Origin of the sequence: Levilactobacillus parabrevis ATCC 53295 (assembly GCF_001434055.1) — a bacterium.
In the GTDB taxonomy this organism is placed as follows: domain Bacteria; phylum Bacillota; class Bacilli; order Lactobacillales; family Lactobacillaceae; genus Levilactobacillus; species Levilactobacillus parabrevis.
In genome coordinates, this window is the sequence record NZ_AZCZ01000001.1 from 57672 (window position 1) to 115342 (window position 57671).

At 50.0% G+C, this 57671-nt stretch carries 50 protein-coding genes and 2 other annotated features (2 of these 52 cut by a window edge); of the genes, 7 read left to right on the top strand and 43 right to left on the bottom strand.

Annotation, left to right across the window (positions count from 1 at the left end):
- From alaS to ezrA, 34 genes are all read right to left on the bottom strand, one after another.
- On the bottom strand, window positions 1–750 hold the 5' portion of the coding sequence (gene alaS, locus FD07_RS00280) for an alanine--tRNA ligase (protein ID WP_020088344.1). Its footprint begins 1887 nt before the window's first position; the window shows 750 of its 2637 coding nt (coding positions 1–750); the start codon lies at window positions 748–750; its stop codon lies beyond the left edge, outside the window.
- Window positions 751–1528: 778 nt separating this feature from the next.
- Window positions 1529–2887, bottom strand: a complete 1359-nt coding sequence (locus FD07_RS00285; RefSeq protein WP_020088345.1) for a DEAD/DEAH box helicase — start codon at window positions 2885–2887, stop codon at window positions 1529–1531.
- Window positions 2884–3849: a DHH family phosphoesterase gene (locus FD07_RS00290; protein WP_020088346.1), complete on the bottom strand. Its 966-nt coding sequence runs from the start codon at window positions 3847–3849 to the stop codon at window positions 2884–2886. Before FD07_RS00290 ends, FD07_RS00285 begins: the two co-directional genes overlap by 4 nt.
- 103 nt (window positions 3850–3952) lie before the next feature.
- On the bottom strand, window positions 3953–5062 hold the full coding sequence (gene dinB / locus FD07_RS00295; protein ID WP_020088347.1) for a DNA polymerase IV: 1110 nt from the start codon (window positions 5060–5062) through the stop codon (window positions 3953–3955).
- A gap of 534 nt (window positions 5063–5596) precedes the next feature.
- Window positions 5597–6043 carry a preprotein translocase subunit YajC gene (gene yajC / locus FD07_RS00300; RefSeq protein ID WP_020088348.1) on the bottom strand — a complete coding sequence of 149 codons (447 nt, stop codon included), beginning with the start codon at window positions 6041–6043 and terminating at the stop codon, window positions 5597–5599.
- A gap of 146 nt (window positions 6044–6189) precedes the next feature.
- Entirely contained in the window at window positions 6190–7212 is a 1023-nt protein-coding gene (gene ruvB, locus FD07_RS00305) for a Holliday junction branch migration DNA helicase RuvB (protein WP_020088349.1), read from the bottom strand.
- 196 nt (window positions 7213–7408) lie between these two features.
- The gene (gene ruvA / locus FD07_RS00310) at window positions 7409–8020 is read right to left on the bottom strand and encodes a Holliday junction branch migration protein RuvA (RefSeq protein WP_020088350.1); all 612 of its coding nucleotides are present in this window, start codon (window positions 8018–8020) and stop codon (window positions 7409–7411) included.
- A gap of 378 nt (window positions 8021–8398) precedes the next feature.
- A complete protein-coding gene (mutL, locus tag FD07_RS00315; protein WP_020088351.1) occupies window positions 8399–10450 on the bottom strand; it encodes a DNA mismatch repair endonuclease MutL in 2052 nt (683 codons plus the stop codon).
- Window positions 10451–10471: 21 nt separating this feature from the next.
- On the bottom strand, window positions 10472–13189 hold the full coding sequence (gene mutS / locus FD07_RS00320) for a DNA mismatch repair protein MutS (protein WP_027825877.1): 2718 nt from the start codon (window positions 13187–13189) through the stop codon (window positions 10472–10474).
- 27 nt (window positions 13190–13216) lie between these two features.
- Window positions 13217–14014, bottom strand: coding sequence for a TIGR00282 family metallophosphoesterase (locus FD07_RS00325; RefSeq protein WP_020088353.1), 798 nt, complete (start codon window positions 14012–14014; stop codon window positions 13217–13219).
- A gap of 443 nt (window positions 14015–14457) precedes the next feature.
- A complete protein-coding gene (rny, locus tag FD07_RS00330) occupies window positions 14458–16017 on the bottom strand; it encodes a ribonuclease Y (RefSeq protein WP_020088354.1) in 1560 nt (519 codons plus the stop codon).
- A gap of 224 nt (window positions 16018–16241) precedes the next feature.
- Entirely contained in the window at window positions 16242–17375 is a 1134-nt protein-coding gene (gene recA, locus FD07_RS00335) for a recombinase RecA (RefSeq protein ID WP_020088355.1), read from the bottom strand.
- 89 nt (window positions 17376–17464) lie between these two features.
- Window positions 17465–18715 (bottom strand): competence/damage-inducible protein A, encoded by a 1251-nt coding sequence (locus FD07_RS00340; RefSeq protein WP_020088356.1) that lies wholly within the window; start codon window positions 18713–18715, stop codon window positions 17465–17467.
- A 649-nt stretch (window positions 18716–19364) separates the two neighbouring features.
- The gene (gene pgsA, locus FD07_RS00345) at window positions 19365–19952 is read right to left on the bottom strand and encodes a CDP-diacylglycerol--glycerol-3-phosphate 3-phosphatidyltransferase (protein ID WP_020088357.1); all 588 of its coding nucleotides are present in this window, start codon (window positions 19950–19952) and stop codon (window positions 19365–19367) included.
- A gap of 70 nt (window positions 19953–20022) precedes the next feature.
- Window positions 20023–20967, bottom strand: coding sequence for a helix-turn-helix domain-containing protein (locus tag FD07_RS00350; RefSeq protein WP_020088358.1), 945 nt, complete (start codon window positions 20965–20967; stop codon window positions 20023–20025).
- A gap of 112 nt (window positions 20968–21079) precedes the next feature.
- Window positions 21080–22369 (bottom strand): EF-P 5-aminopentanol modification-associated protein YfmH, encoded by a 1290-nt coding sequence (gene yfmH / locus FD07_RS00355; protein WP_020088359.1) that lies wholly within the window; start codon window positions 22367–22369, stop codon window positions 21080–21082.
- Window positions 22359–23639, bottom strand: coding sequence for an EF-P 5-aminopentanol modification-associated protein YfmF (gene yfmF, locus FD07_RS00360; protein ID WP_020088360.1), 1281 nt, complete (start codon window positions 23637–23639; stop codon window positions 22359–22361). Before yfmF ends, yfmH begins: the two co-directional genes overlap by 11 nt.
- Before the next feature lie 542 nt (window positions 23640–24181).
- A complete protein-coding gene (locus FD07_RS00365) occupies window positions 24182–25036 on the bottom strand; it encodes an amino acid ABC transporter substrate-binding protein (protein WP_020088361.1) in 855 nt (284 codons plus the stop codon).
- Window positions 25037–25052: 16 nt separating this feature from the next.
- Window positions 25053–25688 (bottom strand): amino acid ABC transporter ATP-binding protein, encoded by a 636-nt coding sequence (locus FD07_RS00370; protein WP_020088362.1) that lies wholly within the window; start codon window positions 25686–25688, stop codon window positions 25053–25055.
- Window positions 25689–25706: 18 nt separating this feature from the next.
- Window positions 25707–26348 (bottom strand): amino acid ABC transporter permease, encoded by a 642-nt coding sequence (locus FD07_RS00375; RefSeq protein ID WP_020088363.1) that lies wholly within the window; start codon window positions 26346–26348, stop codon window positions 25707–25709.
- Between the two features lie 172 nt (window positions 26349–26520).
- Window positions 26521–26748, bottom strand: a binding site (T-box leader).
- Window positions 26749–27337: 589 nt separating this feature from the next.
- Complete coding sequence (minD, locus tag FD07_RS00380) at window positions 27338–28144, bottom strand: septum site-determining protein MinD (RefSeq protein WP_020088365.1); 807 nt, start codon at window positions 28142–28144, stop codon at window positions 27338–27340.
- A gap of 1 nt (window position 28145) precedes the next feature.
- A complete protein-coding gene (locus FD07_RS00385; protein ID WP_020088366.1) occupies window positions 28146–28817 on the bottom strand; it encodes a septum site-determining protein MinC in 672 nt (223 codons plus the stop codon).
- A gap of 18 nt (window positions 28818–28835) precedes the next feature.
- Window positions 28836–29357, bottom strand: coding sequence for a rod shape-determining protein MreD (gene mreD, locus FD07_RS00390; RefSeq protein WP_020088367.1), 522 nt, complete (start codon window positions 29355–29357; stop codon window positions 28836–28838).
- Window positions 29358–29369: 12 nt separating this feature from the next.
- Entirely contained in the window at window positions 29370–30221 is an 852-nt protein-coding gene (gene mreC / locus FD07_RS00395; protein WP_020088368.1) for a rod shape-determining protein MreC, read from the bottom strand.
- Between the two features lie 84 nt (window positions 30222–30305).
- On the bottom strand, window positions 30306–31310 hold the full coding sequence (locus FD07_RS00400) for a rod shape-determining protein (protein ID WP_020088369.1): 1005 nt from the start codon (window positions 31308–31310) through the stop codon (window positions 30306–30308).
- A gap of 152 nt (window positions 31311–31462) precedes the next feature.
- Complete coding sequence (locus FD07_RS00405; protein WP_020088370.1) at window positions 31463–32128, bottom strand: JAB domain-containing protein; 666 nt, start codon at window positions 32126–32128, stop codon at window positions 31463–31465.
- Window positions 32129–32171: 43 nt separating this feature from the next.
- Entirely contained in the window at window positions 32172–33491 is a 1320-nt protein-coding gene (locus tag FD07_RS00410) for a bifunctional folylpolyglutamate synthase/dihydrofolate synthase (protein WP_020088371.1), read from the bottom strand.
- 512 nt (window positions 33492–34003) lie between these two features.
- The gene (locus FD07_RS00415; protein WP_027825878.1) at window positions 34004–34345 is read right to left on the bottom strand and encodes a hypothetical protein; all 342 of its coding nucleotides are present in this window, start codon (window positions 34343–34345) and stop codon (window positions 34004–34006) included.
- The gene (locus FD07_RS00420) at window positions 34330–34929 is read right to left on the bottom strand and encodes a hypothetical protein (protein WP_057161925.1); all 600 of its coding nucleotides are present in this window, start codon (window positions 34927–34929) and stop codon (window positions 34330–34332) included. The genes FD07_RS00415 and FD07_RS00420 overlap by 16 nt, the downstream gene beginning before the upstream one ends.
- A gap of 402 nt (window positions 34930–35331) precedes the next feature.
- Window positions 35332–37998: a valine--tRNA ligase gene (locus tag FD07_RS00425; protein ID WP_020088374.1), complete on the bottom strand. Its 2667-nt coding sequence runs from the start codon at window positions 37996–37998 to the stop codon at window positions 35332–35334.
- A 129-nt stretch (window positions 37999–38127) separates the two neighbouring features.
- Window positions 38128–38341, bottom strand: a binding site (T-box leader).
- Window positions 38342–38364: 23 nt separating this feature from the next.
- Window positions 38365–38874 carry a thiol peroxidase gene (locus FD07_RS00430; protein ID WP_020088375.1) on the bottom strand — a complete coding sequence of 170 codons (510 nt, stop codon included), beginning with the start codon at window positions 38872–38874 and terminating at the stop codon, window positions 38365–38367.
- Between the two features lie 301 nt (window positions 38875–39175).
- A complete protein-coding gene (thiI, locus tag FD07_RS00435; RefSeq protein ID WP_020088376.1) occupies window positions 39176–40393 on the bottom strand; it encodes a tRNA uracil 4-sulfurtransferase ThiI in 1218 nt (405 codons plus the stop codon).
- Between the two features lie 20 nt (window positions 40394–40413).
- On the bottom strand, window positions 40414–41559 hold the full coding sequence (locus FD07_RS00440) for a cysteine desulfurase family protein (RefSeq protein WP_020088377.1): 1146 nt from the start codon (window positions 41557–41559) through the stop codon (window positions 40414–40416).
- A gap of 266 nt (window positions 41560–41825) precedes the next feature.
- On the bottom strand, window positions 41826–43559 hold the full coding sequence (gene ezrA / locus FD07_RS00445; RefSeq protein WP_020088378.1) for a septation ring formation regulator EzrA: 1734 nt from the start codon (window positions 43557–43559) through the stop codon (window positions 41826–41828).
- A gap of 187 nt (window positions 43560–43746) precedes the next feature.
- Here ezrA and FD07_RS00450 point away from each other — a divergent pair, with 187 nt between their 5' ends.
- Both FD07_RS00450 and rpsD read left to right on the top strand, forming a co-directional pair.
- The gene (locus FD07_RS00450) at window positions 43747–44217 is read left to right on the top strand and encodes a GAF domain-containing protein (protein WP_020088379.1); all 471 of its coding nucleotides are present in this window, start codon (window positions 43747–43749) and stop codon (window positions 44215–44217) included.
- 198 nt (window positions 44218–44415) lie between these two features.
- Entirely contained in the window at window positions 44416–45021 is a 606-nt protein-coding gene (gene rpsD / locus FD07_RS00455; RefSeq protein WP_020088380.1) for a 30S ribosomal protein S4, read from the top strand.
- A gap of 324 nt (window positions 45022–45345) precedes the next feature.
- Here rpsD and FD07_RS00460 read toward each other — a convergent pair whose 3' ends face one another.
- Together FD07_RS00460 and FD07_RS12440 are read right to left on the bottom strand one after the other, a co-directional pair.
- Window positions 45346–45837, bottom strand: coding sequence for a DUF2335 domain-containing protein (locus FD07_RS00460; protein WP_020088381.1), 492 nt, complete (start codon window positions 45835–45837; stop codon window positions 45346–45348).
- On the bottom strand, window positions 45794–46042 hold the full coding sequence (locus FD07_RS12440) for a hypothetical protein (protein WP_020088382.1): 249 nt from the start codon (window positions 46040–46042) through the stop codon (window positions 45794–45796). Before FD07_RS12440 ends, FD07_RS00460 begins: the two co-directional genes overlap by 44 nt.
- A gap of 193 nt (window positions 46043–46235) precedes the next feature.
- Between FD07_RS12440 and FD07_RS00470 the strand changes: the two genes are divergently transcribed.
- Entirely contained in the window at window positions 46236–46436 is a 201-nt protein-coding gene (locus FD07_RS00470) for a hypothetical protein (protein WP_020088383.1), read from the top strand.
- Between the two features lie 64 nt (window positions 46437–46500).
- Here FD07_RS00470 and FD07_RS00475 read toward each other — a convergent pair whose 3' ends face one another.
- Both FD07_RS00475 and FD07_RS00480 read right to left on the bottom strand, forming a co-directional pair.
- On the bottom strand, window positions 46501–47547 hold the full coding sequence (locus FD07_RS00475; RefSeq protein ID WP_020088384.1) for an AI-2E family transporter: 1047 nt from the start codon (window positions 47545–47547) through the stop codon (window positions 46501–46503).
- Between the two features lie 89 nt (window positions 47548–47636).
- Window positions 47637–48236 (bottom strand): DUF1054 family protein, encoded by a 600-nt coding sequence (locus tag FD07_RS00480; protein WP_020088385.1) that lies wholly within the window; start codon window positions 48234–48236, stop codon window positions 47637–47639.
- Between the two features lie 76 nt (window positions 48237–48312).
- Between FD07_RS00480 and FD07_RS00485 the strand changes: the two genes are divergently transcribed.
- From FD07_RS00485 to FD07_RS00500, 4 genes are all read left to right on the top strand, one after another.
- Window positions 48313–48765 (top strand): YueI family protein, encoded by a 453-nt coding sequence (locus FD07_RS00485; RefSeq protein ID WP_020088386.1) that lies wholly within the window; start codon window positions 48313–48315, stop codon window positions 48763–48765.
- Window positions 48766–48783: 18 nt separating this feature from the next.
- The gene (locus FD07_RS00490; RefSeq protein ID WP_020088387.1) at window positions 48784–50058 is read left to right on the top strand and encodes a replication-associated recombination protein A; all 1275 of its coding nucleotides are present in this window, start codon (window positions 48784–48786) and stop codon (window positions 50056–50058) included.
- A 415-nt stretch (window positions 50059–50473) separates the two neighbouring features.
- On the top strand, window positions 50474–50761 hold the full coding sequence (locus FD07_RS00495; protein ID WP_020088388.1) for a hypothetical protein: 288 nt from the start codon (window positions 50474–50476) through the stop codon (window positions 50759–50761).
- 96 nt (window positions 50762–50857) lie between these two features.
- Window positions 50858–51337: a universal stress protein gene (locus FD07_RS00500; protein ID WP_020088389.1), complete on the top strand. Its 480-nt coding sequence runs from the start codon at window positions 50858–50860 to the stop codon at window positions 51335–51337.
- Window positions 51338–51452: 115 nt separating this feature from the next.
- Here FD07_RS00500 and FD07_RS00505 read toward each other — a convergent pair whose 3' ends face one another.
- The 5 genes from FD07_RS00505 to FD07_RS00525 form a co-directional block, all read right to left on the bottom strand.
- Complete coding sequence (locus tag FD07_RS00505; RefSeq protein ID WP_020088390.1) at window positions 51453–52310, bottom strand: helix-turn-helix transcriptional regulator; 858 nt, start codon at window positions 52308–52310, stop codon at window positions 51453–51455.
- A gap of 351 nt (window positions 52311–52661) precedes the next feature.
- A complete protein-coding gene (locus FD07_RS00510) occupies window positions 52662–54281 on the bottom strand; it encodes a glycerophosphodiester phosphodiesterase (protein WP_155823021.1) in 1620 nt (539 codons plus the stop codon).
- A gap of 86 nt (window positions 54282–54367) precedes the next feature.
- Complete coding sequence (locus tag FD07_RS00515) at window positions 54368–55510, bottom strand: D-alanine--D-alanine ligase family protein (protein WP_020088392.1); 1143 nt, start codon at window positions 55508–55510, stop codon at window positions 54368–54370.
- Between the two features lie 85 nt (window positions 55511–55595).
- Window positions 55596–56567 carry a DUF2785 domain-containing protein gene (locus FD07_RS00520; RefSeq protein ID WP_020088393.1) on the bottom strand — a complete coding sequence of 324 codons (972 nt, stop codon included), beginning with the start codon at window positions 56565–56567 and terminating at the stop codon, window positions 55596–55598.
- A 402-nt stretch (window positions 56568–56969) separates the two neighbouring features.
- Window positions 56970–57671, bottom strand: partial view of an SPFH domain-containing protein gene (locus FD07_RS00525; protein ID WP_020088394.1) — the 3' portion only. 150 nt of this gene lie beyond the right edge of the window; the window shows 702 of its 852 coding nt (coding positions 151–852); its start codon lies off the right edge, out of view; the stop codon is at window positions 56970–56972.

The window sequence follows — 57671 nt, forward strand, 5'->3', positions numbered from 1 at the left end:
GAATAAGTCGGTTTCAAAGTTAGTTTTGGCATTTTGGAAAATGGAAACGACCCGTTCGAGACCCATCCCCGTATCAATGTTCTTCCGAGGCAGTGGCTTGTAAGTGCCATCTGGCTCGTGGTTGAACTGGGAGAACACGATGTTCCAAACTTCAAGGTAACGTTCGTTTTCGCCACCAGGATAGTTTTCAGGATCGTCGTCGGCCAAATTGTTAAAGTCTTCGCCACGGTCGTAGAAAATTTCAGAGTCGGGACCAGAAGGCCCTTCACCAATGTCCCAGAAGTTATCTTCTACGGCAATGATGTGATCTGGGGCAACCCCTGCGGCTTCCCAGGCTTCCTTGGCATCGGTATCCTTAGGGTAAACCGTCATGAACAGTTTGTCTGGATCCCAGCCGAACCAGTCTGGTGACGTGAGTAATTCCCACGCCCAGTTGATGGCTTCCGTCTTGAAGTAATCCCCAACGGAGAAGTTCCCGAGCATTTCAAATAACGTGTGGTGCCGAGCAGTCTTCCCAACATTTTCGATATCGTTGGTCCGGATACTCTTCTGTGAACTGGTTAACCGTGGATTCTCAGGAACCACTTGGCCAGAGAAATACTTCTTCATCGTGGCAACCCCGGAGTTGATCCATAGCAACGACGGATCATCCTTGGGAACTAACGATGCACTGGGTTCGATGGTGTGGCCCTTAGACTGGAAAAAGTCCAGGTACATCTGGCGAATCTGACTACTACTTAGGTCTTTCATCTCTTAATACCTCCAAAAAAGTATAAAAAACACCGTTGCCCGTAAAGACGCCGAAGCGCGGTACCACTTTACTTGCAACGATGTTTTAATCGTTTACCTCTTAAACTCATAACGCTGAGTCGCGATGTAGCTGAGGGAGCGCCAGTAACCGACCGAATCGTTTTTCACAGCGACCAAAACGTTTCTGAAAATCGGTGAGTTACGGTATGTCCTCGAATGATATTTAATTGTCCATTAGAAATTATAGGTGGCAACCGCCGCCTTGTCAATCAAGGTTTACGATTAACTCGTGGTTAACATGTAAGTGATAGCCATTGCCTCCAGGCTGGTGAAAATGGACTGGAGCACTGAGGGCGGACGTCCAGAGTCAAAGTGCGGTCTCTGGACTTGTCCTTGAGCCGCCAAACCCGCATCTCAAGGGCACCAATTCTCTAAGCGGTAAACCGCAAGAGAATTCCCACAGCTGAGCCCATTTTCACCAGCCCTGCGGCTTCACACAGTGTTAAACCCGTTTCCTACTTTTCATCTAACTTACTAAATTCAATGAAACAGATGCCTACCACTAAAATTAACCTAGCCGGAGACAATCAGGGATGTAGCCTGCCGTGACAACGCTGTTAGACCGGGGTGACTTTCCTCGGCCTTACAGCGTGGGACGTATTTGGAAATTTGCCTGACTTTGGCAAGGTTTCAAATCGAGCTGGAAGCCCGCTCTTGGGCTGCAAGCGGTCCCCACAGCGGCGGAATCCCTGGTTGTCGCAGGCGGCAAAGGATAAGTTTATTGGTAACGGTCTGATTCGCGTTTGCGGCGCTTGCGTTCGTTACGGGCACTTTGACGTGCTGCCACCCGCTTCTCCTGATCCTTCCGCCGGTGAATTTCTTGCTTGATTTGGTGCTTGTAACCCGGCTTGATCTTCTTTTTCTTCTTCATGACGTAACCAATCAGCGATGGGTCAAGTTTTTCCGTACTCTTGTTCCGCTTCGTCCGCCGGTTCCGGTCGTAGGAATCCACGATTTCACCGTTGCTGATGCGCTTAGGCTGGAACTTAATGCCCATGGATTCGATTTCAGAAATCTTAGCTTCTTCATCTGGTGAGTACAACGTGATGGCCGTCCCAGGCATCCCCTGACGTCCCGTCCGACCAACCCGGTGGACGAAGAAGTCGAGATCTTCTGGAATATCGTCATTGATAACGTGTGAGACCCCTTCGATATCGATCCCGCGGGCAGCCAAATCAGTGGCAACCACGAATTGATACTGGAGGTTTTTGACCTCACGCATAACCCGCTTCCGTTCCCGTGGCTTGATGCCCCCATGAATCATGGCGACCTTTAAGCCTTGCGCCTTCAAGAAGTCGTTGATCTGTTCGACCCGCGTCTTCGTGTTAGCAAAGATCAGGACCAAGTAGGGTTCCCCCATCGTGATCAGCTGTAAGATCAGTTGGTTCCGGTTTTGCCCCTTGGTGGAGATCAACCAGTTATCGATGGTTGGCGAAATGATCGTGCTCGTTGGAATTTCTTCAACAACGGGATGGTTCATGTACTTACGCAGAAATGGATCCAGCCGCTGTGGAATCGTGGCGGAGAAGACCATCATCTGTAATTCTTTAGGCATCCGGCCGGCAATCTTGTCGACTTGGTCCAAGAATCCAAGGTCTAACGTCATATCTGCTTCATCGACAACGAATTGCCGCGTGGTGTGCACATCCAAGGCTTGGGATTGGATTAAATCCAAGACCCGGCCTGGTGTCCCAATAATCAGTTGGGGTTGATAGTGCCGCAGCTTGTTGACCTGGCGCTGCTTGTCGGTTCCCCCAACGTAATTTCCGATACGGATTTCAAATGGGGCTTCGGCAACCAACTGTTCAGCGGCCGTGTGAATCTGGTAAGCCAATTCCCGGCTAGGCGTCGTGATAACGGCCTGTACCTGATTTTCGGAAGTTAATTGGTTAAAAATTGGCAATAGGAAAGTGTGGGTCTTCCCACTCCCAGTTTGGGATTGGCCGACCACGTCTTTACCTGATGCAATGACGGGAATCAATTTTGCCTGAACGGCAGTGGGTTTCGTGAACCCAATCTTTTGCAAGGCCGTCATTAAATACGGTTGCAAGTTGAAAGCTTTAAAGTTTTCGGTCATTCATTTTCTCCTTTAGCGTTCGCCACTAACTCATCGAGCTCGTGGATCACTTGATCGATCTCAGCTTGGTCCTTGGCACCGGCACCACTGGCTAAAGCGTGACCGCCCCCACCGTGATTCTTCGCCAAGCCGTTGATGGAAGGCCCCTTCGACCGCAAACGAATGCGATACGTGTGGTCCTTAGACTCAACAAAAATGGCCCAAGCCACTACTGACGTAATCTTACCGGGTAATGGCACGATGGCAGAGGTTGAATCCCCCTTGCCCAAGCCAAAGGGTTCCACGACCTCATCACTCAACTTGAGATAAGCGGCCCCACTAGGTAAGATTTCCAAATTTTGATAAACATAAGCAGACAACTTCGCCACGGCCGGTGAAATTTCATCTTCGGCCTGGTTGACCTCGGTCGCTGAAAAGTTGTAGCCCATTAATTTGCCAGCGACCGCCATCGTGTTCCCCGTGGTTGCGGGATACATGAAGCGGCCAGTGTCACCCACGATACCGGCGTAGAGTAAGCGCGCAGCGTCATCGGGCATGGTTAATGCAGCCTCGTTCGCTGCGAACCAGTCGTATAACATCTCGGATGTGCTGGAAGCTTGGTCCAGGACCCATTGCAGGTCACCAAAGGCGTCCTCGTTAGGATGATGGTCAATCTTAACGACGGCCTTCCCCGTCGACCAGCGTTCGTCGTCGACTCGTGGCTGATTGGCCGTGTCCACAACGATCACCAAGGCGTCCTTGTAAGCTTCATCAGGAACCTCCTGATCAGCCTGTCCCATCCAGTCAAAGCCGGGATAGTGCTTACCAACTGCATAAACAGTCTTGTCAGGGAAGCTTTCCCGCAGGATGGCCCGCAGTGCGAGCTGAGCCCCGATACAGTCGGGATCTGGCCGCTGATGACGGTGGATGATGATTGTTTCATATTTTTTGATTTCTTCTAAAATGGCAGTTTCTATAGCCATGGTTGTTCACCTATTTTCTATCCGATTTACCAACGCAATTGCGTCGTTACCGCGTTTCAGTATACAAGTTTTACGGGGTAATTTCAAAGGAAGTCTTTCAGCCTTAGCGGTCCGGGTCAAACAAGGGCAGCTTTAGCTCTTCGAATGTTTGCGGTGCCAATCCCGTCAGAGTAATCCCTAGCAGCCGCACCTGCTCATCGTTACCGGCCACACTTTGATAAATTTCTAAGGCCATTTCGTAGTAGGTCGCCGCATCGTTAGTGATGAAGTCCGGCTGAGTCACCCGCTTGGTAATCGTATTGAACTCGCTGTCCCGCAATTTTAGAACCAGTGTCTTCCCGTGACGTTGCTTCTGCTTCACAGTTGCGGCCACCATCTCGGCCAGCCGCTGGAGCTGATTCTCCACTTCACCGGTCGTGGTCAGGGGCGGCCCATATGTCCGTTCCTTACCAATTGACTTGCGCTCACGCTGATATTCGACCGGCCGCTCATCGATACCACGGACCCGTTGATAGAGAATGTAGCCGAACTTGCCAAAGTCGTGAATCAACGCCAGCTGACTACGTTCGTATAAATCCGCCCCATTTAAGATACCCAGCTCATGCATCTTAGGTACGGTCTTCTTCCCGACCCCCCGAAACCGTTCGATCGGTAATGCCATCAGGAAATCGTGAGCGTCCTCGGGGAGAATCACGCAGACCCCCACCGGCTTTCGAAAGTCGGAGGCTTCCTTCGCCAAAAACTTACTGTAGGAAATTCCGGTCGAACAGGTCAGATGCGTCTGATCAAAAATTTCAGCCTGAATCGCATGAGCCACCTGCACCGCGGAATGTAGGTGGTGCTTGTTTTCGGTCACGTCCAAGTAGGCTTCATCGAAGGCCACCGTTTCAATCTTGTCCGTGTACTCGTGAAAGATGGCGTGAATCTGGTCAGAAATTTCGCGGTAACGGGGAAAGTCTGGCGTCTTGAAAATCGCTTTGGGACACAGTTTCAGCGCCTCGTTGGCGTTCATTGCCGAATGCACGCCGGTCTGCCGAGCAATGTAATTGGCGGTAGTCACGACGCCCCGACCACCCGTCTTACGCGGATCTTGGGCCACAATTAGGGGATGGCCCTTGAATTCCGGATGATCGCGCTCCTCAATGGATGCGTAGAAGGCGTCCATGTCGACGTGAATGATTTTACGTTGCGTAAATTTAGCTGCCGGTTGCATCGTGGCCACCTCCCAGTATGGCATAGGCTTTCCTAAATTATAATCGAACACGCGTTTGTCCACAACTAAAATTATCGCTGGGTTAGCAACACAGTGTCGCCTGCGGCTGCCACTGGTTGTTAACCCAGCGTGCTCTAATTTTTTCCAATGACATAATTCAGCAATTTCGACTACAAGTTACCACTTAGTAAAGTTATCATCCAAACCGACAAGCCATGCTTCAAGCAGTAGCTAAACCCAAGCATCCGCCATTCACAGCACTTCATACCAGTAACCAATTTGGGGCTACCCTAATCATTTCTAATACTTTATAAAAAAGATGCGACTGAATTGGCAAAAATTACATTAGTAATAAGTAAAGGGAGGCACTACGTTGAGTGACCAAAATAGAATTTTTCTCTATCATCAAACAAAATCATCAATGTGGCCAGAGGCGAAATAGCATCCATGTTTAGCGGAACAAAAAAGACCGACACAGATTGCGTCAGTCTCCTAACTCACCGTCAAACTCGTTGCCAGTGAGTCACTCTAAACTTATTTAGCTGCGTCGTCCTTGTCAGCACTGTCGTCAGCGGCTGCACTGTCGGCCGTGTCAGCTGAATCATCAGCAGCACTTTCAGCAGGTTTGTCGTCACTAGCTGCTTCACTCGTTGCTGCGGCAACGGGTGCCGTAACAGCAGCTGGAGCTTGCGCCGTAACCGTTGAGATAGCCCGTAAGTCGAAGACCAAGTAGATGCCATCGCAATCCAAAGTAACGGTCTTGTCAGCATCGTTAATTTCATCAATGACACCATGCAGGCGACCGATGGTAACAACGTGGTCACCCTTCTTTAATTCACTCATCATATCCTTGTGCTTCTTTTGTTGCTTTTGTTGTGGCCGCAACATTAAGAAATACATCAAGGCTAAAAAGATCACTAAGATAATGATCGTTGAATACTGGCTAGCGCCGCCAGCTGCAATTACAAAGTTTCCTAACACTTTCGTTCACTCCTTCATATCGTCTCTATTGAACCACTTTACCAGAACCAAGGGATTCCGTCCAATTATTTCTAGAAGTTCTTGGGATGTTCGGTATTATAATGACATTTTTAAAAAGTAATTTGTCGTCTTCCCAAATAATTAGTCTAGTCGTGATCCTGATTGGGCATCGGTAGTCCCAAATGGGCGTAACCGGCAGCCGTCACTACTCGTCCCCGCGCCGTACGTTTCAAATAACCGCGCTGAAGCAGGTAAGGTTCGTACATCGCTGCCACCGTTTCCGTCTCCTCACCAATGTTGGCCGCCAGGGTGTTTAACCCAACTGGCCCACCATCGTAGTAGTCGATCATCGTCGTCAACAGCTTCACATCGGTTGGATCAAGCCCCGCCGAATCAACCCGTAACAACGTCAACGCGTGGTCGACGATTGCCCGGTCGATAGTGGAGTGATCCGGCGACACTTCGGCGAAGTCCCGAATCCGCTTCAACAACCGGTTTGCAATCCGAGGCGTCCCCCGCGACCGCAAGGCAACTTCGTGGGCCCCATCGGTCGCAATCGTCGTGTTGAAGATATCGGCGGAACGTTCCACGATGTCCTGCAGATCACGCGTTTCATAATAGGCCATGTGTTCCACGATGCCGAAACGATCTCGCAACGGTGCCGACAACAAACCGGCCCGGGTGGTCGCCCCAATCAGCGTGAACGGCGGCAATGGGAAATGCACGGGATGGGCGGTTGGCCCCTGCCCAACGACAATGTCGATGTAGAAATCTTCCATTGCCGAGTACAACATTTCCTCAACAATCTTTGGCAACCGGTGAATTTCATCGATGAAGAGAATGTCGCCGGGCTGAAGCTCGTTGAGTAACGCCACTAAGTCTCCAGGCTTCTCGATGGCTGGCCCACTGGTCGTCCGAATGTGGACGGCCATTTCGTTAGCAATTACCATCGCCAACGTCGTCTTCCCCAAGCCAGGTGGTCCGTAGAGGAGAACGTGATCAAGCGATTCTTCACGCTGTTTTGCCGCCTGAATGTACACGCTCAGCTCATGTTTAATGGGATCTTGGCCAATATATTGAGCCAACGTTTGTGGTCGCAGTGATTTTTCAATTGAGTCTTCGCTATCGTCCGCAGGTTCGGGTGATACTAAGCGATCTTCATCAGCCATCGTTCCGCCTCCTTTCGTTTGTTTCAACTAGTTTTTTCGATTGTCGCTTACGGCGGTCAGAAATTCTACCTGCTGTGGGGATCGGTGAAATCCTCGACCTCCTCCAGCTAGGCTATTCGTTAACATTTTTTAAAATACGAAAAAGTCATTCTTTCACCATGAATATAACAATTTTTACACAACAATTCAGTCACGCTTAGTTCGTCAACAACCGTAGTCCCTCACTCAGGTAGTCGTTCGTTGACTTGCCAGCAAATTGCTTTAATTTCGGCGTAATCTTCTTGACAGCCGTCTCGCGATAACCTAAAGCGGTCAAGGCCGCGATGGCGTCGTCCAATTCGGGATTGGTGCCATCGGTCGCGGCAACTTCTGGTGTGAACAAGTCACCATCATCGACGGGTGCCAGATCATCCAGCTTGTTCTGGAGATCCAAGACGATTTGCCCAGCCGTTTTCTTACCAACACCCGGGAACTTCGTCAAGAAGCTAACGTCGTTGGTCCGAATGGCCTGCATCAAGCCTTGATGATCCGGATTGGCCAGAATTGCCAGGGCACTCTTCGGTCCAATTCCATTCACGTTGATCAGCTTCAAGAAAAGCTGCTTTTCCGCAAAATCCTGGAACCCATAGAGCGTCTGAGCACTGTCACTAACCGCTTGATACACGTAAATCGTCACAGCTTGGCCGTCGGTGCTGACTTGGTAGCGGTAGGGATTGGCCGTGTTGACCAGATACCCCACCCCATTTACATCAATAACCACGTGGTCGGGGTAAACCGCCGCAATGGTGCCATGGAGGTATTCATACATGACCAGTCTAATCTCCTTTAAGAAAACATATGTTTGCTTTTTAAATTGTACCATATTCCCATCAAACCTGCAGTGAATTCCACAAATTTAGTAGGACTGGCGAAAAGACGACAAGAGTAGCGAATAACTGAAACATACGCGACGTGAGCGCGCACATCTCCAGCCGTGAGGGCGGTGCAAATAAACTCAGCCGTGGGAATTCCCTTAGTGGTGCTTTTACCACTTAGGGAATTGGTGCCTTTGAAACTCGGTTCTCAGCGGTTCAAAGCAAGCCCGGAGACCGTTCTTTGGCTCCGGGCGATCCGCCCACCGCGCTCCGGTTTATTTGCACCGCCCGGCAAGGCGAAGTTACCCACTATCTAGTCGCAATGTTCACGGTTATTCGCCCCAGTCGTCGCCGCTGTGGTGGGGATCTTGGATACGCTTGAACAGCTTCTCTAAGTCCTGATCCGTAAAGTGCACTAGCACCGGCCGGCCGTGAGGACAATTAAACGGATTCTCTGCCGTCGCCAACTTTTTCAGCAGAGCCCGTGCCTGTTGATCGTCCAAGTGATGATTGGCCTTGATGGCACGTTTACAACTCATCATGATGGCCGTCTTCTCACGGAAGGCCGCCACGGAAATCTTACCATCCTTCAAAACCCAATCGATCATTTCCTTAATCGTATCGGTCTCCTGCCCAGCCTTAAACCAGGTCGGATGCTCGTGAACAATGAAGCTGTTCGGGCCAAAGGATTCCAAGTGGATACCAACACTACTCAGCGTCTCCACGTGGTTGCTCAGTTCCAGAACATCAGTCGTCGGGTAATCCAAAACAATTGGCACCAACAACTTCTGCTCGTCATCGCTAACTTCACCGATGGCTTGGCGGTAGAACTCATAGTTGACCCGTTCCTGAGCGGCGTGTTGGTCGATCAGATACAAGCCATCATCGGCCTCTGCCAACAGATACGTCCCGTGAACCTGCCCCAGGTAACGCAGTTCGGGAAAACGCTGCTGTGGTTGTGCCTGGGTTAGTTGCGTGGCTTCTGGGACTGTCTCAATGGGTTGGCTGGCCATTGCTGGTTGCTCGGCCGCCGATTCAGTTGCTTTACTCATCCCCAGTGGCGCAGCGGGCTGCTCGGTCCGATATTTCTCATCAAATGCCTGCACGGCGGGTAGCTTAAAGTCCCCCCGCGCATGGATCACGACCGGTTCAACCGGAACCTCTTCCGGCGTCTCCAATGGTTGTGGCCCCCGCTTGATGGGCGCGGCTGATGATGCGTCAGTCCCCGCACTAGGTTGACTCGCCACCGATGTTGGTTGCGTCACCGCTGGCCGTGGTTGCGGTGCACTGGAGAACTCATACTTAGTCGAGGCATCATTTAACGCCATCGTCAGTTGATCAGTGGCCGGTTCCGGCGTCTTCTTTTGCTTTGGTAACTCGCTAAAAACATCCGGAATCAGATTTTCCGTGGAGAGCCGCTTGAACACAGTCTCCTGAATCAGCTGGGTCAGCTCCGGTTCCTGACTGATGCGGACTTCCTGCTTGGTTGGATGCACGTTAACGTCAACTAGCAGCGGGTCCATCTTGATATCAAGCACAGCCAGTGGATACCGGCCGACCATCAGCTTTGACCCATAACCAGCAATCAGCGCTTTACTCAGCTGAAAATTGTGAATGTATCGCCCGTTGAGCAGTAGTGAAATATATTGCCGACTTGCCCGTGTCAATTCTGGTAGGCTCACGTAGCCGGTCACCTTGAAGTCCGGGTTGGCCCCGTTAATGGCGACCATCTTCCGGGCACTCTGCACGCCATAGATCCCAGCAATCACCTGCTGCAGGTCGCCCCGCCCGGTCGTCCGCGTCAGTTCACGCCCGTTGTGTACCAGTGAAAAGGCCACATCGGGATAGCTCAGAGCCAGTCGGTTCACGATATCCGTGATACGCGCCAACTCGGTCGCCGGTGACTTCAGGTATTTCAAGCGTGCCGGGACGTTGCCAAAGAGGTCCTTGACCGTTACCGAGGTACCCTTTCGCGCGGCTGCAGCGGTGTGCTCCTTGATGACGCCACCCACGTTATGGATCAACGTGCCGACACCCCCAGTTGAAGTCGTCAGGGTCACATCGGCCACGGAAGCGATACTGGGCAGCGCTTCACCACGGAACCCGAGCGACTTGATGCGAAAGAGGTCCTTGCGATCCGTGATCTTACTGGTAGCGTGCCGCTTGAAGGCCATTTCGGCGTCTTCGTCAGCGATCCCGTCACCATCATCGACCACGACGATTCGTTTCAAGCCGGCTTCTTCCACCGTGATGTCGATCTGCTTGCTGTGCGCATCAACGGCATTTTCCACCAATTCTTTGACGACGGATGCGGGCCGTTCAACCACTTCACCCGCTGCGATTTGGTCGGCCAGTACCGACGCTAACTCATGAATTTTAGGCATGTACGACCCTTCCTCTCAGACTTACTTAGATAATTTTTGTTGCCACTTGTAGACCTGACTCATCACGTCCATCGGCGTCATCCCCATCAGGTTCAGGTGACTCAGTTGTTCGATAACCTTAGCTTGGGCCGGATTCATTTCCGGTTCATCGCTAAATAGCGACAATTGTTGATCCGTAGCCGCCGTTGCGGGTGTTCCTTCAGCGGGAGCGACCGGCTCATCTGACGTCGGCGTTGCTTCCGCGGACACCTCAGTCGGTGTGTCGACTGACGGACTAGTCGTCGCGGACTCAGTTGGTGTGCTAGTCTTTTCCGTCTCTGAGGTTTGCTCACTAGGCACCGCCACGACTGGTTTTTCAGCGGCTTCCTCTTCCAAATCAGTCAGGATTACTTCTGCCCGTTGCAATAACGGTGTTGGCATCCCCGCCAATTTAGCAACGTGAATCCCGTAGGACTTGTCGGCAGGACCCGGCTGCATTTGGTGCAAGAAGACCAAGTCCCCGTCACGTTCAACGGCGCCCACGTGGACGTTGCGCAACTGCTTTAAGGAGTCTTCCAGTGCGGTCAGTTCGTGGTAGTGGGTCGAGAACAGGGTTTTGGCATGCACCTTGTCGTGGACGAATTCAATGATTGCTTGCGCTAAGGCCATTCCATCGTAGGTCGCGGTCCCTCGACCAATTTCGTCGAATAGAATCAGACTGTTGGCAGTGGCGTGGCTCAACGCACGGTTAGCTTCCTGCATTTCGACCATGAAGGTACTTTGGCCGGAAATCAGGTCATCGGCCGCCCCAATGCGCGTGAAGATCTGGTCAAAGACGGGCATCTGCGCGGCTTCAGCCGGCACGAAACACCCCATCTGTGCCATGATCACGGTCAGCGCCAGTTGACGCATGTAGGTACTCTTCCCGGACATGTTGGGCCCAGTGATCAGGAGAACGTTGGTCTGATCATCCATGGAAACATCGTTTGGCACGTAGGATTGTCGGCCCAATACCTTTTCCACGACCGGATGCCGGCCCTGAGTGATTTCCAAATCATGACCCGCGATCAACGTAGGTTTCACAAAGTGGTAGTCTTCACTGACCACGGCAAAGCTCTGAAGAACGTCCAGGCTGGCAATAGTCGCTGCCAGCTTCTGTAGCCGCGTAATGGCCTTCTTGACCTGTTCACGCAGGTCAACGAACAATTTGTATTCGAGCGCCGTGGACTTCTCCTCGGCTTCCAAAATCAAGTGTTCCTTTTCCTTCAGTTCTGGTGTGGAGAACCGTTCGGCATTGGCTAGTGTCTGCTTACGTTCGTACCGGTCAGCGGGCAACTTATCGAGGTTGACCTTGGTCACTTCGATGTAGTAGCCAAAGACGTGATTGTACCCGATCTTTAAGTTATTGATCCCGGTCACTTCACGCTCGTGAGCCTCCATTTCGGCCAGCCACTGCTTACCATTACGCATGGCGTCACGGTACTCATCGAGTTGGTCACTGTAGCCGTCACGAATCACACCACCGTCCGTCACGGACAACGGCGGCTCGGGCGTGATGGCATCCCGAATGGCCTCGGCCACGTCCTCTACCGGATCGAGCCCGTTGAGCATGGGTTCAAAGACTTTTTCGCCCAAATCGCCAATCGTATGGGCGATCTGGGGAACCTGTTCGAGCGAGGTCTGTAACTGAATCAGGTCACGCCCATTGACGCTCCCAAAGGCAACCCGGCCAGCAAGACGTTCCAAGTCATAGACCTTGACCAATTCGGCTTGCAGGTTACTGCGTTCGAAATAGTGATCGAGTAAGACGCCGACTTTTTCCTGACGATCTTCGATTTGACCGCGATCAATCAATGGCCGATCCAGCCACTGCTTCAGCAGGCGCCCACCCATGGCCGTCTTGGTTTCATCAAGCAGCCAGAGTAAGGTCCCCGACTTCTTCTTGGTCCGTAAATTCTGGGTGATTTCTAGGTTTGACTGTGAGGAATGATCCATCTTCAGAAAGGCCGCCGGTTGGTAAGCCACAGCCCGCTGTAAATGCGCTAGGCTGCGTTTCTGCGTAACCGTCACGTAAGTCACTAAGACACCAATGACCTGCTTCAAAAGGTCACTGGTCAGGTCCTGTTCCACGTAACTCAGTTCAGAACTGCTCTGGATGTCGTTCTGTGACGAAATCATCAGGCCTAACTGCTTACACCGGTCCTGCACCGTTTGGCTGACCGTGGTATCAATAACGACTTCCTTTGTCTGTAGACTCATCAGTTCATTGATAACGGTATCGACCGTGTTCAGTTCGGCTGCCTTCAATTCACCGGTCGACAGGTCGGTATACGCCAGCCCATAGTGCGTGGCATCGATCATGGTGAGTGCCGTTAAGTAGTTGTTACGTTTGGCCCCCGCTGCACCAGTATCCGTCTGAGTCCCAGGCGTAACCAGTTGAATAACCTCGCGCTTAACCATCCCTTTAGCCAGTTTAGGATCTTCCATCTGCTCACAAATGGCGACCTTGTAGCCTTGATCGACTAGGATGTCGATGTAGCTCTGCACGGCCTTGTGCGGTACCCCACACATGGGAATAGGATTTTTAGCACTGTGACTCCGTGTGGTCAGGGTCAACTCAAGCAGTTGAGACCCTTTTACGGCGTCCTCGTTAAACATTTCATAGAAGTCCCCGAGTCGGTAAAACAGGAAGGCATCGGGATACTGGTCCTTAATTTTTTGATATTGCTCCATCATGGGCGTCGTTTTCGTCATGGAAATTGGTTCATCCTTTCACTTCACTAAAACTTAGCTTTGGTACGGGTGTTGCGGACTGATTAAAATCGGTCGAATCCGTGAGGCGTGACCGGTCTTGTCGTTTAAATCAATGACACAGCCGGATAAGAGTCCCGCACCCTTTTCTTGAACGGTGTAGCGGGTTGGCCGCTGGTTTTCGAAACGTTCGATCACGCTGTCAGCCTGCATCCCCAGGACGCTATCGGCCGGACCAGTCATGCCGACTTCCGTTAAGAAAGCCGTCCCGTGCTTCAACACTTGAGCATCACTAGTCTGAACGTGGGTGTGCGTACCGACCACCGCAGACAATTGTCCGTCATAACGCATAGCAAAGGCGCGCTTCTCACTGGTCGTCTCAGCGTGGAAATCGACGAAGACAAAGTCAGTATCCAATTCGGGTAAGAGATGTTTCATCGTCGCAAAGGGATCATCCATGGGGTTCATGAAGACCCGGCCCTGCATGTTCACCACTGCCAGCACTTGTTGGTTAACCTTAACCTTGGTCCACCCTTGGCCCGGCGTGTTGTCACCAGGAAAGTTAGCGGGCCGAACCAGGCGATTGGCACCGCCAATAAAATCATAGAGTTCGGCGTTATCCCAAGTATGGTTCCCCATGGTGACCACGTCGGCCCCGTCCTTTAACAGTTGCTTGTAGATACTTTGACTGATCCCACGCCCAACTGGGGTTGAATTTTCCCCGTTGACGATGGTGACTTGGGGCTTCAAGTCCCGTTTTAATTGCGGCAGGTACTCGTGAATCATGTCCACACCGATATTTCCAACAACGTCACCAACAAAAAGAATACGCATCTTCGTTCCCCTATCTGTGACCCCACGTGGGCCCTCATTGACCGGTCTGCCCGATCATTTTTATTATTTAACCAAACATCTAAAAGCGCGACTGCGGCGGCCAGAAATTCCACCTGCTGTGGGGAAGAGTGGTCTTGCACCTCGACTTGAAACCGCAAGAAACACGCGTTTTCAAGCTCATCCCATGGCCTAGGCTGTCAAAAAACGTCAGCCAACGCCATCGTCACGGCCGGTTACATTTCTGACCGCTTCCGCCTTAAAATAGTTATTAACCGTATTTTATCAATCCATAGTTACCGCAATGGTTTGATGACTATCGCTCATATTGAATGATCTGGATCTGTTCAACATAACTCTGTCAATTGCATACGGTCTATTTTACCATGGATTAACCGCTAATGACGTAAAAAAGCTAGGACCATAATTGGCCTAGCTTCTCTGACTTATTTCGCATATTCAACTGACCGGACTTCCCGAATGACGGAAACTTTGACGTGACCTGGATAATCCAAGTCGCCCTCAATCTGCTTCTTAATGTCTCGTGCCAAGACAACGGCATCCGTATCGGAAATCTTCTCTGGCCGTACGATGACTCTCACTTCACGTCCCGCTTGGATGGCGAAACTGTGGTCGACCCCATCAAAGGCATCGGCAATCGTTTCTAACTTGTCTAAACGGTGAATGTAGCTTTCAAGAGAATCAGAGCGTGCGCCTGGGCGGGTTGCCGAAATGACATCGGCGGTCCCAACCAGTTCCGCAATCACAGACTGCGAAGCCGTTTCATCCGCTTGAGCGGCGATGGCGTTTACTACGACGGGACTCTCACGATATTTCTTCGCGAGATCGACCCCAGTCGTAATGTAAGAGCTGTCGTCTTCATGTTCAGCGGCGCGGCCAATATCATGTAATAATCCTGCACGTTTTGCTAACGTAACATCCTCACCGAGTTCAGCGGCTAAGACCCCAGTGATCTTGGCAACCTCAATTGAATGGGCTAAAGCGTTCTGCCCATGAGAAATTCGGAAATTCAAGCGACCGACCAACTTGACCAATTCGGGATGCATTGAGTGAATCCCAAGGTCAAAGGTCGTTTGCTCGCCAAGCTCCCGGACGTGTTCGTCCAGTTCTTTCTTGGCTTTAGCCACCATTTCCTCAATCCGTGCCGGATGAATCCGACCGTCTTGAATCAACTTCTCTAAGGCAATCTTCGCAACTTCTCGCCGTAATGGGTCGAAGCCACTTAAGACGACAGCTTCCGGCGTATCATCGATAATCAAATCAATACCGGTCAACGTTTCCAGCGTCCGAATATTCCGACCTTCACGACCGATGATTCGGCCCTTCATGTCATCATTAGGCAACGTCACCACAGAAATTGTGGTTTCGGTAACCATGTCGGCAGCGCTGCGTTGAATCGCTGACACAATCAGGTCCTTGGCGTTGGCCTCGGCCGTCTTGCGAGCTGACTCTTCGCTTTCCTTGATCATTTTTGCGCGTTCGCCTGCCAGAGCCGTCTTGGCCTCTGAAATAATCAGGTCCCGTGCATCGTCCTGGGATAAGGCGGCAACAGCTTCCACTGCTTCCTGCCGTTTTTCAATCAGTGAGTCTGCTTGTTGTTGCTTCTTGGCTAAATTCTGTTCTTCACCACTAAGCTTTTTGTCTCGGCGGTTCAACGAATTCTCGCGTTTTTCCAGAGAGTTGTCTTTCCGGTCTAACGTTTCTTCTCGTTGAATCAAACGGTCTTCTTGCTTCTGAACTTCGGCACGACGTTCTTTCAGCTCTTGTTCGACTTCCGCGCGATACTTGTGACTGTCCTCTTTGGCCTCTAAAAGCGCCTCTTTAGTAGCAGTCTCAGCTTGTTTTTTGGCTTCGGCAAGGACACCTTGTGCAGTGAACTTGGCAGCATCTAGCTTACGTTCGTAGACAGATTTACGATAATAATACCCGCCCACGACACCAACAACGATAGCGATGATTGCGAGGATTATAATTGGAACACTCATGATTCCACCTCCGCATCATCAAAAATGACTAATTTAAAAATCAGACTTTTCAAGATGTTGATATGATAACTGACGCAACTTCAATTTTAATGGTTGCCATCAACGCTGTCAACTAAACTCCTCGGAAAGTGCTACCAATTTCGCCATTCATGCGTTGCCGGTGCTCCCCGCTACGCCATCAAGGTATGAAAAAGGTTCGGAACCTGAATCCCGAACCTTACGCCCTACTTGCCTTGTGGCTTGTTGGGAATCAATTCACTTTGTTGCGTTGCTGGCTTCTTGCCATCCTTCTTGGACTTTGACGCGTCCTTGGTGGCATCGGCCTTTGTGGCGTCATCCTTCTTGGGAGCTGACGCCTCGTCACCATCGACGTTGACTCCATACGCTGTTCGAACCCGCGTATTAACTTCAGCCATCATGTCAGGGTGATCAGCCAGATACTTCTTGGCATTTTCACGCCCTTGACCAATCCGGTCTTCACCGTAGGAGTACCAAGACCCACTCTTATCAACGATGTCTTTTTCAACCGCCATGTCTAAGAGTTCACCGGTCTGGGAAATCCCTTGACCATACATGATGTCGACTTCAGCCCGCTTGAATGGTGAAGCCACCTTGTTCTTAACGACTTTGATCCGTGTCCGGTTCCCGATAACATCGGTCCCGTCCTTGATCTGTTCCGCCCGGCGAACTTCCAACCGAACCGTTGCGTAGAACTTCAGTGCCCGACCACCAGGCGTGGTTTCAGGGTTACCAAACATAACCCCAACTTTTTCCCGAATTTGGTTAATAAACAGGGCAATCGTCTTTGTTTTGTTGATTGAACCAGAGAGCTTCCGTAAGGCTTGGGACATCATCCGCGCTTGTAACCCCACGTGGGCGTCTCCCATTTCACCTTCGATTTCAGCTCGAGGAACCAATGCGGCCACGGAATCCACGACCACAATGTCAACGGCACCACTAGAAATCAGAGCATCCGCAATTTCTAGCCCTTGTTCACCAGTATCTGGTTGTGACAGCAAGAGACTGTCGATGTCGACACCCAATGCCGTTGCGTAGGCTGGATCCAAGGCGTTTTCAGCATCAATATAAGCTGCTGTCCCGCCCCGCTTCTGAACTTCAGCGACCGCGTGCAAAGCTACCGTGGTCTTCCCTGAAGATTCTGGTCCGTAGATTTCTACGATTCGTCCACGAGGATAGCCACCGACTCCTAAAGCCACATCAAGGGCTAACGAGCCAGAAGGCACAGTCTCCACCTGCATATTGGTGTTGTCACCTAACCGCATAATGGAGCCCTTACCAAAGTCTTTTTCAATTTTCTTCAGCGCTTTGTCCAGCGCCGCTTGTCGTTCGTCAGCCATCAAAATCCTCCTTAGGTGCGTTACATTTCAAGTAATACTATACCGATATGTTCGTCAAAAAGCAAGTAAAAAGAGAACAATTGTTCCCATTATTTTGGACCCCGTAGAACCCGTCGTAACCAATCCAGCGCTTGCATCACAGCTCGCTCCCGAACCTTCGCGCGATTACCGGTCAGATGCACCAGCTTGGCTTGTGGGGCTTGGTTGCGTTGCGCCAACCCTAACCACACCGTCCCGGCGGGCTGACCTTCAAGAGCATCCGGACCCGCGACGCCGGTAAAACTAAGCGCAAAGTCCGTATTCAACTTCTCACGAGAGCGTTCCGCCATCTCCTGGGCCGTATGTTCACTAACCACACCGTCTGTATCGATAACCTGCTGCGGAATGCCTAGCAAGTCACGTTTGGCATCATTGGCGTAAGTTACAAAACCGCCTGGAAAGACGGCCGAGACCCCGGGGACATCCCCCAAGGTGCTCTGAAACTTACCAGCGGTCAAGCTTTCCGCCGCCGTAATCGTCAGGTGCCAATCAATCAAGGTGTTCACCACGACCTGTGCCAGACTATTATCATCGCCATAACCGTAAAGGAAGTCCCCCACGCGATTCTGAATCGTCGCCGTCATGTCATCCAATAACTGATTACCAGCCGCCGTAGACGATGCTGCGGCCGTCAAACGCAACGTGACCTCATTGACCTTAGCGTACGGCGCAATCGTTGGATTAGTCTGTTCGTCGATCAAATCGGCCAATTGCGTCACCAACTCGGCTTCACCGATACCGAAGAACCGCAGGACGCGTGACACTAAGAATTCTTGGCGCCGATAAGCCTGTTTCAGCCGCGGTAACGCCTCATTTTCAAACATGGGTTCCAATTCGCTGGGTGGTCCGGGTAGCAGCATCAGGTCTGCCCCATGAGGATCGCGGTAGAAGGACCCTACAGCCATCCCCGTGCTGTTCTTGAGTAGTGTGCTGCCAGCTAAGTAAAGTGCCTGCAAGCGATTATTAGGGGTCAATTTCTGTCCAGTCGTCGCAAAGTGCCGTTGAATCTTGGCCATGGCTGGTGCGTCTTCAACTAACTTAACCCCTAATAGTTGAGCCACCGTCTGTTTCGTCAAATCATCTTTGGTCGGTCCGAGGCCCCCACTGATGACCACCAGATCACTACGCGACCGTGCCTGATTGACCACCGTCGTTAGCCGATCGGCGTTGTCCCCAACGAGAGAATGATAATAGACCTCAATCCCGGCATCCGCCAATCCCTGCGCAATGTAGGCCGAGTTCGTATCCACGACTTGCCCCAGCAAGATTTCTGTCCCGACCGCAATAATTTCCGCTTGCATGTTACCCCTCCTGCAGGTTACTTAACTTAACTCCGTAAAAAATCCGAAATTACACGTCAAACACCCAAAGTTTTTAAAAAAAGTTTTTCTTTCTCATTTAGTCAAACCCACTTCAACTAGCCAAACGGCCTATCGGGCAAGACTTTGACCACCAGTCGCGTGATAAAACCGCGTGCCGGGTCTCTCATTTAATTTTTCAATTACAGTTTCAAGCATAACACCGGCGGCCAAAAATCACCGTCAATTACATTCAAAATATGGCACTTTTTTGAAAGGCGTTCCAAATTCCATGTAGGAAGAACCACTCTCAAAATTGACGTTAAAGCCAAGATAACCCCCGCCAAACAAATCGACGGAGGTTACCAGATTTTAAATACAATGATTAATAGACTGCTTTACATATATCCTCATAACCGCACATAGCCAGCACACAGAATAATGACGACATCCATGTCAGCCGTGAAGGCGGCGAAAATAGGCTCAGCTGTGGGAATTATCTTAGCGCATTTCGCTTAGATAATTGGTGGTCTTGAGACGCAATCTTCAGCGGCTTAAGACCAAGTTCCGAGACCGCTCTATGGCTCGAAACGTCCGCCCACAGCGCCCCGGTCTATTTTCACCGCCCGGTAGGCGTAATGAATGGCGCTTTTTATTCTGCGGAAGAGTCGGCGAAGACTTGCCGGTTTTGCACGAAGTAGTCAATCCCAGAGTAAATCGTGAAGAACAGGCAAATGTAGAAGAAGATCAACGCCATTGGAATGTGAATCGTCGCGAAACCAATGTTGTTCAGCAACAGGAGAATGATCCCAACCATCTGTGTAGTGGTCTTGATCTTTCCTGGCCAAGCAGCGGCCAACACGCGGCCACCCGTTTCCACAACGATCAGGCGTAAGCCCGTCACAGCTAATTCCCGGCAGACAATGATTGCGGCACCCCAAGCAGGAATGGCGCCCATGTCGACCAGCAAGATGAAGGCGGTCATGACAATCATCTTGTCCGCCAAAGGATCGGCGAATTTCCCGAAGTTAGTGACCAAGTGCTGCCGCCGGGCAATCTGACCATCCAGGAAGTCGGTGATTGAGGCCACGGCAAAGACGATGGCTCCCCAGACTTGGGTAACCGGAATCGAGGTTCCGAGCCACACAACATTTCCCCAGTCGAGCGGGAGAACCAGTAACAACAGAAATACGGGAATCAAAATGATCCGCACAATGGTTAAGCGATTTGGTACGTTCACGAACTTTTCCTCCTTAAACATCTCTCACGAAAAAAGCGAGGCGGTCGCCACGGACCGACCCGCTTCTCCATTACTTGAATTCCAAAGTAACCGTCTGAACCTGACTCGTCGTTGTTGCGCTCGTGCTGGATCTCGTCGTAGTCGTTGTTGTATCAGAGGTTGAACTGCTAGTAGCTGAACTGGTTGCGGTAGCTGACGTAAAGTCAAACGTCTTGCCATCAACCTTAACCTTCGTTGCGGGAGCATTCCCAAACTTAAAGGTTACACTCGTTGCAGAACTTGGGATGTTCATCGTGTGAGACGTAGCTGAAGACAAGGTACCTTGCCAAGTCGTTGCGCCACCAACACTAACGGCAACCCATGCGCTGCTAGAAGCAGACAGGGCAACTTTTGGCTTGGATGAAGCGTTCTTCATTTCCCAAGTTGAACCGGAAGTTGTCGTGCTCAGTTGCTTGAAGCTAGGCGTCTTAGCCTTCTTTGAAGAAGACTTAGACGACGTACTGCTAGACTTCGAACTGCTGCTAGAAGACTTGTTAGAACTGCCGGAGACGCTGACAGAACTACTATCGACGTTATCCTTCTTGGTGTTGCTCCCATTATGGGAAGCAGCGACCCAGATGCCGACCAACACGACAAGCACGACGATAACGATCCCAATCACTGGAATTGTCCGCCGTAACTTGACGTAACGGTCATCGACCTTCCGTTGTTGCGAACGGGTCTCCGGATTGTTTTCGTTGACCTTGTCCACGTACTCCTGCGTTTGCGTGCTAGGCAACGCACTGTCAAATTGCTTTAAGAGTTCTGCGCCGTCCAAGTCGACCATATCCGCGTATTGCTTGATGAATGCCCGCACGTAAAAGTCGCCGGGAAGTTCATCGAAGTTTTGGTCCTCAATCGCAATGAGGTACCGCTTTTGGATTTTAGTCGTCTGTTGCAGGTCATCCAACGTGAAGCCCTTAGCAATCCGGGCGTCGCGCAGGGTTTTCCCCAATGTTATTTTGTTTTCACTCATTTTTAATTCTCCACCTGTTCAAAATTTCTCTACTAGCAGTATAGCATAGGCACCCTGTCATTTTCAGCGACAGGCCCCAGAATTCACGATTTAACTGTTTCTTAAACTCCGGTTAGGGTAAAATCGTATAAACCGTTGCCTGGCTCTGGTCCAAGAAGGCCTTAGCCGCCGTCAATAGCTCGTCAAAGGTCAACTGTTCCAAGATAGCCAGTTCGTCAAAGATGGTGGTACCATCAAAAAGTGGTCCATCATACTGGTTGGCGATGCCTTCCACGGAGTTAATCGCCCCCACAATCCGGCCAATAGCCTCACGCTTGACCAAATCAAATTGTGGCTTGGCAGCAATGAGTTGTGCGGGCGCATTCTTGAGAATGGCCGTCAGTTCACTGGCAAACTGCTCTGGTTGGTCGGTGTCCCCTGCCAACTGGGCAAAGTGCGCCCCCCGCTGAACCTGAAAGTCATAACCAAAGCTATCATCGATCACGTTGGCATCGTACAGTCGCAGATAATTATCCCCGGTATCATTAAATAGCAGGTCAAACATCAGTGAAACGGCCACACTATAGGTTAAACCAGCCCGACCGGCGGGCACCTCATCGAAGCCACGTAGGCCAATGTTGACCTTGGGCCGCGTCAACGTCAAATGCCGCGTTGTTGCTGGCACAATATCCGCTGGCTTTGCCTGTGGCGACGGAATCCGCGTAATCGGTTCGTTAGGCGCAAAGGTCTTCGCGTCCTGGTTAGCCGTGATCCACGCCAATGTTTCCTCGGGGTCCAACTGACCCACGACGATCAGATTCATGTTGCTCGGGTGATAGAAAGTATTGTAGGCCGCGTATAAGTCATCAGCCGTAATCTTATCGATAGAGTCGACCGTCCCCGCAATGTCAATGTGCAACGGTTCCTTAGGGTAAAGGTGGCCAATCATGCCAAAGTAACTCTGCCAACCGGGATCGTCATCGTACATTTGAATTTCCTGGCCAATGATGCCCTTTTCCTTGTTGACCGTGGCCGCCGTAAAGTATGGGTCCTGCACAAAGTCGAGCAGAATCTCCAAGTTTTCTTTGAGGTGACTGGTCGTGGCAAAGAGGTAGCTGGTCTGCGTGAAGCCGGTAAAGGCGTTCGCACTGGCTCCATACTTGCCGAATAAGTCAAATGCATCGTGGTCCTTTTTTTCAAAGAGTTTGTGTTCCAAGAAATGGGCAATCCCATCGGGGAAACGGACGGGTTCCGTCTGTCCCCGTGGCACAAACTCATTGTCCATAGCCCCGTAATCGGTCGTCATGATGGCAAACGTCTTGTGGAAACCCGCCTTGGGTACCATCAAGACCTTCAGTCCGTTCGTTAAAGTAGTTTGGTAAACCGTTTCGCCTAACCGGTCATATGTCTTCTTACTTAGCACCCTGCACACCTCCATGTAAACAATACGTTGCCTGTAAGGTTACCTGCTGGGCCACCCGCGTGACATCAGCCACGGTGATGGCGTCCAACTTCTTTTGCCAGTCTGCCAGGGGCTCATGTAAATGCGTCAGTTGTGTGTTCAACAGCCCGGTCAACCGGCGTTGCGGGCTATCCAGTGCCGCTAAGCGTGCGTTTAAAAGACTAGCTTTCACCTCAGCCAACAGATCTTCGGAAAGATTCCCCTGTTGGACTGCCATGAGCTGTTCAGCGATAATTGCCTCAACCCGCTGCTGGTTCTCCGCCTGAATCCCGGTCTGCACACTGAGCGTCCCGGTAAACGGATTGTACCCACTGCTGGCGTAATAGGCCAGACTGGCCTTCTCACGCACGTTAGTGAACAGCAGGGAAAGTGGCGTGCCCCCGAAGGCCGCATTAAAGACAACGGCCGCCATAAAGTCAGCATCGTCACGATAAATTGGTAGGTGGTAAGCCAAGTTTAACTTCGCTTGAACCACAGGCGCTTCGTCATCCCCGTTCTGAACGTGATCGCGCAACGACCAGCGATAGTAAGGCGTTGCGTCCGTAATAGTGCGATCAGCCAACGGCCAATCTGCCATCGCAGCCTGAGCACGGTCTTCATCGACATCGCCGACAACTGCCACGTGGACAGCGTCATTGGCCAACATGTCATGATAAGTGCTGAGCACGTCCGTTGCGGAGAGATCGTTCAACACGTGAACATCCCCCAGCGCGCTCATGGCCTGCGTCGGCTGACCGGTAAACAACAGCTCTTGGAGCCGCCGATTAGCCAAATATTGTTTGTCATCATCTAGTGATTTAATTGCCGTTAATAGATTTTGCCGTTGTTGGGTAAAGGTCATGGGATCAAAGGTCCCGTTAGGCAGTAGGGGCGCGAACAACACTTCTTTTAACAAAGCCATCCCTTGCTCGAACAGCGGTTGTTGGTCGTTAAAGTTATCCAAATATTGTTCGTCGACGAGCGAGCATGTTAAGCGAATCACATGCTTCGTTCCTAACTTAATGACGCTGATACCGAAGCTGGCCCCATAGAGCCGAGAGAGCTCCCGAGCAAGCGCCGTCTGCGTGGGATAAGCCGCCGTACTGGTCTCTAATACCTGAGCCAACAGTGCGCGGGCCGTGATGGCCGTGGCTTGAAGCGGCGCCACGAAGTCCACCTTGATCCCAATAGTTTTAAATTGTTTTGTGGGTAACAAGTCCAAGGTTACCCCATCTTTTATGCGAAAATGCACGCGCTATTGCCTCCTCTAGCAAAATACTAATCGGTGTTTAATTCTAAAGGAACCGCGGCCTAAATACAAGCGACGACTGCAACGAATTCCTAGGTTGGATAAAAGCTGTCGCCTGTGGCTGCCAGAGATTCTGTCGCTGTGGAGACCGCCTGCAGCCAAAGTACGGGTTTCCGGCTCGGTTTGAAACCTCGTCTAGAATCAGACGAGTTTCCAAACACGTCTCGTGCTGTAAGGCCGGGAAGAAACAATCGCCCGGTCTAACAGCACTGTCACGGCTGACGCCATCTCTGGCCTCCTCCGGCTAAGCTAGATTTTATCCCCCCAAATAGTCGTGCAAGCATGACCGCTTACTTCTCACGCTACCCATCCCCTTTCAATCGTCAGATCTTATCAAAAAAAAAGCCCACAGCCAGAACAGCTGTGAGCCCAAACATCCATTTACACTAGTATTCAGAATAAGCCGTCCGACTAGTCACGTTAATGCTAAGAATGTTGACCTAGCCGAAGGTAGTCAGGGGGTGACTACCGCAGGCGAACACAGCCTACTTAGCCTTCAACAGTGGCGTATCGACGTTGCTGCCGAACCACTTCTGGTTGATTTGTTCCAGCTGTCCGTTGGCAGCCAACTTTTTCAAGCCGGCATTGATCTTTTTACGCATCGTGACATCGCCCTTACGCATCCCCACTGCAAATTTTTCCTTGGGGAAGCTCCCGACCGTTACTCGGTAATCTTCGGGGTGAGCTTGGTGCTTGATGTAGTAATTGGCATAAGTGCTATCAATCAGTAACCCCTTGATTCGGCCAACGTTCAGGTCAATGAATGCGTTGGTAAATGAATCGTAGGTAACCGCGTCGTGATTCTTGATGCGATTCTTCAAGAGCTTGGGATACGTGTCAATATCGTTAGCGCCAGATGATCCGGTCTGAGCTCCTAGTACCTTACCCGTCATATCCTTATAAGAAGCAATGTGATTCTTCTTGAGCGAAACTAGCACCTGGTCGTTGTTCAGGTACGTATCGGAGAAGGCGACCTGCTTAGACCGTTGTGGCGTGATGGAAAAGCCATTCCAAATCAGGTCGATCGTTCCGTTGTGGAGTTCCGTGACGTTCATGTTCCAGTCGATGGATTGGAAGTCTACCTTGATTCCGTACTGTTTGAAGACGGCACGGGCTAAGTCGATATCGTAGCCGACCAGCTTCCCACTCTTCTGACGGAAACCCATGGGGACGAAGCTATCGTCCAATCCAATGACGACCTTCTTTTTCTTCTGAATGCTCGACCAAGTATCCTGGGTGTTGGCCCGCTTCGTAACGTTGGTTCCACAACCAGCTAGCGTTGCCGTCAGCCCAATCAGTAGAAAGGCCAGCGCGAAAAATCGGATTTTTTTAAATTTCATTGCGTGGCGCCTCCCTCTACTCTTTTGGTTCAACCCGTAACATTTGATCGGCAATCGATTCTGCAAACGGAATATCATGGGTCACGACGATTTGGGTCATGCCCTCTCGTTTTAACTTCAAAATAATTTCTTCAACTTCGCGACGTAAGTCTGGGTCCAACGCCGACGTTGGTTCGTCGTAACAGAGTAACTTGGGGTGCATCGCCAGGGCCCGCACAATGGCGACCCGTTGCTTCTGGCCCCCGGAAAGTTCGTAGGGGTACAAGTCAGCCTTGCCACCAAGGTTCAGCCGTTCCAGTAAGGCCCGGGCTTCCTTTTCAGCGTCCGCAGCGGACTTCTTCAAGACCATCGTTGGTGCCAAGACCACGTTCTGTAAAACAGTGAGGTTGGGGAACAACTGGAAGTCCTGGAAGACGACCCCAATAACGGCATCATTGTCCCGGTTCGTTGCGGGATCGAAGGGCTGGCCGTCCAGTAAGAACTGACCGCCGTCGACCATTTCCAAGCCACTGATACAACGGAGTAGCGTCGTCTTACCAGCCCCGGAAGGCCCGACGATGGTTAAGATTTGGCCATCGTTCACCGTTAAATCGACTTGATCCAAGATGGTTTTGCCATCAAATTTTTTGGTAATCCCTTTAAGTTCTAACATGATTAAACCACCCTTTCTCTAACGCCAGTAACTGTAGTGCTTTTCCATCCGTTTCAGGACCAACGTGCAAACAGCCGTCAACAGTAAGTAAATTACACCGACCAGCAGCATTGGTACCAACGTGACGTCTCGCGCCATGGCGACGTTTCCGGCACGTAACAGATCACCTAACCCGATGACGTAAACCAATGAGGAATCCTTGACCAGATTGATGACTTCGTTTCCGATTGACGGTAAAACAATCTTGACCACTTGCGGAATCACAATCTTCCGCAACGTTTGCCAGTTGGTCAACCGCAACACCCGAGCACTTTCGTATTGTCCTACGGGGATGGCTTGCAGGCCGCCCCGGAAAATTTCAGCGAAGTAGGCGGTGTAGTTCAGGATGAAGGCGAAGAGTGCCGCGTCATACCGGTCGAACACGATGCCGGCGATGGGTAACCCATAAAAGACGAAAATTAATTGCAATAACAGTGGGGTCCCTCGCATCAACCAAACGTAGATGTTGATCAACCACGTCAACGGCTTGAATCGGGTAATCATGCCCAACCCGACTAAGATTCCAAGTGGGACAGAAATAATTAAGGTCCAAAAGAATATGGATAACGTCATTCCGGTACCGGAAATCAGTGATGGTAAAATCTGGCTAACATAGTGCATAACAATTCTCCTCCTTCTTCAACGCAAAAATGCCCTCCTGAGATTTCTCTCAAGAGGGCGTTGATCGCGCGGTGCCACCTCATGTACTCGACGGGCTCACGCCACGCCGACTCACGGAGTCCCCCGCAACAGCCATGAAAATAAAAACGCCCTCTTAGACCCAAATTGGGCCTAAGAGGACGATCACATCGTGGTTCCACCTCTAGTTTGCTAAGCCATCGCTGACCTAACCTCGGTGAGTTGCAAGCAACTCCAGCTGTAACGGGCTATCCCGGATCATCCTACTAGATTCAGACGACCAACTCACAGATGTGTTTCGGACGGACAAGGTCACCCATTTTCATCGGCTGGGCTTTCTGTAGGCACTCGCTGGTCTTACTCTTCTGTTCGACGTTTTTCGTTCATTACCGATATACTACTTTTTATTTTCACAAACGTCAAGCCCTATTTTGAAATTCCTTGAAAGTCGAAGGTTTTACGCTGATGAAAACTGCTTCCTGCGGCTATCAAAGATTCCGCCTGCTGTGGAGATCGCCTACAGCCACAGAACGGGCTTTCGGCTCGGTTTGACGCCTCGCAAAACCCACGATGCTAGCAGTAAGCAACGTCAGAATTCAAATCATCCACTGCATTGCGTGGCAGTCATTAACAACATTTTCACAGAACCTATCAGCTAAGCTTGAACCAATATCAGTTTGAAGAACAGTCAAAGCCGGAGGAGGCCAAGGATGGAGCCAGCCGTGGGTGTCCTGTTAGGACGGATGGACCTTCCGACCTTACAGGACTGGACGCTTCGGAGACACGATTTCTGTGGCTTCGAAGCGAGGTTCAAGACCGCTTCACAGGCTTGAACCGGTCCCCACAGCGGTAGAATCCTTGGCAGCCGTAGGTGAGACCATTCCCGTACAAGCTATAACTGTGAAACCAAAAGGAAGTCCTCAACGACCACCGTCGTCAAAGACTTCCCGTTCATTTCATAATTTTAGAGCTTACCCGCGGTGGAACCAGCTGCTGACCTTGTGCCAGAAACCGTCTTCCTCTTGTGGTTCAAGCTTCATCAGGGGCACCGTTTGGCCCTCTAGACGCCGAGCCACGTTACGGTAACCTTGCGATGCTTGGTTTTCCGTCTGCATGACGATGGGTTCACCCTGGTTAGACGTGGAGATAACCGCGTCGTCATCCACAATGATCCCCAGCAATTCGATTCCCAAGTGATGGGTGATCTCATCGATATCCATCATGGAACCATCTTGCATCATGTTCAACCGAATCCGGTTGATCAGTAGACGTGGGGCTTCGGTCAATGGATGTTGTTCCAATAACCCAACGACCCGATCGGCATCCCGCACCGCAGAAATTTCCGGCGTGGTAACCACAATGGCGGCGTCAGCACCGGCGATAGCGTTCATGAAACCTTGTTCGATCCCGGCTGGGCAGTCGATCAGAACGTAATCGTATTCTGGCTTTAACTCGTCCACAATTTCCTTAACTTGGTCGGGTTGTAAAGCCGTCTTATCCGTGTTCTGGGCGGCTGGTAACAGGTAAAGCTTGTCATCGAAACGCTTGTCTTTGACTAACGCTTGGGGCAGCTTTGCCCGCCCTTCGGCAACGTCTACGATATCGTAGATGATTCGGTTATCCAGTCCCAAGACCACATCCAGGTTCCGTAGTCCAATGTCCAGATCCATCAGGCACACCCGCTTGCCCATTAAGGCTAACGCCGTCCCAATGTTGGCACTGGTCGTGGTTTTACCCACACCACCCTTACCAGAGGTGATCACAATTGCTTTTCCCATTCTAAATTCCTCCAATCCGGTTGTACAATTTCGGGTTGATCTTCTTTAATGCGCTGAGCTTACCATACGACAACACGTGGAGGTCGTTAACGTAAGCAATGGTTTGGCTAGAATCGGCCACTTGGTCTGGTTCGATAATGTCAAACTGTTCGGCAATTCTGACCTGTTGTGCGGTCGCAAGATTCCCCATAATCAGTTTGGATTCATCGTCGGGATAGCCCGCCTGCAAGATACCGCTCACGTCCCCCATGCAGAAGATGTTCCCGGTCGTCCGGAGCTTACCACCCTCGTGAATGGTCCCCAGAAACAGGACATCCCCTTGCATGGCAACCTCTTGACCGTTACGAATCACCTTACTCAGCAGATGGACGTTTTCCCGTTCACGCAACTGAATGGCATCGTCAATGGTCATGACGTTGGCCGCAATCTTATGGATTTCAAAACGCGGGTAGTTGCCTACCAGTTGTTCGATCTGTGATTTTTCATCGGCGGTTAAGATCCGATCCTCCGTCAAAACATCCAGTGAAACCTTGGGCGTCTCCATGGCGGTTGGATCCACGTTTAAGTTCTCCAATAATGACCGTAGATCGGCTAGGATTTGGTCCAAGCTCGCCGATTGTTTGAGCACCAAATCATAGCCGTTTTGCGTTCCCCGTAATACGGCAGCTTGCATAGCGTTCGTTCCCTTCACCTATTTTAACCAATTATACACCCATCGAATGGGGAAATATAAGATGACAAACATGGCCAAATTAAAGGCCAACGTTGGTCCCAAAGTATTCACCAAGAATGAGCTACCAGACATCGACGTCATGTGGACGGCGCGACTGGCCACGAAGCTCAAAGCCTCGACAATGGTAATATCAATAAAGTAGATCAGCAGTCCGCTCAAAAAGTTCGGACTGATATAACTCACGAGTTGGCGGGTCAGGTAGACCACTAACGGAAAGACGAAGATGTACACCCCGAAGATTCCCGTGTAATAGAGGTCGAAGACGGCCCCAATCACAGCAGCCCACTTTACCAGTGGCATCGCCATGTTTTCCTCAAACAACACACCACAAACCAGCCACAGCACCACTAGATGGCTCACCATGACCGAGGGCGCATTAAACATTTGGCGACTGAAAACCTGACTGATACTGCCATCAATAAATAATAGCAGAAATAGCCCGATTGGGAAGCCAAAACGCATTTTAGATAATCGATACACGCCTTAGCCCCCTTACTGTTTCGTAACCGCAACCGTCACAATGTTCAGGTCGCTCAAATCAGTCGCTGGCGTAATATACAGCTTCGTTGACAGGCCATAATCGGAACCGACCGACTGGGCTACGGTCCCAACGAATAAGCCCTTCGGCGTCACGCCACCAAGCCCACTCGTAACGACCTTGTCACCCTTACTGATCTTAGACTTGGTCGTCAGGTTATCCATCACGATTTGACCCGTGGCAGACTTATAGCCACTGAGAACACCATTGACGGTCTTGCCAGCCTTCGTCGTGATTGACACGGCGAAACGGTTCGCAGCATCGTTGTTGTCGGTGATCAATTCAACTTTTGAATTGGTCTTATTGACTTCAGCGACCCGACCAACTAGGCCGGACCCCGACATGACGGGCATGTTCTTGACCACACCGGCTGAAGAACCCTTGTTGATCACCACTTGGTTCTGCCATGATGATGGCGTCCGGGTGATGACCGCGGCACTGATCGCCGTGTAATCCGTCAATGAATCGTTTAACTTAATCTGTTGCTTTAATTGCTTGTTTTCCTTAGCTAAGGTTTGGTCGCGAACCTTGGTCTGGGCGAGCTCACTAACCTGCTTCTTCAACTGCTGGTTTTCCTGATACGTGTTCAATAGTTCCGAGATGGCGCTCACCGAACCGTTCAATCCATTCGCTGGCAATGCCACGACCCGGTCGGTTAACCCGACAATGTCGTTTCCGAACTGTTGAATCAGCGGCGGCGTGGACTTCTTGTTACGAATAGCTACGGACACCGTCATCAAAGCAAAGCTAACAATCAAGCAGACAATGATAATCACTAGTCGCCGATTGAAAGAAAATTTCTGCATGTTTGACCTCCATCTTGTTCGCCAGTCGCAGACTCGCCACTGGCGTCACAATAAAGAAGCGGGAAGCTGCCTTCCCGCTAGTCCCTATTTTTTCTTCATGACATCGATACTCTTTAATGATTCACCGGTACCAGCTGCCACACAATCCAGAGGATCGTTGGCGATAGACACTGGAACTTTGGTTGCATCGGCGATGACTTCTGACAGGTTCTTCAGTAAGGCACCCCCACCAGTCAACACGATACCGTGATCAATCACATCAGCAGCGATTTCTGGTGAAGTTTCTTCTAAGGTTTCCTTGATCGCGGTAATCACGTCTTGAACGGGCTCTTGGATAGCCTTGGCCACATCAACAGCGGAAACTTCCACTGCCTTAGGTAGTCCAGATACCAAGTCACGTCCACGAATCGTGGCGCCTTCGATCTTATCAGCGTCTTCGACTGAAGCTGAACCAATGTCCATCTTCAACTTTTCAGCAGTTCGTTCACCAATCAACAGGTTGAAGTTTGACCGCACGTAAGTCGCAATCGCATCATCCAACTTGTCACCAGCTACTCGGATGGAACGACTGGAAACGATACCCCCAAGGGAGATCGTTGCCACGTCGGTTGTCCCACCACCCATGTCAACAACCATACTACCGGTTGGATCCATGACGGGTAACCCGGCACCAATGGCCGCAGCAAATGGTTCTTCAATGACGTAAGCGTCACGAGCACCTGCAACACGGGTCGCGTCAATGACCGCCCGCTTTTCAACTTCCGTTACACCGCTTGGCACACAAACCATCACGTATGGCTTACCGCTAGACTTACCGACCGTCTTTTCGATGAAGTACTTCATCATGGCAACCGTCGTATCGTAATCTGCAATAACCCCGTCTTTCATGGGCCGAATGGCAACGATGCTAGCCGGCGTACGACCAATCATTGCACGAGCGTCTTCACCAACGGACACAATTTCCCCACTCTTTGTGTTCTTGGCGACAACAGAAGGTTCGCGTAGAACGATTCCTTTACCGTCAACATACACAATCGTATTGGCGGTACCAAGATCGATCCCAATATTTTTCGTTCCTAATCCGAACACTGTGTTTCATCCCTTCATTGTCAACAAAATATTTATAGTTTTTTGTCTTATTCATTGATAGACGTATTATAACATACCTATCTACGTGAGAACACGTCGTCAATGTCAAGAATACCGAACTTTTAACGAGAAAGAAATAGGTAAAACCGATTTTAATCAGATTTTAAACCTTCTGACTTATTTGTCTTCTGAATTAGCGGTAAAATCCCGGCCTCACGCAAACTAAAGTAGGTTCGCAGCCCAATCACAAAGCCATCGAGCACGGGGATTCCCATCAACTGGCCACACTCGGCCAACCGGCGCATGAATTTCAAATCATTCGGTGATGGGTCGGCTAGACCACTGGGATGGTTATGCGCCACAACAATGGCGGCCGCTCCAGTCAGAACGGCTAGCCGAAAGATCTCTCGGGGATGGACCGGACAACTGTCTAGTGTTCCCACGAACACGGTCTGTCGATCAATCACCTGATGTTTGGCATCCAGTGCTAAGACCTCCAAGCGTTCCTGGGGGGCATACCGCAGATCATCCATCAGACTCTCACCGATCTGACTACTCGCCACCACCTCGCCGTAGATCTGTCGCGGTGCCCGTTGCGCCCAGCGACCTAGGTCGATTGCCGTGAGCAACGCCCGCCGTTCTCGCCGCCCCCGCACGTACCGGTCACATTGCTGTTGACTGGCATAGCGCAGATTGGCCACGCTGTGAAAGTACTGGAAGAACCGGTCGCACTCATCCGTGGCTGGTAGTCCCAGCCCGCGGAGAACCCGGCTGACCAGCTGCCGTTCATTATTACTGTTAATTCTCTCTCGTCGCATCTTCTCAGCTCCCTTACAGACTAACTCCGTAAAAAAAGCTGATTTATTTTTCTGAATCCGTAAAATATTGCCGTACCTCTGAAATAAAGTAAAGCGACCCGGTCAACAGAATTAAACTGTCCCCGGAAATGTTATTCAGCGCCGTCTTGAGAGCGCTCGGCCAGTTATCTGCCATCGTCACACGCTTGCTAGCGGCAACGGCGCCTTCCAGTGCTTGGGGCGTCGCGGCTGCCCGCTTACCCGGCCCCTGAAATTGGGTCACGATAATGTGGACGTTACGCACTTGCAACAGTGTCTTTACCATTTGGTCATATTGTTTATCTGCCAATACCGCCAGAATAATCGTAATATCCTGCTGAGCAAAATGCTGCCGCAACAGCTGGGCCATCTCCACCATGGCGGGCTCGTTGTGGGCCCCATCAATGGCAATCAGGGGTTCATCGTTCAGCCGTTCAAAGCGTCCCGGCCATGCTGTATGCTTCAGACCCTCACGAATGTCGGCAATCTCGAGTGGCAAATGTCGAGCCTGATGATACGTGATGAAGGCCGTGAGCGCGGTGGTCGCATTGTCAATTTGATACTGTCCCAACAGGTCAATCTCCAAATGTGGCCAGCGATGGTCTGCCCAAGTGTAGGCGAAGCGTTCGCCCCAACCCGACTCAGGTTGATTTTTCACCGTAAAATCGCGACCTAATGCGCGAACGTCGGTTTGATTTTCACTAGCGGTCTGATCCATGACCGCCAGCGCGTCCGGTGTCAAACGTCCACAAACTACCGGTACACCCGGCTTAATGATCCCCGCCTTCTGCGTAGCAATCTTAGGAATCGTATCCCCTAAGATCTTCATGTGATCCATGCCAATCGTCGTGATGACCGAGACGGCCGGCGTGATAATGTTGGTCGAATCGTACAGACCACCGAGGCCAACCTCGACCACGACAATGTCTACCGGATAGCTCGCGAAGTAGCAGAACATCAGGGCCGTATCAATCTCAAATTCAGTCGGCCCTTCTTCGGCGAGCTCCTCGTCCAATCGAGCCACCACTGGTTGAATCCGATTAACCATAGCCACCAGATCCGTGTCACTGATGGGCTGACCATCCGTGCTGATGCGTTCATTGAAGCGGGTAATGAACGGTGAGGTAAAGGTCCCCACCGTCTGGCCCTCGGCCATGAACATATCCCGTAAAAAAGCCACCGTGGACCCCTTACCGTTGGTTCCGGCGACGTGAATCATATTTAACTTTTCCTGTGGGTCACCCAGGATGTGCATGAATTGCCGCATCCGGTCCAGGGTCGGCTTCTTCTTGAAGCGGTCCCGACCGTGAATGAACTGCAGGGCTTCAGCGTACGTTTTTACCAAAATGAAAACCTCCCGCTTGCGTCACTGTTTCTTAGTGTAGCAGATTTCCCCAGAGTGTGGAAGCAAGCGCTTAGCCAGCGAGCATTAACGTCATCAGGGAAAAAATCCCGGGCCTGGATTTTATGCCTGATGGGATTAAGCACAACTGGCTGCCTGCTGAAACACGTTTCGACTATGTTGCCGATAATCGACATCATTGCTGCACATTATCTGCGCCTACGATAACGTCACAAGAAAACTAACAATTATCCTCAAATTTCCAACCATTAGTCTAGTCCACTCATACACTTAGATAACCTCACCAAAACGTTAAGAAGGGGTAAACATCTTGCAAACACTGACACCAATTCCAGCCTTTTTACATTAGTATTAAGTGTCGACCCATTTTTAACACCATGTACAAAAAATCAGCCAAACGATGAGGTTTGACTGATTTTTCAAATATTAAAACTGAGACTGGTTGTCATCAACTATAGAACAAAAAGCAACGTCATTCTCATCGAGCTAGCATATTATTCACCAAAAATAATTGCGAGAAGAATCAAGACAGCCCCACCCAGCACAACTGCAAATAAACCATAAGCAACGAAGAGACTGCCTATAATCCCCACTTTATGTTGTGCAAGCTTAACTGAGATATAATCGCTCCATGCAAGTATCGAAACACCATACAATCCGAACCCCCAGTCATGTAACTTGGTAAGGCTCAATAGAGCAATACTGGCAACAAGTAAAGAAAATCCTGTAATTGGCATGACACGATTAACAGCTTTCGGCGTATATGCGTGACTGTAGCGATTGGAAATTCTTCTATACCATCCCATACGATCACCTAATTTTATTGATAACTCCAACCTTTATATTTCCAACTGCGAACCTTAAAAATCCGTCCTGCCTTGAACTTGTTTACATTTGCATGAATTGCGGCAGTTACTAATTGTTTACTAGCAAAGTTGATGGTGCCCCAAGCAAGTCCTCCAACAGGTCCCAATGGAAATGCAAATAAAGCAAAGATAGCAGAAACTGCTGCACTAGTAGCAGACTTCTTTACGCGGTTTAACATACTAGCTGATAAATAAACATTAGCATTTCCGCTTCTCTTTCTACCGTAAAACTTCACCTTCGTAACCCCTGAAATTCGTTGAAGCCCTAGCATACCTAGATCTATTTGGTCAAATCCCAATCCACTTAAGATATTTCTCATTTGAAAGTCCGTAATGGAGATTGTCGTTGTATCTGATGAAGCGTCGTATACCGTCGAAGAATTAGTTCTTAACAATTGCATATAGGAAGGCGTATCAGCAATTCTTTCAGGTGTAAGAGAATCAATAGCATTATTAGGCACGGTGGTCCCTGTCTGATTTGAAACATCTGCAGCGTGGACAGTAATATCAGATATTGCTGGTATACCGGTTCCAAGCACAGCTAAAATTGTCAAGAAGCCAACATAGCTTTTTTAACATTCAATTTGATTACCTCTATAAATACGGATTATCAAAGCGCTTTGACTAACGTTAACAATATCCATTGTATTCAATTGAAGAACAAATTAAAGATTATTAGGAGAAAGCTCAGTACTATAATTGCTGAACTAATTATTTCACGTATATATTTCCCGTAAACATTCATCAACTATATCTACAATTTCTATTGAGAAATTTCCAGAATTCATAAAATTAGGTGTGCTCTTCATTGAGAAAGGTTAAACATCTTGCAAACACTGACACCAATTCCAGTCTTTTTACATTAGTATTAAGTGTGGGCCAAGCTTGTGACACCGCTCAAAAAAGTCACCACTCCCCTACAGGAATGATGACTTCAGTAAACTCATATGATTGTCTTACAGTTGAGCCTTAATATCAGCCAAACGTTGTTGCGTTGCTTCCAGCTTCTTTTGGTTATCCGTTTGCTTGTCGCGTTCGGCGTTAACCACGTCTTCTGGGGCGTTAGCAACGAAGCGTTCGTTACCTAACTTCTTGGTCGCGCGTTGCACTTCGGCCGTAAACTTGGCAACTTCCTTGTCCAAACGGGCGGCTTCATCGTTCAGGTCGACCAATTCAGCCAACGGTACGGAAACTTCGGCACCAGTGATAACCGACGTCATGGCCAGCTTAGGTGCGGTCAAGTCAGCGCCAATTGCAAAGTCCTTTGGATGAACGAACCGGTCGATAAAGTCACGGTTATTTTCAAAGACGCTCTGTAACTTGGCATCGCTAGTCTTGATCTGCAGGTCGATTGGCGTAGACATTGGCGCGTTGGCTTCGGCCCGGATGTTCCGGACAGCCTTGATCAGGTCGATCAGGCTCGTCATGTCGCTTTCAGCTTCGGCATTGGCAAATTCGGGGTGATCCACTGGGTAAGCAGCGGTCACTAAGGACTTGCCGTCATGTGGCATGGCTTGCCAGATGGCTTCGGTCACGAATGGCATGATTGGTTGGAGCAAGCGCAAGGTTTGGTCTAAGACGTAGGCCAACAAGTCTTGCTTAGTTGCCTTGGCAGCTTCATCATCGCCGGTCAAGACTTCCTTACTCATTTCAATATACCAGTCACAGAAGTCGTTCCAGATAAAGTTGTACAGGGAACGGCCAGCTTCACCGAATTCGAACTTGTCGAACATTTCGGTGACGTGGTTAACCGTATCGTTCAAACGACTCAGAATCCACTTGTCGGTCAGATCCCACTTGTCGGTTGCGGGAACCACTGGCTTAGTGTTTTCACCCAAGTTCATGATCACGAACCGGCTGGCGTTCCAGATCTTGTTGATGAAGTTCCAAGCGGAATCCATCTTGTCATAACTGAACCGCACGTCTTGGCCTGCCGTTGAGCCGGTAGACAGGAACCAACGCAACGCATCGGCCCCGTACTTGTCGATGACGTCCATTGGATCGATTCCGTTACCCAGGGACTTACTCATCTTACGACCGTCTTCGGCCCGAATCAATCCGTGTAAGAGCACGTGTTTGAACGGCCGCTTACCAGTAAATTCAAGACTTTGGAAGATCATCCGGGAAACCCAGAAGAAGATGATGTCGTAACCGGTAACCAAGGTATCGGTTGGGAAGTAGCGCTTGAAGTCGGCGCTGTCTTCGTTAGGCCAGCCCATCGTGGAGAATGGCCAGAGGGCACTGGAGAACCAAGTGTCCAACACATCTGGATCTTGTTCCCAGTTTTCGATGTCCTTAGGTGCTTCTTCGTTAACGTAAACTTCGCCGGTCTTCTTGTTGTACCAGGCTGGAATCCGGTGACCCCACCAAAGTTGACGAGAAATAACCCAGTCATGGACGTTTTCCATCCACTGCGTAAAGGTATTTTCGAAACGTTCTGGCACGAAATCAACCGCGTTGTCACCCTCTTGGTTCTTGATGGCTTCTTCGGCGAGTGGCTTCATCTTCACGAACCATTGCGTGGACAGCCGGGCTTCGACTTGAACCCCAGTCCGTTCAGAATGCCCAACGGAATGGACGATTGGATCAACCTTGATCAATAATCCCTGGTCGTCCAGGTCGGCAACCATGGCCTTACGGGCGTCGAAACGGTCCATGCCAGCGTACTTACCGGCGCGATCATTCATCGAAGCGTCTTCGTTCATGGTGTTGATCCGTTCGAGGTTGTGGCGGTTCCCAACTAAGAAGTCATTAGGATCGTGGGCTGGCGTAATCTTCACCATCCCCGTTCCGAAGTTGATGTCGACGTATTGGTCGGCAATGATCGGAATTTCGCGATTGGCCAGTGGCAAGATAACCTTCTTGCCAACCAAGTCCTTGTACCGGTCGTCATCGGGGTTAACGGCAACGGCGGTATCCCCCATCATGGTTTCAGGACGCGTCGTGGCGATTTCGATGTAGTGCTTGCCGTTGAACGTGTCATCTGGATTGGCAAACGGGTATTTCACGTGGTAGAAGGCACCCTTGTCATCCTTGTGAATAACTTCGATGTCAGAAAGTGCAGTCCGGGCTTGTGGATCCCAGTTGATGATGTACTCGCCCCGGTAGATCAGGCCCTTCTTGTACAGAGCAACGAAGACCTTCTTAACGGCATCGGATAAGCCATCATCTAAGGTAAAGCGTTCGCGGGAGTAATCCATGGACAACCCCATCTTGGCCCATTGCTTGTGAATGGTTGCGGCGTATTCGTCCTTCCATTCCCAAACCTTGTCGATGAACTTCTCACGACCGAGGTCGTAACGGGTAATGCCTTGTTCACGCAGCCGGGCTTCAACCTTAGCCTGCGTGGCAATCCCCGCGTGGTCCATCCCTGGAAGCCAGAGTGTGTCAAAGCCTTGCATCCGCTTTTGCCGGATGATCATGTCTTGCAAGGTCGTGTCCCAGGCGTGACCTAAATGCAGTTTCCCGGTAACATTTGGTGGGGGTAAAACGATGGAATAAGGGGTGGCTTTCTTGTCACCACTAGGTTTAAAAACATCTTCGTCTAACCAAGTTTGGTACCGGCCGGCTTCAATGGCGGTCGGGTCATACTTGGTAGGCATGTCGGTTTGCTTGTCTGCCATATGAATCAATTCCTTTCTTGTCTCTTACTGGCTAACTGTCACTCACTTAACGTTTAGCTTCGTCTTTTGCAACACCTACAACGAATCAAGTTAACTGTCGGTGAATACAAAAAGACTCCCCATCCTAAAAATTAGGACGAAGAGTCTTCGCGGTACCACCTAAATTGGGCGTTTATGCCCCACTTAACTTCTTTGTTAACGGAGAGTGCTCCGGTCTGGGCTTACTGTTGGTTCAGCCCAGCAGCTCGCAAGCTACTTTCACGTCAGGTGATTCACCGGTTTTCAGCATTCCCGGCTCTCTGAGCAATCCCCTCGACGCTACTGACTTGTTCAACGCTACTTTTACATAGTCTACGCAATTTTGGCCTAAAGGTCAACACGTGGTACTAATTTTTCCAAAGCCTCGATGGCTTCCAAGTAATTCGGTTCGTCGGATTGTTCAGTGACGATTTGTCGGTAAACGATCTTACCCGCATCATCAATAATCCAGATAGACCGAGCCAAGTTGCCCAGGTTAGGAACGTACAGACCCATTTCGTAACCGAATGATAATTCTTCATCGGATAACAAGTCGACGTTTTCCACACCCTGAGCGGCACACCAGCCGGTCTGTTCAGCAATGGAATTGTTTGAGATCGTGCAGAACTTAGCTGCTGGATAGTGGTCCGCCTGTTGGGTGAATTTCCGAGTTTGCAATGTGCAAACGGGCGTTTCAAGATCCGGGACAACACTGATCAAAGTTACTTTTCCAATCAAATTTGCCGTCTTAACTTTGACATTGTTCTGATCAAACACTTTAAACTTTGGTAACTGATCTCCAACCTCTGGCGGTGTGCCAGAGAGAGTCATTGTACTGCCGAGCCGTGTTACATCCACGCAGATCAACCCCTTCAAAATATACATCGGTACTATACCGATTACTGGTTCAATTATCCCGCAACATAGGGGGTCCTGACAAGCATTTTGCTATAAAATCATGAAAAACTCACGTTTGGTCCCTCGACTCGTTGAAATTTGCTCCGGCAATGCTTTTAAAAGCAGCACCAAGCTCTAATTGATAGACTTACTCGCATTCTAATTCCGGCATCACCAAGGTTACCTCAAGTAGACCACTAGCAGATTCTCAACTAAAAAAACGCCCCAAGCGACTGCTCAGAGCGTTAAGTCTTGTTTCTGATTAAAGTAATTCTGCGAAGACGTCTTCGTTTTGATTCAGGTAATTATCACCAGGACGAATTTCGGAGATGACAATGCCATCGAGGGCTTCCTTCATCAAGCCTTCAACGTCGATGTACCCTTCGTACTTCCGGGACTTTTCCAAGTCGGGGTGCGTCTTGGGTGCTGGTGGCGTGAAGATGGTACAGCAGTCTTCGTATGGCAGGATGGAAAGATCGTAGGTGTCGATATCTTCGGCAACCTTAATGATTTCCGTCTTGTCCATAGAAAGCAGTGGCCGCAGGATTGGCATGGAGGTCACATCGTTGATGGCCGCCATACTTTCCAATGTCTGTGAAGCCACTTGGCCCAGAGACTCTCCGTTGAAGATTCCCTTGGCGTGCCGCTTTTCAGCAATTGCTGCGGTCAACCGCAACATCAAGCGCCGTTGAACGGTCATCAGGTAACCTTCGGGAACTTTTTCCTTGATGGTTTCCTGAATCTTAGCAAACGGCACCTGGATGAACTGAATACCACCAGAGTACCCAGCCAACCGTGCCGTCAGTTCCTTGGCCTTTGCTAAGGCTTGTTCCGACGTGTATGGCGGACTGTAGAAGTGAATCATATCGATCTTCACCCCACGCCGTAAAGCGTAGTAGGAAGCCACTGGAGAGTCAATCCCCCCAGACAGCATCATGACGGCCTTACCACCGGTACCAACGGGTAACCCGCCGGCCCCTTGAATGGTTTCGCCAGACAGGAAGACCCCGTTCATCCGTACTTCGACCCGCAGTTCCAGGTCGGGGTGCTTCATTTTAACGGTCAGTTCAGGAATAGCCTCCAGCAACGTACTCCCCATGATTTCGTTCATCTGGTAAGTGTCGTACTGAAATTCCTTATCTTGCCGCCGGGTGTTGATCTTAAAGGTCATCCCTGGCTTGAAGACTTCCTTGACCATGGCGATGGCCGTTTGCTTGATTTCGTCGATGTCCTTAGCAACCTTAACCGAAGGCGAGAAGTTTTCGATCCCGAAAACACCCTTCAATCGCTTCATTACGGCATCTGAGTCCGCCCCATTTAAGGTGACGTGTAAGCGGTCGTGTTGTGCCTTGACTTCGATACCTTCAAAGGTACCGAGTGCCTTACGCACGTTTTGACCAAGCTGCTTGATGAAGTCTTTCTTGTTCTTACCCTTCGTCGACAGCTCGCCGTAACGGACCATGATTTCGCTGTATTCCATTGCGCGACCCCTTTCGTAAATTAATTTAATTTTGCAAATTGTGTGTAGAGTTGATCAAAAACGCGGTTGAATTCCTCGGCTTCCGCCATGGTATTGTGTTCATCCAAGGAGATCCGGACGGCGCTGGTTGCGATACCGTCATCGACCTTCATGGCATGTAACGTACTGGATTCAACGTGCTTCTTAGAGGAGCAAGCGCTGGTCGTTGAGATGTAAATATCATGTTCCTCGAAAGCGTGAACGATGGTTTCCCCACGAACACCAGCAATCGCAAAGCACAAGATGTGGGGTGCGAAAACGGGTAAGTCTTTAGAGAAGATCGTGACGTTCGGGAAGCTTTCCACGTGATGCAGAATGGCTAACCGAATGTCGCGCTGACGCTTCACCTTGTCGGCTTCACCATCAAGTAACAGCCGTAGAGCTTTAGCCATTGCGGCGATAGCAGGCAGGTTTTCAGTACCGGAACGTAGGTTACGTTCCTGACCCCCACCGGCCATCAATGGTGCGATGGTCCGGCCTTGGCGTTTGTACATGAAACCAATGCCCCGTGGTGCGTGGAACTTGTGACCTGAGAAGGTTACGAAGTCCACCCGATCATTAAAGATTTTGTCGGCTAAACCCTTACCGATTCCCTGAACGGCATCAATATGCCAGTGAATCCGGGGGAAGTCACGTAAGACGTCAGCAATTTCATCGAGCGGCTGAACCGCACCGATTTCATTGTTAACGGCCATCGTGGACACCAGAATCGTGCTGGGCTTAATCGCAGCGCGCAGGTCGGCTGCGGAGACCCGTCCGTTTTCATCAACGGGCAAATAAGTCACTTCAAAACCGTCCTGTTTCAATTGTTCCATAGAGTTGTGAACGGCAGGATGTTCCACTTCGGTCGTGATCAAGTGGTTCCCAAATTCACGTTTGACCATGGCCGTCCCCTTGATGGCCCAGTTATCCCCCTCGGTACCACCACTGGTGAAGAGAATCTCACTCAGCTTAGCGCCGACCAGGTCGGCAATCTGCTGCCGAGACTGTTCCAACAGGTTAAATGCCTGTTCACCAAACTTGTGCAAACTCGAGGGATTCCCCCAGTAATTCGCGCTTACCTTTGCATAAGTATCGACCACTTCGGGCGCTGCCTTGGTGGTCGCACTGTTATCAAAATAAATCATCCTGAACCCTCTTATCCGTTTTCTATTGGTTCGACTCCGATAGAAATTCTTTCTCATTATAAACACAATCGTTCTTTCCCACAAGCCCCCTGCTCGCAAAACTAGTGAACACTTGGCCAAACTAATGGTGAAACCCGCCGCCTACAGCTACCTCCGACTAAGCTAGCATTCACCCGCCACGCCTCCCCCATCCTGATCTGCAAGCAAGCAAAAAGCCATCATAACGGACTCATTCCGTCACAATGGCTTTCTCAGTATTATTCAGATTACTTAGTGTCGTCCGTGTCGCGCTTAGGCTTTTCCTTACCTTTACTTTGGTAATAGGCATCTTCTAAGCGTTTGTAAGACCCGGGTTCCACTTCGTCCAGCACGGTGGCAATGGTTTCCAACGCCTTGGCGTACTGATGCTTGTTCTCGAACAAGTCGGCCGCTTCCTTGCTGGCAGTGGCGACGTTCTCGTGACTGGTCTGGTAACGGTTAGCGTACTGCAACAGCTGTTCCGCCAACTCGGAACTGTCGATCAGATCATCAGTTTTCTCCTGCAACGTGTCCAAATCAGTCTGAATGATCAGCAATTGCTTGGTGATCCGTTCCATGTCGATCTGGGGTTGATCCATATCCGTTGCTAGTTGGGCCACCTCGTCACGTACAACGAAGAAGTAGTCCAGATAAGTTTGAGGAATGCCCGGAAGATTTAAGTTCTCAACTTGCCGCCGCAAACTATGTAAATCAAAATCGAATTGCTGTAAGGTGTCTCTGGCCTGCTTCTCTTCATCGGCGAGACCGGCAACGCTCTTCAAGATGTCAGCCTGTTGCTGTTCAATCTGTTCCAGGTCCTTTTGTTGCTGTTCTTGGTGAGCCAACACTTGTGAGTACGTGGCCGTCTTACCGGTCAGGTCTTGCATGTCTCGTTGATAAATGCCGTCGATGCCTCGCAACTGTTCGTTAAGTTCACGCGCAGTTTCGATCTCTTGATGATCCAACGTGTAGTTTTGACTCAACCGATCGAGCTCAGCCATCAGCGCGTGGCTTTGGTTTTGCGCGTGGGCAATAAACTTTGCGACACCATCCAGATTAGCTTCAACTGGCGACTTGGCATCAATTTCCGTTTGCATCAGGTCATAAATACTATCGATTTGCGTGGCGATCCGGTCATTGACGACCTTGGCATCGTCAGGTCGTAAATCGCCTAACGTATCAAGGTTGGCGCTGATGTGGTCCTCGATGGTACTGATCATCTCGGGAACGTTTTGATCGCCAAAGTGATAATTATCAGCACTCAACTGTTGGTAACCACTCCGAAGTTCCTTGACTTGGTCGGGGAAGACGACCGTCAGATCCTTATACAGTGGTGGAATGGCTTTAATCAAGCCTTCCAACACAGCCGTATCATCGTGTAACTGATTCAACACATCGGCAGCCCGTTGATGGTCGCCTTCTTGCGTTAACCGTGAGAAGGTGTCAAAGTTATCTTCTAATTGACTCAACTGTTCCTCTAAGCCATCGATGCTGGGACCAAAGGCAAAGTTTTTGGCCAACAGTGTCTTCCGCAGGCCCTGATACTTCTGTTCCAATTCCTTCACGGCGGCTCGGTGTTGCTTATCGACTTCTTGGAGGTGGGTCAACTGTTCCTGAACGGACTTAATCAGTTCATCGGTCTGATCGACTAAAGTCGTAACCTTGGTGAGATTTTGCCGCAACTGAATCAAGTTGACTCCTCGCGAGTCACTTAGGAGTTGGGCCAACTGATCATCGATTCGGGTAAAGCGGTTCTCGGTGATTTCAGAGAAATCGGACTGCAAGTTTTCGTAGTCCTCTAACGATTGCCCAGTTAGGCTCAATTGCCCCACCAATTGCAGCTCATCCTTTAACGGAATGGCTTCCATCGCTTCCTTTTTCGTAGTTAGCGTCGCGACTTGGCGCCGAATCCGTTGCTGGTACACCAACAAGCCAACGTACGCGGCAATCGCAAGTATGACGATTCCTATTAGTACAATCATTTTGACCCCATCCTTCATCAACATTTCAACGTTTAAACGAGTTGTAAAATAACTCGGTTCACTTTATAATTTAATCTAATCTTGATTATAGCATAAGTGACGCACTGGCTTCACTACGTTTTCATGATTCTCTTAACCTTTCTGGCTATAATCAAACAATTAATGCTAAAACAATGGAGGCCTTTTCATGAGTGATCGTATCAATCCTTTAATTACCGAACAACTTGACGCCCTCCTATATGAGGAAACGAATCTCGTGGCGAACCTTGCCAATGCATCTGCCCTACTCAAGCAAACCCTGACGGATGTTAACTGGGCGGGCTTTTATCTGTATCAGCCTGAAACGGACGATCTGATTCTGGGACCCTTCCAGGGTAACGTTGCCTGTGTGCACATCGAAAATGGTCACGGAGTCTGCGGTACTGGCTTAGCCACGCAAGAAACCCAACTGGTCGCCGACGTCCACGAATTCGCTGGCCACATCGCCTGTGATTCCGCCAGCAACGCCGAAGTCGTGGTGCCCCTCACCTTGAACGACGGTACCAAGCTGGGCGTCATGGATATTGACTCCCCTAGCAAGGGCCGATTCACTACTGAAGACCAAGAAGTATTGGAAGAATTCGCGCGCGTTTTGCTAAAACACATTGACAAAGCCTAGTGTTTCTGGTTATACTGGTGCTTGTGTAAAATAATGCAGCGATAAGTGGTAAGCTCGTCAACAGATTGTTGCCGTTCAATTGGTTCAGGAAGTAACCTGCGGCTGCATACGGTGAAACCTGCAAAGCAACCTGCACGAATACTAAACTTATATACAGCTTATTTTACTCCAAATAATATTTTATTGGAGGAACTATCTATGTCTCGTTACACTGGCCCAAGCTGGCGTATTTCCCGTCGTTTAGGGGTATCCCTTTCCGGCACTGGTAAAGAATTAAACCGTCGTCCTTACGCACCTGGTGATCATGGTCAAGGTCGTCGTCAAAAGTTATCTGAATACGGTACGCAATTGCGTGAAAAGCAAAAGCTCCGGTTCACTTACGGCATGACTGAACGTCAATTCTACAACTTGTTCAAGCGTGCCGGCAAGATCTCTGAAGGTACCCATGGTACTAACTTCATGATCTTACTCGAACGTCGTCTTGACAACATGGTTTACCGTTTAGGTTTGGCAACGACTCGTCGTCAAGCTCGTCAATTGGTTAACCATGGTCACATCACGGTTGATGGCAAGCGCGTTGACATCCCTTCATACGAAGTCGAAGTTGGCCAAGTTATCTCCGTTCGTGAAAAGTCTAAGGACATGGCAATCATCAAGGGCGCTGTTGAAGCCGTTGTTGGTCGTCCACAATACGTCCAATTCGACGCTGACAAGTTGGAAGGTTCCCTTACCCGCTTCCCTCAACGTGAAGAATTAGATGCAGAACTCGACGATTCACTTATCGTTGAATACTACAACCGTTAAGATTAACGTCTTGATTGGTTTGAAGAAGTCTCGCCGGTTGGCGGGGCTTTTTTATTACCAAAACTTTCAACCAACCATTAGCTACAACTGATTTTACGTGAGATTTATAGGACAGCGCCAAAAACTATGGAGATACGCCCTTTCCATGGGAGGGGCGTTTTACTTATTCAAAAAATAAAGATCACGGTCAAGCTTATCCATCAATCACGTGTAACTGGTTGGTAAGACTCCTCTATCATCCGAATGTATGACACCATAAAAATATGCATCGCACCCTTCCAGCTAATTACGACAGCCAAGAGGGCGCGATGCATACAAACTTATTTAATTATCTTCATCATTTTTATCAGTTGAAATATCATCTTTACCTGACAAAGCATTAACCTGATCGACGAGGCTTCCTAAAAATACTAAGAAACCTCCTGCGCCAAATACTGTCCCGATAATTCTGTGATTGTTCATGATCAAGACAAATGACCCAACTAGCAGTAAAATTGTTACAAGAACTAAACTACCCAATGTAAACCATGCCAGATGCCCCCGGCGTGCCTGCCGTTTTGTTTCCAGCTTGCGACGATGCTGAGACTCTTGCACACCATTCTCAATAATCTCTTTTGCTGCCCCTGGATAAAGTTTTTCATATCCTTCAAGGATTGCTGGATGAGGTATCGGACCAGAATACATTTCCATTGTGGCAATGATTTTTTCCTGATCCTCAGAAGGTAAGTTCTCCAACTTATCAAGAATATCAGTTCTACTACCAACGTTGTTTTTATCGCTTATCTTTGACTGTTTGTCTGGTAAGCTTTCTGTCATACTTGACTACCCCAAATTTCATGTCTTTACCAATCTTTTTCCAATCACTGGCAATTGCTTGCTGAGATGTCTGACTCTTTTGCGCACTTATGGTACGATTGGTAGATATTGAAAAGCCTTTGGCAATTGATCTTATCACTTTTAACGTGGCCAAGTTCGTTACTTTAGTTAGGGTGGAAACACGAAACGAATTGAAATTTTGCATACATGATTCCTCCTCACAATTCTAGTTTATTTGATTAAGATGTTATTAGCAAGTTAAGTATTTGATAAACAGCTAAAATATTATTCCCCATATGAACAGCATTTGCACGTATTTATTCAACAAGAGCATCATTGCGCCCAACCATGCAGACCGGCGTTAAAAGCTGCAGAACCTACATATTGGAGGCTTCACCATGCCCATTTTGAATCTCGTCATGAGCCTGTCATTGGTCTTAAACATTCTGCTTGGCTTGGCCGTCATTGCCTTGCTAGTCGTCTTCTTCCTGTGGCTCCGCGACCGTCACAGTAAGACGCCGAAGGTTACGAACAAAACGCTCGCCTACTACGCTGGCCTGCTCGTGATTTTCTTAATAGCGAAATTAGTCATGCACTAATGATGCCAAATAAGCTGTGCATCCCCTACTTACTCGGGATGCACAGCTTATTTTCTACTCAACTTTAAGCGTGATCAGTCGGCGTCGGTAACGTCTCTGATTTCACCTTCAACTGCACGTCGAACACGTCCAGGAAGAATGCTACCAGTGGCACCCCAACGATCAGTCCCCACGCACCAAAAATCTGTTCACTCACAATTAACGTAATGAAGGTCACGAAGATTGGCAGGTTGGTGGCGTTAGCCATTAGCCGTGGATGAAGGAAGTACGACTCGAACATGTGAATCACCACGACCAGCACCAACACCTCGATCACGCGGATCAGACCACCCGTGACAAAGGCAATGATGACCAATGGAATCATCGAAATTAAGACCCCAGCCACTGGAATCAAGCCTAGGAAGAAGACCATGATTCCTAGAATTAACAAGCTTGGCATCCCAATCAACCAGAGACCCAACACCATCAAAATGGTATTGATCGTGCAAATAATCAATTGCGTTTCGATAACCGTTCCAAAGATGTGGACAAACTTCAAAACTAAATTTCCCATCGGTACAAAGAGCCCCGCAAATCGGCTCTTGGTAAAGGCGTGCACGAACCGCTGTAATTGTGCCTTAGTCAGATTAAAGATGAAGCTGAAGAAGAACGCTAGAATCACCGTTTCAACGCCAGAACTGAACCGTGACAACTTCACCATCCCGCTAGACAGCATTGCCTTACCATTGCTAATGACCGTCGCGTTCTGGGTCAGATTCTTGACTAGCTTGGTCAGTGACGACTCCAACTGTGGATAGGTCCGAACCAATTCATTCAAGGTATGTGGCAGACCAGAAGCCTCGGACACCAGCGGCGGGATAATCTGGCCAAATGCTGCGACCAGCACACCTAAAAACAACAGGTAGACCAGCAACGTCGACAGTAAATGATGTAGGTGCAAGTGCCGTTCAATCCCCACAATGGCCGCATTGCCTAAGTAAATGAAAATGATGGTGAACAACGCTAATGACAGAAAGCCTCGAGCACACCACGCGATGATGATCAGTAAGAGTAGTGCGCCATAGTAGGCTGTCAGTGGACTCTGCCACCATTTTTTAAGTATATTTATCACAAAAATCCTCCCCGATTATGCAAGCTAGTTTTAAGACTACCCGTCCCCCGTGGGGATTGCAACCAGTCCCCACTATTCTTCTACAACGATTAAAGTCGAATCAGTTGGTCATAGATCGGCAATAAGGCCGTCACATCGTCACGAATCACTTGCGCCTGCGCGGCTGGTGTTAACGTGAAGAAGGTATCCCCGCGCAGATAATTCCGCCCCACCTGCCATTCGGCATGACGCTGTGTTTGCGTGGCCATCAGTTCCTGATAAGCCTCCCGCGTCAACGGAACGCCGGCATTCTTATCGGTATGATCGCCACCGCATTCAAATCCAGCCGGCAACTGCAGCACCAGATCTTCCTTCAGACTACTCAGCAACGCCTGCCGCTCCTTGGCTTCCTGCAACACCGCCAACCAAATAAAGAAACGGTCGTCCCAGAAGCCAATTTCAATGTGTGGCAACATTTTATAGCCCCGCTTAGATGTACTGAAAGCCACCCAGGTATCGGTCGGCGGATTCTTCGTCCGGCGCCGGTGCTGGGAAATATGGTCATAGATTGGCATACTTAGCTTCGCGAAAACCGGTGCCAAATCAGCTACGGTTGCCGTAAACTTGGGATCAATATACGCCTGAATCTTACCTAGTCGTCCCGGCAACGTCTGGTCATCAAACACGTGAAAATCCTGGTCTTGATACATGATGAGTCCCCCTCACTGAAAGTCCCTTTGATTCCATGGTATACTAACAACACTAACTTGAAAAGAGGGATTAGACATGGCTGAAAAGAGTCAGATGGACAAACATTTACAGAATTCTACCTTTGGTGCACCGAAAGTCAATCCGGACGAGCAACGCCGCTACCTGGGAACTTTCCGGGAACGGGTGTCGTTGGCCATGACCATCGCCGAAGTCAACGACCGAAGTAATTTGGACGCCTTCGTCACTGAGATCACGGCTCATCCCGATTATCAAATCATCCTAAACGGTCACATTGCGCAGGCTGATCTCGCGCCTTATATGAAATTGGCCGCACAACACAATCTAAAGTTTACGATTCGTAACGATATTTTCTATGGGATGGCTGCCGACGACTATGGTTTGATCATCGCCAGTGACCACGCCATCAACGACAACCCCATCACACTGGCAAAAAAGTACCCTGACCAGGCCCACACAGATACCGATACTCAGAAGAAGTCCCTACTGGATAAACTCCTGGGCAAGTAACGAAAGGAGCTTCACTTTTTGGCACAACCACTTGCTTACCGCATGCGACCACAGCGTTTAGAAGACGTGGTCGGCCAACAGGACTTGGTCGGCCCGGGCAAAATCATTGCCCGGATGGTTGCGGCAAAATTACTCTCATCTATGATTCTCTACGGACCGCCGGGCACCGGGAAGACCAGCATCGCCAGCGCGATTGCTGGATCGACCAAGTATGCCTTCCGCAAGCTAAACGCGGCGACCGATTCCAAGAAGGATCTCCAAGTCGTAGCGGCCGAAGCCAAGATGAGTGGCACCGTCATTCTTCTCTTGGATGAAATTCACCGGCTGGACAAGACCAAACAAGACTTCCTGCTCCCCCACTTGGAGAGCGGCCGAATCATTCTGATCGGTGCGACCACTGAAAATCCCTACATCAACATCAACCCGGCCATTCGGAGTCGAACGCAAATTTTCGAGGTTCATCCGTTATCCTTAGACGACATCGAAACGGCTCTACGCCGCGCTATTACCGATAAGGAACGCGGCCTGGGTGACCTCCCGTTAGATATTGACGATGACGCCTTTCACTTCATGGCGGGGGCAACTAACGGCGACTTACGAAGTGCCTTGAATGGCCTGGAACTCGCCGCACAGTCAACACCACCTGGCGATGACGACCACATTCACATTACGCTAGAAGTTGCCGAGGCCTGCTTTCAACGCCGGGCGTTGGTTGGCGACAAAAACGGCGATGCCCACTATGATGTGATTTCGGCTTTTCAAAAATCAATTCGAGGGAGCGACACCGATGCCGCTCTCCACTACCTGGGGCAATTGGTCGCTGCGGGTGATCTGCCGTCGATCTGCCGCCGGCTCATGGTGATCGCCTACGAAGACATTGGCATGGCCAACCTACCAGCCGCAGCTCGAACCGTTCAAGCAGTCACGGCGGCTCAACAACTGGGCTTACCCGAGGGGCGGATTCCCCTCGCCGATGCGGTCATTGAGCTCTGCCTGTCGCCCAAATCCAACTCCGGAATCACTGCCATGGATGCGGCCCTGGAAGACGTGATGAACGGGCACAACGGGGCGGTGCCCGACCGATTGAAGGACGCCCATTACGTGGGAGCCAAAAAGTTAGGTCACGGTACTGCCTACCAGTTTCCTCATGACTTCCCGAATGACTGGGTCAAGCAGCAATATTTGCCGGATACTCTCCGTGACGCACAGTACTATCACCCTAAGACAAATGGCCGTTTTGAAAGCCAATTGGCCGAACAATACGAGCGTCTGCGCCGGGCCAATCGAACGTAACGAATTGAATTTTTTATAAAAATATGCTACTATACAAGTGGTTCTAAGGTGTACGCGTTGTCTCACTACAAGTTGCCGAACAAGTAATTATAAAACGGGATTGCCTAAGGGCAGAGAAGATGACATGCCTTTTCACTTGGAAGTCAGACGCTCTGCCACGCTCTCCCCCCTGCATTTGTCATCGCGGGTCAACATGACTAGACAATTAACGGCACCACTTAGATCATCAAAAGCATTCGTGCTTTGAGGGCCATTCCATTGAATGGTCCTTTTCTTTTGGTGTCAGTGTGCTATCCTAAATAGATTGACGGTGACTGGCTCGTGGTCCAGCGCAGGTTCGCCACTCTAACACGGCACCAGTAACGTCCCATTAATCAAAAAACTAATTTTTTCAAAAAACTCAAGGAGGCCCCTCATGGTCATCACGATTCTTATGATTTGCTACACCCTACTCTCGTTTGGTATCGGCTACTTTGCTTTTAGCCACCGCCAACGGCCCTTCCTGGTCTTTCACCCGGAGGAATTTCCCAACTTAAGTCGCGTCCTCGTTATCTGTGGGTCGATTCTCATGATCATCGGTGTGCTGGCAGCCATCGCCACCATCATGAACAATACCATCTTTATTTCACTAACTTTACTAGCTGGGGTCATCGCAATCATGACTTTCCAACTGATGCTTTTGCATTGGTTTCCAAAGCGGTAACCGTTTCCAAGTTTTCCACCTTTTTTCACCATATTGCTTTTTATTTGGCGTTAAATAACGTATGATAAGAGTATAAAGTAATGAGAGGTGAACAATATGTTACAACAATACAAGCACATTTTAGTTCCAGTTGACGGTTCATACGAGGCCGAGTTAGCCTTCAAGAAAGCGGTCGCTGTTGCTAAGCGTAACGATGCTGATTTACATCTCGTTCACGTTGTTGATACGCGGGCTTTCCAAAATATTTCCAGCTTCGATACCAGCATGGTTGAACAAGTTACGGAAACAGCGAAGAAGACACTGGATAAATACGTGGTCGATGCCAAAGCCGATGGCTTAGAAAGCATCGACTACGCCATCGAATACGGTGCACCAAAGACCATTATTGCCCGTGACGTTCCACGAGACAACGACACTGACCTTATCATGATCGGTGCTACCGGGCTAAACGCGGTGGAACGGTTACTCATTGGTTCCGTGACCGAATACGTCACTCGGACCGCTGTCTGCGACGTTATCGTGGTTCGGACCGACCAGAACAACCGGCCAGCTAAGAACACGAAGTCTGAAAGATAATTACGAACATTCTTAAAACCAAGTACCGTCATCCCTAGGGTGGCGGTACTTTTTTCGTCTAAATCATGGGGCCTACCTAAAAAGCCGGCAGGCACCATGACCTGTCGGCTCTAAGTTATTCAGTTAGCATTGCGCCAATCTGCGGCGTCAATCGTTCTTGTAGGGCCACATTATGCGTGACCAAAGCAAGGGTGCGAGCAATCACCAAACTGCGCTTCGCAGCGGCGGTCGCCAACAAGGCTTGTTCCGCCTGCCCCTTCAGCTCATACAAGACATCAATTAAGTATAGTGAAGCCTGGTGCTTAACCGCCCGCAACGCCGCCTCAACGTTTTCAATCACCATTTGTGGCTGATCTAAGTCGAGGTACATCTTGGCAATACGGTAGCGTGCCCAGATCATCCGTTGGAAGTTTTCTTCGTCATGCCATTCGAAGTCATCCAGATAGTTGCTGGCCGCATTCAGGTAGTAACGCGTCTTATCCAACTCCTGCCGCGCCATGTAGGCATCTGCCATCCCGACATTACCCACGATTGCGTACAAGTCCCACGGCATCCGATGGGAACGGTGCAGTAATAAATTAAAGTGGAAAATAGCTTCGTCCGGTCGTTGCCGGGCCCCCATTTCAATAAACCCACGATAATAATGATAGCGTTCGCGGTCAAATCCATTTTGGACGTTAGTCATATTCATCTTGGCCAGCATCTCGGCTGCCAGCGAATAATCCTCGCGCCGAACTGCTTGCGAAATACAACTAAACTGTTCGTCCAACCCGCTACCCAGTCCCGATAAAACATCATTTAATGAAATGTTCAGTCGCCGGCAGATCTGTAAAATGATCTTAATGCTAGGTAACTTATCTTTCTTTTCCATCAAACTGACGGTCGCTTGGGTGCAGATTCCTTCGGCCAATTCCTGTTGCGACAAATTCTTCTGTTTCCGGTATTGTTTAACCTTATTCCCTAATAAACGCATCTTATCTCTCCCTACGATTCGTAACGTTAGGTAGCTGTCAACCGATAAATCCGAACATTACGCAAACGTCATCAACGCCGGTTCCCCGACCATAAATCATAATAGGCGTTAATATTCATCCCCTGGTAATGACTGGCCAAACTTGGCCTCTTTATCTTAATTACCATGATAAGTGATTCAGGGGGAATTACAAGCATAATGCTAATTTATTAAGGAACTTTAATCTGTCTATACCATTTTATCATTTAAAAATAAAAGAATTAATAAACGGCCACAATCAGTCGTATATTAATTCTTTAATCGTTAATATTATTCGTACTTTTAGTAAGCATTTACTTGATTAGCAATTGGTTAATAGCTATAAATAAAGTTCTGGAGCACGGCCCACCCCTGACGCTGTGGTGACTGTCGCGTAACTGCCCGCAATCGCCGCAGCTCATTCGTAATCTGGCCGTCCGCTCCCAACGCCCACATCCGCGTCATCTTTGCTCGCGAATCCGGCGTCCAAATGTAGGCAGGCACCCCCATCTGATGAGCCGCCAAGATAAATTGTTGGCTAGCTGAGATTTGCTGGAAGGAGTAGAAATCCGCCGGCACCGACTGGGGGGCTATCCAGTTGAAAGGCAAGATATAGCCAACTTGCAGCCGAGGCACCCGCTGCCGAAGCTGCGCCACTACCCGATAGTCCAGGGAGTGGACAACGTCATGGTCGCGGATCAGTCGCTGCCCGTACTGCCGAGCAAAGCGGCGAGTCATCCCCGCCGAGTCCCGTGGCGTCGTCTTGAGTTCTACCATCAGTGGCTGATGCAACCGTTCCGCTGCCCGCAAATAGGCAGGCCATCCGGCCAACGACGTAGATTGCCCATTCTCGTGGACTGTCAGCCGTTCTAGTTGGCGAAGTGTCAACTGGTGTGGTGTGACGTTTCGCGCCGCGAGAACCCGCAAATTTTCATCGTGGAGCACGACCCACTGATGGTCCTTCGTCTCGTGGAGATCCATCTCCACATAGGTCGGATGTTCACTGCTCACGTGCCGCAGGGCCGCAATGGTGTTCTGAACGCCCCAAGCATGGTCGACCCCTCGATGGCTAATCAAGGCTGTAGGCGCAAACTGCGGCTGCTGGGTCAGTGTCTGTTGAACAATGACCCCGCCCAGCCCCAAACAGGCCACACCGCCGATAATGGACCACCAACGACGATGGCCTCTGCTAGAGTCGATTATCGCCGACAAGTTGGGTTGACCACACCAACTCCACACAACCGTAAGCGCCCCTAAGATGCTGGTCACGGCAAACAACAGAAGGACGCCAGCCAACGAGACTGTAAGCCCACTAACGGCCACCTGCGTCGAAGCATAGCGACCGGCCTGCGCATTGACCCACACTAGGCCTTCGCTGACTAGCCACCAGCCAAACGTTAACAGACCACAGACGAGGAGTCCGCCAGCCATTTGGCCTACTGTTCCCGGTCGCTTCAGTTGCGGTGTCAACCGGCGGAAATGTCGGGGGCCCCACAACAACAGATAGCCAACCAGAAGTAGATAGATAACGGCGGCCACCAGTACGACCGGCCGCCGATGAAGCGACACGAAGTTGACCCAGCTCGCCGCTAACGGTAGCCGAACCAGAATCCGGCTACTCAGCCCCCACGACCCCAGTGGCAGGGCAAGGATGGCCACCCAAAGCTCCACCACTAACCAACGCCACTTATATCGCCAAGCTAGCCGCCAACTCGTTTGCCAGTCCGGAATCGGTGTCCCGGTGAACAGTCGCGTTAATTGCGTGAACTGACCGGCAATCGCCACCCCTAAGGCTAGCGTGGCGAAAATTAAGCTCGTCGACCATCCCGGGCGCTGGCCAGACCAGCGAACCAGCGCAAACAATCCGGCGACCAGTTCCCAACCGAGTAACATCCCCGGCGTCAATATTCCCACGCACCAACTTTTCACCAGACGGCGTCCAAACTCTCGCAAAACAACAGCCTCCCCTTTCACCACTCATGAACCAACAAAAAAACCGGTACGAAACGTCTCCGCTTCATACCGGTTATCAGTAAAATCTACTTTTTCGGCTTGTAAGTTGATGCTGCCGAGTTGTTATCTAACGGAATGAAATCGTAAGCCAATTCATCTTGATACTTGAATTCTTCTAAGGCCAGTTCAATCAAGCGGTCAATTAAGTCCGCATAACTAATCCCGGAAGCTTGCCACAACTGTGGGTACAAGCTGATGTTGGTGAACCCAGGTAAGGTGTTGACCTCACCAACGTAAGGGACGCCATCCTTGGAAACCAAGTAGTCAATTCGTGCCATACCCTTTAAGCCCAAGGCTGCATATGCCCGCAGACCCATCGTTGTGATTTCCGTCGTGAGTTCAGCTGGTAATTCAACTGGCACTTCGAAGGTCACACCACTGGCATCAACGAACTTGTTGTTGTAGTCGTAGAACACATCGGATTCTGGCACCCGGATTGCACCCAACTTGGATGCTTGCGGATGTTCGTTACCCAAAATGGAAATTTCGACTTCCTCAGGACCTGCAATCGTTTCTTCTACCATCACTTTGAAGTCATAACGGAAGGCATCAGCGACACCCGCGTTAAATTCTTCTGCGTTTCCGGCTTTGTGAATACCGACTGAGGAACCTTGGTTGGCAGGCTTGATGAAGACGTTCGTCCCCAACTTCTCGGAAACCGTGGCATAATCGTACTCGTCGCGGTTTTCAGGCGTGATGACCACGTACTTCGTGTTCCGAATGCCGTGGGTCGTCAGAACTTGCTTCGTCATATCCTTATCAAAGGCCGTCGCTGATGCCAAGACGCCACTCCCCACGAAAGGCTTTTTCAGTAAACGGAAAAGCCCTTGGATCGTACCGTCTTCACCCAAATTACCATGAATAATTGGGAAGAAAACATCAATATCCTTTGCTTGAGATAAATTCCAAATGGGTGCCAATGGGTTCGTAGCGTCTACTTGGGCTTGTTCTTCAGCAGCGACCGTTGCTTCATCTTCACCATCAAAGACGCGCCGGGAAGCAGCGTCACTTAAGACGAAACCATCACGCGTCAGTAAGAATAAACTAACGTTGTAACGTGACTTGTCCATCGCGTCATAGATGTTGTGGGCTGAACGCTTAGAAACGTCATGTTCCGAAGAATTACCACCGAATAATAGACCTACATGTAACTTTGTTTTTGTATCCATTTTGTCACTCATCCTATCGTATATATTTCGGTTAGCCTACAGTATACCATTTCTCTAAAAAATTGAATATATTTTTCGGTAAATTTCAGCCTAAAAAATCGATAGTTGAATTGAGATATTTTTTAAGTTTCGGACTAGCATCATTTCTCAGTCGGAGGGCATCGGACAGCCGCTTGCGGTTAAAGAACTGATTCCACCCCGCCAGGTTGTCCGGCCGTCGACGGCGAGCTACGGCCAGCCGCCACTGCTTCAATGCGTTTATCAGCGTCGTTTCATACAAGGGGTGCCGATTGGTCAACGTCACAAAGTAGGTTGCCATTCGGTCGTTTTCCCCATAGATCAGCGGCGTGGTCAACCGCTTCAGACGTTCAATCAAGGTCATCAGGAGGAAGAGCTTGTCGGCTCGCGGTAAAATATCCGTCTCCGCCAACACCGTCAGCAGGTCAATGATTGCGGCGTACGCGTGAGCCCAGCCCTGTTGATTGATAAATCCCCGGGTGTCGGTCTCCAAACAGATATAGGTGGCCACCTGATTGACTAGGTGGCTGTAGTCCAACATCCCCTGGGCATCGTTCTCCGCAACAAAGTGAAGAGCGACCGCCAGCAAGGAAGCCGATCCTGCCCGACCAAAGATTGCCGCGTTGGTGGGTTCGAGGATGTGGCTAAACAACGCCTCGTCACGACTCAGGAAGTTAACTAAAGTCACCATATCGTTGACACCCAACGCATTTTGCTGCAAGGCATCGTACACGGTAAAGTTGATCCCATTGTAACGAATGGCGGGATTAGGGGACGCCAAGTGATGGAGCAGGCGATCCAAGTCCTTTAAGGAAAGCGCCAATGGCTGATTCTTTTCGAGCCGACCACGCAGCGTATTCAGTAGCTCCTCGATGCCATCCTGGTCATCGGGTAACGTGACGGGGGTGCGTCGCCGCCGGTGGATTCCATCCATCAATTGCCCCAGCTGCGGCCCCAGAGACTGAAAAACCGTCCCTTTTTTTAACTCTGCATTCAGGGTCGCGAGCTGCTGCTGCAACTCCCCTATCTGTTCATCCATCTTGTTACCCTCCAGTGATTTTTCTTTTCTGATGCCTTTCCATGTTAACTGCCGCCTGCGGCTGTCAGGGTTCCGCCTGCTGTGGGGACCAGTGTGAGCCTGAGAAACGGTCTCACACCTCGACTTTAAGCTACACCAAGTTCAGGCGTAGCTTAAAGCTCGTCCCATGCCGTAAACACGGGAAATTCACCCGTGTTAACGCCATCGTCACAGCTGGCTACGCCCTGACCTCCTCCGTCTAAGACTAGCGGTACTCTTATAAAACTCGCTGCCCGTAAAAATCACTGACGTGTTCGGTCCAGTAACCTCTGCCGAAGCTGTCTAAATATTTTCTAAATCAATTAGCCTCTTAAGTAGACTAAGCCAATTTTATCCGCTGACATATCATTTAGCGACAAGTCATTATGACTCTATTTTACCAGTATTAATGACCGGTTGGGATCCCCGTTCATTGATGATTGACACCATCATGTTGTTAATCAGTTGTAATTTTTGGTTGTCGCTGAGTTCCAGGTCGGTTTCGTTGGCCAACCGACTGATGGCGCCTTCGGTAATGGACACGGCACCTTCCACGATGATCTTCCGTGCTGACAAAATAGCCTGTGATTGTTGCCGCTGTAACATTGCGGACGCAATTTCGGTGGCATAGGCCAAATGGGTCAATCGGGTTTCAATAATCTTGACCCCGGCCACGTTCAGCCGCTCCTGCAGTTCTTCCGTCAAATGGTTAGAAACCTCGGTCGGGTTGCTCCGTAACGTCAGGGCCTCGCCGTCGCCAAAATTATCATAGGCATATTCAGACGCTACGTGACGAATGGCCGATTCACTTTGAATCTCCACGAATTGCTCGTAGTCTTCTACGGAGAACAGGGCCTTACTGGTATCGACAACTTTGAAGACGATCACCGCCGCAATTTCAACCGGGTTCCCTTGAAGATCATTGACCTTCAGAATGGCACTGTTAAAGTTTCGAACCCGCAGTGAGACCGTGGACTTATTGGTCAGTGGCACCGTCAAATACAGGCCAGCTTCCCGAATCGTCCCGATGTAACGACCAAAGAACGTCAAAACCTTAGATTGATTAGGACTAATAATGGTCAGACT

What these genes read in the sequence shown, in the direction of transcription:
- ruvB (WP_020088349.1), bottom strand. Translation starts at nt 7,212, where the DNA reads ATGGCTGATGAAGATCGCTTAGTATCACCCGAACCTGCGGACGATAGC.
- FD07_RS00505 (WP_020088390.1), bottom strand. Translation starts at nt 52,310, where the DNA reads ATGCGTTTATTAGGGAATAAGGTTAAACAATACCGGAAACAGAAGAAT.
- recA (WP_020088355.1), bottom strand. Translation starts at nt 17,375, where the DNA reads ATGGCTGACGAACGACAAGCGGCGCTGGACAAAGCGCTGAAGAAAATT.
- FD07_RS00365 (WP_020088361.1), bottom strand. Translation starts at nt 25,036, where the DNA reads ATGAAATTTAAAAAAATCCGATTTTTCGCGCTGGCCTTTCTACTGATT.
- ruvA (WP_020088350.1), bottom strand. Translation starts at nt 8,020, where the DNA reads ATGTATGAATACCTCCATGGCACCATTGCGGCGGTTTACCCCGACCAC.
- FD07_RS12440 (WP_020088382.1), bottom strand. Translation starts at nt 46,042, where the DNA reads ATGCAAAATTTCAATTCGTTTCGTGTTTCCACCCTAACTAAAGTAACG.
- FD07_RS00285 (WP_020088345.1), bottom strand. Translation starts at nt 2,887, where the DNA reads ATGACCGAAAACTTTAAAGCTTTCAACTTGCAACCGTATTTAATGACG.
- FD07_RS00405 (WP_020088370.1), bottom strand. Translation starts at nt 32,128, where the DNA reads ATGCGACGAGAGAGAATTAACAGTAATAATGAACGGCAGCTGGTCAGC.
- FD07_RS00385 (WP_020088366.1), bottom strand. Translation starts at nt 28,817, where the DNA reads ATGCAAGCTGCCGTATTACGGGGAACGCAAAACGGCTATGATTTGGTG.
- FD07_RS00495 (WP_020088388.1), top strand. Translation starts at nt 50,474, where the DNA reads ATGGTCATCACGATTCTTATGATTTGCTACACCCTACTCTCGTTTGGT.
- FD07_RS00450 (WP_020088379.1), top strand. Translation starts at nt 43,747, where the DNA reads ATGAGTGATCGTATCAATCCTTTAATTACCGAACAACTTGACGCCCTC.
- FD07_RS00340 (WP_020088356.1), bottom strand. Translation starts at nt 18,715, where the DNA reads ATGCAAGCGGAAATTATTGCGGTCGGGACAGAAATCTTGCTGGGGCAA.
- FD07_RS00515 (WP_020088392.1), bottom strand. Translation starts at nt 55,510, where the DNA reads ATGGATACAAAAACAAAGTTACATGTAGGTCTATTATTCGGTGGTAAT.
- FD07_RS00350 (WP_020088358.1), bottom strand. Translation starts at nt 20,967, where the DNA reads ATGAGTGAAAACAAAATAACATTGGGGAAAACCCTGCGCGACGCCCGG.
- FD07_RS00370 (WP_020088362.1), bottom strand. Translation starts at nt 25,688, where the DNA reads ATGTTAGAACTTAAAGGGATTACCAAAAAATTTGATGGCAAAACCATC.
- dinB (WP_020088347.1), bottom strand. Translation starts at nt 5,062, where the DNA reads ATGCAACCGGCAGCTAAATTTACGCAACGTAAAATCATTCACGTCGAC.
- ezrA (WP_020088378.1), bottom strand. Translation starts at nt 43,559, where the DNA reads ATGATTGTACTAATAGGAATCGTCATACTTGCGATTGCCGCGTACGTT.
- minD (WP_020088365.1), bottom strand. Translation starts at nt 28,144, where the DNA reads ATGGGAAAAGCAATTGTGATCACCTCTGGTAAGGGTGGTGTGGGTAAA.
- rpsD (WP_020088380.1), top strand. Translation starts at nt 44,416, where the DNA reads ATGTCTCGTTACACTGGCCCAAGCTGGCGTATTTCCCGTCGTTTAGGG.
- thiI (WP_020088376.1), bottom strand. Translation starts at nt 40,393, where the DNA reads ATGGAATACAGCGAAATCATGGTCCGTTACGGCGAGCTGTCGACGAAG.
- FD07_RS00290 (WP_020088346.1), bottom strand. Translation starts at nt 3,849, where the DNA reads ATGGCTATAGAAACTGCCATTTTAGAAGAAATCAAAAAATATGAAACA.
- FD07_RS00485 (WP_020088386.1), top strand. Translation starts at nt 48,313, where the DNA reads ATGGCTGAAAAGAGTCAGATGGACAAACATTTACAGAATTCTACCTTT.
- FD07_RS00460 (WP_020088381.1), bottom strand. Translation starts at nt 45,837, where the DNA reads ATGACAGAAAGCTTACCAGACAAACAGTCAAAGATAAGCGATAAAAAC.
- FD07_RS00480 (WP_020088385.1), bottom strand. Translation starts at nt 48,236, where the DNA reads ATGTATCAAGACCAGGATTTTCACGTGTTTGATGACCAGACGTTGCCG.
- FD07_RS00325 (WP_020088353.1), bottom strand. Translation starts at nt 14,014, where the DNA reads ATGCGTATTCTTTTTGTTGGTGACGTTGTTGGAAATATCGGTGTGGAC.
- mreC (WP_020088368.1), bottom strand. Translation starts at nt 30,221, where the DNA reads ATGCAGAAATTTTCTTTCAATCGGCGACTAGTGATTATCATTGTCTGC.
- FD07_RS00440 (WP_020088377.1), bottom strand. Translation starts at nt 41,559, where the DNA reads ATGATTTATTTTGATAACAGTGCGACCACCAAGGCAGCGCCCGAAGTG.
- rny (WP_020088354.1), bottom strand. Translation starts at nt 16,017, where the DNA reads ATGAGTGTTCCAATTATAATCCTCGCAATCATCGCTATCGTTGTTGGT.
- FD07_RS00470 (WP_020088383.1), top strand. Translation starts at nt 46,236, where the DNA reads ATGCCCATTTTGAATCTCGTCATGAGCCTGTCATTGGTCTTAAACATT.
- FD07_RS00500 (WP_020088389.1), top strand. Translation starts at nt 50,858, where the DNA reads ATGTTACAACAATACAAGCACATTTTAGTTCCAGTTGACGGTTCATAC.
- FD07_RS00425 (WP_020088374.1), bottom strand. Translation starts at nt 37,998, where the DNA reads ATGGCAGACAAGCAAACCGACATGCCTACCAAGTATGACCCGACCGCC.
- FD07_RS00375 (WP_020088363.1), bottom strand. Translation starts at nt 26,348, where the DNA reads ATGCACTATGTTAGCCAGATTTTACCATCACTGATTTCCGGTACCGGA.
- FD07_RS00520 (WP_020088393.1), bottom strand. Translation starts at nt 56,567, where the DNA reads ATGGATGAACAGATAGGGGAGTTGCAGCAGCAGCTCGCGACCCTGAAT.
- mutL (WP_020088351.1), bottom strand. Translation starts at nt 10,450, where the DNA reads ATGCCTAAAATTCATGAGTTAGCGTCGGTACTGGCCGACCAAATCGCA.